Genomic DNA, 49866 nt, shown 5'->3' with positions numbered 1-49866 from the left:
GCCAATGGTACTCCGTCTTAAGACGCGGGAGAGTAGGTCGCTGCCAGGTCTATTAAAGGCAAGAAAATTCCAAAATCATCTTCTCAAAGCACGCAAGGCCATGGGCCAAAACAAAAGGCCGCCTAAAGCGGCCTTCTTCCTGTACAATAATACCGCGGGGTGGAGCAGCCCGGTAGCTCGTCAGGCTCATAACCTGAAGGCCGCAGGTTCAAATCCTGCCCCCGCAACCAAAATATTCCAAGACTATCAAGACTTTAATCGGCCTCCTTCGGGGGGCCGAAGTCGTTTTTACGCCTAGCACACAGTCAGCACAAACACGCCCCACCCGTTTGACGGGAGGCTTGATGGTGTGATTCCCTCTTCCCATATCGAGCAATAAGCGAAGTGGGAGGCCGTCATGCCAAGCCATGAAATCCTTGGAGGATTGGTGCAAATCTACCGGCGCGGGGGCCGCGTCTGGCATTGCTCGACGTCCCTAAAGGGCCGCCAGTATCGTGTGAGCACCAAGGAAACCGGCCTTGAGCAAGCCAAGGCCTTCGCGGAGGATTGGTTACTTGGCTTGCGCGGTAAGCTGGCGGCGGGGATTTTGAAGACCGAAACGACCTTTGCGGAAGCCGCAAAGAAGTTCGAGCAGGAATATGCGGCCATCACCGAGGGGGAGCGTAGCCCCAAATGGGTCGAGGGCCACAGCATCCGCCTTCGGCTCCATCTGGTGCCGTTCTTCGGCAAGATGGGCCTCTCGGAAATCAATGCGGGCACGGTTCAGGATTATCGCGTACACCGCATCGCCACCTCCACGACGGGTAAGGCTCCGGCACGGAGCACCTTGCATGACGAGGTGGGCACGCTGCGACAGGTCTTGAAAACCGCCATCCGCCATAAGTGGCTCCAGCACCTGCCCGACCTGTCGCCGCCCTACAAGACGCAGGGGAAGATTGTTCACCGCCCATGGTTCAGCCCTGCCGAATACAAGCAGCAGGTCATGACGCTTGCCCCCGACGAGTTCATTCGACGTTTCCTGCTCCACGTTCTCCCGCGCGGGTTCCACCGCGTCCAGCATTACGGCCAGCTCGCCAGCAGTTCCCGAAAGACTAGCATCACCCGCGCCGGCGAGCTCCTGAACGCTGCCCTGCCGCCTGTCGACAACACTGCCAACGAGCCAATCGAGATCCGCCCGCCATGCCCATGTTGCGGCGGACGCATGATCGTCATCAAGGTGTTCGAATGCTGGCATCAGCCACGCGGACCGCCAAACATGGCGACAACGAACCGGGAGAGCGCGTTATGACCCGGCATGGCAGATCCATTCATATGGTTTGCTCAAAGCAGAGCCGGCCAACGGGAGGACCTGCGCCAGTTCGAATGGCGACGGCTTTAAGCCGGACAAACGCGCTCCCAAGCACCAAGAAAATCTCGGCGATCACGCTTGCAAACACCAATTTCGGCCCGCCGGGACGAACAAACGCCGCTGCGATCGGCGGTCCGCCGGAAGATCCGATACACAAAACCCCATAGCTCAGAGAACGCCGACCGCGGGTTCCTGCATGAGAGGTTTTCGTACGCCTGACGGCACCCGAAACCCTTAACCTTAACAGTCATAAGGCAAGTCGTTGCCTCTGCCTGGAAGCAGACATCGTTTTGGAAAAGGAGCCCTGTCGCCTTCGCGACAAAGGAAATCATATATACGGCAGTCGCTCGCGAAAATGACAACATCTCGCGAGCCAGCGGCCATCGATTTCACCTACAACAGGCCACCAGCGATTTTGACAAGGTGGGCGACTGATGTTGCCTTCATCTTTCGCATCATGTGGCCTCTGTGTAGCTTCACCGTTGGCTCTGCAAGCTGCAGCTCTGCTGCAATCTGCTTGTTCAGTTTACCGGCGATCACCAATGTCATAATCTGTCGCTCGCGTTCAGTCAGCGTCATATACCTTGTTTGGGTGGCAGCTTTCGCTGCTTTTTCATCTCGGCGAGCGGTGTCATTGGCGATTGCGCGGTTGACTGCGTCTAGCAGATCCTGCTCACGGACCGGCTTACTAAGAACGTCTATGGCCCCCGCCTTCATCGCCCGCACTGCCATGGGCACATCGACATGGGCGCTGATCAAGACGACGGACCGAGGAAGATCGCTCTTTGCCAACGCCTCCTGAAACTCCAGTCCGCTTTGACCGGGAAGGCGGATGTCGAGGACGATGCATCCGGCCTTTTCGGGATCGTCTGCGGCTATGAAATCCTTAACCGAGCCGTGTGCCTCAGCGGCGAGCCCGACGGATTCGAAGAGGCCCTTCAGGGCTTCGCGCACGCTTTGATCGTCATCTATGACGATGACAGTGGGTTGCTTATTCTTCCTGTCATCGATCAACGGCTGCATCCTTGAATTGCGAGAGCGTGAAGGTGAATGAGTTTCCGCGAGGGTGGTTGGTTGTTGCCCAGATGCGCCCCCCGTGCGCTTCAACGATGGAGCGGCAGATAGAAAGGCCCATCCCGATCCCGTCGGTCTTCGTGGTATAGAATGGCTCAAACACCCGCTCGAGCTGTTCGGGCGGTATCCCCTGGCCAGTGTCGGAAACACTGACCTCGACTTCGCCTTTTGGAACTTGCCTGCACCTGACCGTCACGAGGGCTTCTGCACCACGAGGTGTTGCCTCAGCACTGTTCATGATCAGATTGAGAAGAACCTGCTGTAGCTGCGTGCGGTCACCCAGGATATCGACGGGTTCTGGCATAAGGTCCGTGACGACCTGCAAGCCTCGCGATTGCAGCTCTTCCCGCAGAAGAAAAAGCACATCATGTAGCGCCTGTTTGAAGTCGGTCCTTTCCATCCGCACCGGCGATCTCTGGGCCATCGCGCGTATGCTGGCGACGATCTCGCCAGCGCGATGCCCATCATGCACGACACGTTCAGCGGCCAGGCGAGCCTGCTCCAGATCCCTATGTCCATCCTTGAGCCAGCGAAGGCAGGTTCCGGCATTCGTCACGATCGCCATGAGCGGCTGATTGATCTCGTGCGCTATGGAGACCGCCAGTTCGCCGATGGTCGTCAGTCGTGTAACATGCGCAAGGTGACTCTGGCTCTGGCGAAGAGATTCTTCCGCCTGTTTGCGATCCTCGATATCGACAACGACGCCGTACCACCGCACGACATTCCCTTCCGGATCGAGAAGCGGACTCTGTTGCAGGTTGAACCACCTGTATTCGCCGTCGAATCGTCTGATACGTGCGTCCACTGGATTAGGCTGCTTCGTCGCAACGACCTGTTCCCAACTCTCACGCATCCGGTCAACGTCATCGGGATGAAACATGCGATAGAAGCCAAAGCCGACAATCTCCTCGAAAGGCAGTCCGACAAAGTTGGTGAGATGCTGGTTCCAGTATTCGAGCTGCCCGTCGGGCGTGCATGACCAAGCCATGGCGGGGATCGTGTTGATGATGAGCTTGAGCTTGTGTTCGCTCTCCCTCAGCGCCGCCTCACTTTCTCTCAGGGCGATCTCGGCCCGCTGCAGATTTTCGATATCGATATTGACACCGAACCAGCGCACGACGCCATTCGCATCCGTCAGCTTTCGGCCAGAGAAATAGAACCAGCGGTACTGCCCATCGGCACCCCGAATGCGCCCTTTCAACCGGGTATGATCTGAATATTCGAGGTCGCGCTTCCAGATTTCCACCATCTCGGGAATATCGTCGGGATGATAGAGATCCAGAAACCCCCATTCGAGGATCTGGTCGGCAGGCAACCCGGCATAGTCCAGCCAACTCTGGTTGACGAAATCGGCGCTTCCATCCGTGCGCGCTGACCAGACGAGCACCGGAAGCGAGTTGATGATGAGGCTGAGGTTCTCTTCGCTTGCCGCAAGCGCAGACTTTGTCTCCCTGAGTGCATCTTCGGCGCGTTTGCGATCTTCTATATCGAGAACGACCCCGTACCATTTGGCGACGTTCCCCTCAGGATCCAGCCGAGGTCTTTGCCGGAGGGAGCACCAGCGGTATTCGCCGTCCGCACGCCTGAGCCGACCCTCGACTTCCCTTCCCGTCTTGGCAGCCATGATGCTGCGCCATTCGAAGGCCAGACGGGTGGTGTCGGCCGGATGGAACAGCCGATAGATATTCTCCCCGGCGATCTCTGCGAGCGGCAGGCCGACATATTCGAGAAAGTGCTGACTGGCAAAGTCGAGCATGCCGTCAGATGTAGTCGACCATGCCATTGCCGGGATCAAATCAATGATCGCATCGGTTTCCTCGTGCTTGTCCAACGTCGTCCCCCACCAGTGTATGCGGCGCAGCCGCCCTGTTCCAGGTTACGCGGTTTCGCGCCACCGCGTTAGGCGAGATTGATAGACGAAGGTCTATTTTCGTACTGCCTTGGTCTAGTTTTATGTGACCTAGATCGCAATTGAGAGCAGACTTGAACCGACCTATTCATAAGGAAAGCAAGTGGTTGAACCCAAAGGGATCGTCTATCCCAGCCATGGTCAAAGCGCTTTTTCCGACTGCAGCAGCCATTCCTGCACATTGGCCACCGCCGCCAACATCGTCGATCGTTCTGGAGGAACAAGCATGCCTCAACTTTCACGTCGCGCCTTCGGCACCCTGCCCATCGGCCTCATCGGTGGGAGCCTCTTCGGCGGAGGTCTAATAAGTTCCTCCTCTGCCCATGGGGCGACGCAGGAGGCTGCAAGCGCACCTGCTGCGGTGACTCCGCTCGCACAGATCCGCCTCGGACGGTTCACCGTGACGGCTCTGACGGACGGGTACGCCGACATGCCCTATGACTATTTTCCGGGACGCTCGGCGCCCGAGGTCGAAGCGGCGGCAAGCGCACAGTTTACCGCCCGGCCGAGTGGGGTTCGGTTCCTCTTCAACCAATATCTCGTCGAGGATGGCGAGCGCCGCATCCTGATCGATGCTGGTGCGGCCGGCTCGATCGGACAGACCGGACAGTTACCTCAGGCACTCGCTGCGCTCGGTCTGAAGCCTGCTCAGATCGACGCTGTCATCGTGACGCACATGCACCAGGACCATATGGGCGGGCTGGTTCTGGGAGGCAAGAACCAATACCCCGAAGCCGAGCTTTATATCGACCGTCGCGACGTCACTCATTGGACCGATCCGGCCAAACGCAACGGAGCGCCTGACTTTCTGCAGACCAGCTTTAGAATGGCAGAGGAGGTCGTGCGGCTATATCCCAGACTCCAGGCGATCGACGGAGAGCGGGAGATCGCGCCGGGCGTTTCGACTGTCGATCTGACCGGCCATACACCCGGCCATATCGGCGTGCGGATTGAAGACGGCGGCAAGAGCCTGATCATGGTTTCAGACATGATTTTCCCGGTCGTGCATCCGGCCGCGACCGACGTGTTTTTCCTGTTCGAGCAGGACCGTACCGCTGCGAAGGCCATGCGCGATCGCTTCTTTCCGCGTGCCGCATCGGAGGGAGCGCTCATCGCCGCCACGCACATGCCGTTTCCTGGGCTCGGCCGTGTCGTCTCCGATCGCGGGCAGATGCGTTGGGAGGTCGCAGATTGGGCCTTGCAGGACTGACGTCCGCACTTGGCGGCTTTGAAGGTAGAGATTGACAAGCCCAGACTTCGGCTGGCCAAATAGTAGATTCAGGCTCTCGCGGGGGGATGCCCATGCAAGCCTGACTGAGCAAGGAGATTGGGCATGCCATATCATTTCCTTGAGGTTGCCGTGACGCCTAGCGTCAGAGCCGCTCAGGCGGAGATGGGCGTGGACCAGATTTGGCTGGGCCGTGACAGCCGCCCTTCAGACACCCTCACCGAAGACGAGATTGCCTTCATTGCCTCACGTGACAGCTTCTACATGGCATCGGTCTCCGAACGGGTTGGCCATACGTTCAGCATCGTGGAGGGAACGTCAGCTTCCTCAAGGTCATAGATTCGCGAACAATGGCTTTCGCCGACTACCGAGGTAACCGTCAGTACATCAGCGCCGGCAATCTTGCTGCTAACGAGCGGGTCTGCCTGTTTCTGATGGATTATGTGCGGCGGGCCTGGCTCAAAATCTATGCCTATGTGGAACGATTGGCGCTTGATGCTGACCAGGAACTCACGGAACTCGTGTCCGACCCGACGTACAAAGGAAGGGCGGAGCGGATCTTCAAGCTCCGGCTCGAGGCGTTCGATTGGAACTGCCCGCAGCACATCATCCCGCGCTACACCGAGCAACAGGTCGAACAGGCGGTCGCTCCTCTTCGTGAGCGGCTGCAGCGACTGGAAACCGAGAACGCCACCTTGCGCGCACGTCTGGAGAGCGATGACCCATGATCGAAGCTGAAAGATTACCTCTTCCCCCTTTTACACTCGAGAGCGCAACCGAGAAAGTCAGACTTGCCGAAGACGGCTGGAACAGCCGCGACCCTGGCAGGGTCGCTTTGGCTTACAGCGCAGACAGCCAGTGGCGAAACCGTGCTGAATTTGTGACCGGGCGGGAAGCAATTCTTGCGTTTCTTTCGGCAAAATGGCGGCGAGAGCTGGATTACCGGTTGATCAAGGAGCTGTGGGCTTTTGGCGGCAATCGGATCGCCGTCAGATTTGCCTACGAGTGGCATGACGACAGTGGCAACTGGTTCCGATCGTTCGGGAACGAGAACTGGGAGTTCGATGATCGTGGCCTGATGCGAAGGCGCTATGCCTGCATTAACGACCTGCCTATTCCGGCCGACGACCGCAGCTTCCGCTGGCCGCTTGGCCGCAGGCCAGATGATCATCCCAGTCTCAGCGAACTCGGTTTTTAGTCGAACCCAGCCAATCTCTCTTTGTATTTTGCCGCCAACGGCTGCGGCTCAGGAATCTGTCTTGAATCCTCGGTTTTCAGAACGCATTTTCCCGACGCACGAAGACGCCATTGAGGCCGCGGCCTTCGTCAGCCTGCACAGGCTTTCACCCGAACATCTCCGGGCTGAGGAGGATTTCGGATGCCTTGTCATCAACGGCGGATGCGCGATCTCGTTGCCAAGCGCACCAGCGATCGGCCTAAATCGTGTTCTGGGGCTGGGCTCTGTCGAAGATCTGGACAAAGCATATAAATGGATGCGAGCAAGGGCGGGGAACCGCTTCCTGCAATTGAATATGGACGCTGTCTCGGACGAGGTGAGAAACTGGATCCAGACCAAGGGTCTGCCTGAGCACGGTCCCGGATGGGCAAAGCTTACCCGCAGCGCGCCTTTTAGCAACCTCGATGCGCCGGTGAGTGTGCTTGCCCGAAGAGTTCAAGGCGACGAATCCCTGCTCTTCGGATCGATGATGTGCAAGGGATTCAACTTCCCGCCAAGCTTGGCCGCCCTCTGGTCAACCATTGTGGGCAAAGAGGGCTGGTCGTGTTTTTTCGCTCTTGATGATGAAACGCCTATCGGCACCGGGGCCATGTACGTCTCGGGTTCATATGCGTGGCTGGGTGGCGGTACCACAGTCCCCGAGTTTCGGAACCGGGGCGTTCAAAAGGCGCTCATCCAGGCTCGCACCGACTGCGGTATCGCACAAGGCGTTTTGACGTTCGCCGTCGAAACAGAAGTACCTTCAACTGACAAACCCAATATCTCCTATGACAACCTCAGGAAAATGGGCTTCCAGCACGCGTACGACCGGAAGAATTTCAAGCTGTAGCACATCTGGCGATCTTCCTTCCGGCCAGCAGGTGCGTTTCTGGATCGTCACATAGAAGCCTGTTCCTGTACGGTTCCGGGGCAACTGCATTGCGTCCAGATCATCGCAGATGCTCATTGCCGGGAGGTCTTCCCCGACGACACAGTGAACCGCCATCTCTCTTATGTTGCGCCTCAAGCCTCTATCCAGCACTCCCCTGGCCTCCCGCTTCGGGCCGGAGAGCGGAATTCATTACCGCTTCGCGCCTTCATTGCCGTCCGTCACACCACCTTTTGAACTTCCTGAAAGCTTGTCCGTCTGCTTCGCTAGTGTGGCCACGTCCGGAACGAGCCAAAAGCGAAGCTCTCATCGTTGGCCAAAGAAACCCTTTCTACCCTAGCGAGATTTGCTGATAGCCTGTTGAAGTGCTAACCAGACGGCGCGGAGGCGAGCCAAGCGATGGTACTTCTACCCGGTTTCATGATTGATGCCGCCCTTTGGGACGACATTGCGCCCACGCTGCGCGGACTTGGATCGTCCGTTCCTTGAGGGGCACGAGCCGATACCACCATGCAACACAGGTTGCAGACAGCCGAATCGGAATCGCGAGATCAGGTCGGACGAGGCAGCGGAAATTCTGGAGTCCGGCACTGCCGGCGATAGCGTCCAAAATCGCCGTGGTCGAACTGGCCAAATCTCCGCAGCCATCCACCAAAGCTCTCGAGCGACAATCTATCGCGTACCAACAATGACAGATGCGGTCGAACGAAGCCGCACCTGTCCGTCCTGAAGGGACCGTCGCGCCAAAACCAGGACCTCTTCGCGGATTCTCGCTTTCGTCGCCATGTCGGCTTTCGCAAGTCCCGCCACAACGGGGGCTGCAATGTCTGTCATAAAATCCCAGTATCTCTCCGGTGACTTGTGGGTCATGATGGATGAAACTTCCTGCTCGCTTATGTCTTTCAGACCTGCTTCTTCGAAGGCGCTGCGCATCAATCCAGACGGGGCGCGGCGAAAGAGCCCAGGCGATCCGGGAGGTGGCGCAGGCATCTCCACATGACGAGTGATCGTCGTTGCCCAAGGGTTTTTGTCCGGCCCACTCCAGACCGCCGCGCAGATGCATGCACCTGGCTTCGCCACCCGCGCGAATTCTTGAGAGGCGACTGCGATATCGGGAAAGAACATGAAACCGAAGCGGCACAGAATGCTGTCGAAACGTGCATCGGGAAATGGCAGCGCGCCCGCATCGCACACTTTGGTTTCGAAATTTGACAGGCCACGGCGAGCCGCATTCTCAGCGGCTACCGCCAGCATGCGCTTGGAGAGATCGGTTACCGTCACTCTTCCATGCGGCACCATCGCTGCCGCAGTGAGACCAGGTTCGCCAGTGCCGGCGGCAACGTCAAGGACATGCGAGTGCTCGCGCAAGTTCGCGAGCTGCAGCATTGCATCACCAACGGGGCAAGCCAGCCCAGAACCAGCTCGTCCCATTTCTTCCAGCCGGCGGAAAAACGATCCCATGTGTCGCGTTGCTGTTTGCGGATATCATCGAGGTGTCCAGGCATGCCCGTCGCTCCTTCCATGGTAGAACGGTTGAACTAGGTTCCAATCAAACATCCACGGCAACGGGGTGCATCTATGTCGGCACAACAGCGGGCAATGGCCGCTCGTGTTTGAGAGTTGTACAGAGGCCACGTGTCGTCTCGAAGCGGACCACCCCGGCCCGCCCTGACCGTTGCGCCGTCCTGGATGCGATGCAATCTCCGCCGACGCGCCTACCATGTGGAGTGTTCCCGTCCCGTGGATGACTGCTTGTTTTGCTGGTTGCGCGCGCTTTTCGGATGCGCGGTCCATTCTAGCCCTTACGATGCTGCCGACGATAATGCCGAATGTTCCCAATATAATTGCGGTGAGCAGCTCAACCAATCTTTGGGGGCCGAGCCAGCCTGACGATACCATCAATGCGAAAAGGTAGCCGATCGGAAACGAGAACAATCCGAAAATGACGGCCAATCTGAGCTCATGTTGATGCTCCACCTTGACCTTGCCGAAAATTGCCACTGCTTGATATCCCCTTGGGAAACGTCATTTTTTCAGATCTCGTAGCTTGATCATGTTTCGGTCGTGGTTCTCAGTCGCAAGGACTGCCAACTCTTTGGTCTCGGCGTAGCCTTGGCTAATCTCATACTGGCTCGTGTTCGAACCGATTGCGTTCGACCACGACCATGTGCCGACAAACTTCGAACGCCCGTCGCGGTGACGACCTCGTTGCGCGTTTCAGGATTGGCGGCGACTAATGCCTTCAAGACTGGAAATGATACACGCGACTTCTCGAGGAGTTTTTCGTTACCTTGGAGAGATCAGTTGAATGCTGCGTATGTCGTCAGCTCGCTGGACGGAAAATTGCATTTAACACGCAAGAATTCGCGAGCATCGCGCTCGGGAACGACTTCCATCAGCTTTGCAACTTCCCCAGCTAACGATATGATCCTACTGGTCATCTGCGATTGCAGTTCGAGCATCCGTTTCTTTGCAGCAGCCAGTGCTTCCGATTTGGTACGCATGCCACCCTCAATGTTTCATTGCGGGACCGGCATATCCGGAAAGATGTTGCGGCGCCGGTAACTGGTTCGCTCAAAATTCAAGCAGTTCCAGATTCGTTCTCACAGGCAATAGTGCGAAGCTGGCCTTCAACGTGCGTCGCGTACAATTGCTTTACTTGCCGAGCAGCCATCCTAGCAGGCCCTTGCGAGCGGGACGATGTTAAGCAATCGGAGTGCCTGAAACGGTCACCTGACTTGTCGGTGTTGGAGGTGCCTGCACTGGCGCACGTTGAGAGGCTAACGTAGGGGCTTTGACTGCCGACTGTGGCTTGAATGGCTTCACTTCAACACGCTCTCGTTCGTTGCACTCATTCGAGGGTCAGTCTGGAATCACCACATCAGCGTGCCCGCTAGCATCTAGCGACCGGCGTACGAAACCATCCGCCTTTTTCCTGTCAATGAAACTTGAAACGAAGTCAGAGGCTAGTCGGCGTTCAGAACTCAAGCCAACGGCTTGCTGTATTGCCATGAAGGGTTCTGGAATTATTTCAAAATCTGACATCTCGTTTGCCACCTTCTGCATTGCTTGTCGAACCCCGGCGAGTCCGTCCAATTCTCCCGCCGCCAAAGCCGACGTCGCCTCGGGAAAACTGTCGAAGCGAACAAGGTCTCCCGCGCCGCCGTTTCGCGATAGGAAGAGTTCATAAGCGCTTCCTTTGACGGCACCAATTCTCAACCGCATCAGATCAACGTCCGCTGCCATCTTCGCCTGCCGGGCTCGAGCGACGACAAACGCCCCTTCGATCTGGACATACGGTGAGCTGTAAGTGATGCGTTCTGCCCGTTTTGGATCGATTGCCAAAAAGCAGATGTCCCACGCACCTGTTCCTGCGCTCGCGGACACGTCGCCAGCCTTGTCGTAGTGCCTAAATCTGATCGGAAGCGATAGTGTCTGCGCCAACTCCCTTGCGAGATCTACGGACACGCCCGTTGGGTTCTCATCAGTTTCACCGCGTCGTACGAGGACCACGTTACCGTGGTTGAGAGCACACACCAGCGTTCCGGAGGGTGCAATTTCCTCTCTTATCGCGTTGACGTCGAAGTCCGACATCGTCTCACCTCCAATTTGTCGACCGTTGACTAGATCGACTTCATCCATTCGTCTTCAACAGGAAACTGTGTCACCATCAGCTCAACGCCGTCTTCGCCGGCCGTGAGCGTCGGAGCCTTCTCATCGAAGTGTACGAAAAGAAGCGAGAAGGGGTCGTATGTCTGTCCCTCGTAGGCCAAGCTTCCATTGAGGACAATGAGATACTGTCCGCCCCCCGTGCTTGGATCGGGCGTTTGAACCGTCATGTTTGGCCCCAACCGAAATACCGCGCAGTTCATCCCGTCGTCACCCGGTCGTTCCTCAATGACGGTGTCCACCGTTATCTCAGTCCGATTCCGCAGAACGGGCTCGGTCGACAAGGCTACTGCCTCTGACGTCCTGTGACGCCGTTTGGTCGGCTTGAGCTTCTCGCGAACGTTTGGAGTCGTGAGGTAAACGAGCCCGGCGTCAGTCTTGCTCCGTAGCGTCAGATAGGACAGACCCAGTTCGCTCGCAATGAGTGGGCCGTATCCCGTGTGGTGATCGGCATAGTGGACCGTCACGATCCGTACTTCATCTCGACCGATCGTGCCGCTGCCGGCAATGAATACCTGAAACTGATCGACGATATGAAAATGGGAATCGAGCTTTTGATTGGCGTTCAAGTCAAGACGAAATGCTTGGGGGTCCGGCGCCGCGATGTCGGAATTCTTCCCGAACATGTTAATTTTCCAAGACTGACCGCGGCGAAATCTTGCCGGTTCCTTCTCCGCATAAGATGCAGCTTGCATCGGAATGGTCCTCCTAAAGCCGTTGTTTCGGCGCTATTCAATGGTGGTGGGGCGGTGGGAACTCGACGTCAAGAACCGTGGCAATCTCTTCACGTTTCATGCCGATCATGTCATGCAGCTTCCCGAACTGCTGAGGTGCGTTGATTGTCTGAACCGCGACGAGGCAATCGCTGTTGAAGCCCAGCACCGAAAATGCCCCACTTGCCGGCGCGTTCAAAACTGCCTCCATGTCGGCCCCGTTTACATCGCCCGACATCTGTATCTGGATGGCAGCCTGGTGCGACCAGTAGCGAGGTAGGCGTCGAGGAGGCATCTCCAGGCCAACGATCTTCGATGCCACGATCTTCGCTTGGTCCTGTCCGGGATTCACGGCCTCGTTTCGAATGTAGCGGTCGAGATCCGGGTCGTACCAGGCGGAGCAATCACCAATGGCAAATATCGCAGGATTTGAAGTGAGGCCGCACTCCGATACGAGGATGCCGTTCTCAACATTTAGGCCAGCCTCGCGCGCAAGTGTTTCGTGCGGCGTGGCACCGATCGCTACAACGACGATATCCGCCACGATTTCTCCTCCATCGCCAAGAGTTACGATGTCGATGTTCCGGGAATCGTCGTGCATTACCGAGGTCACCATGGCCCCAAAGCGCACCTCAAGACCTTTGTTCAGATGACGGTCCAGCACATAGCCCGCGATCGACTTGCTTACCGTGCGCTCCATGAGCCTCTGGCCAGCCTCGATCACGGTGACCTGAAGACCCTGAGCCAAAGCCACTGCCGCGATTTCCATGCCGATCAAACCGCCGCCTATGATCGCTACGGATTTGGCCTTGGCCAGAGGAGCTTTCATAGTGGTGAGGTCGTCTTGCGTACGCAGGTAGTGAGCAACGCCGTCGGGATCGATCTGCGGTGGCAGGCGTCTAGGTTCCGCTCCGCAGGCCAGTATCAGTCGTTCGTATGGGAACCGTACCCCGTCCGCTGAAAGTGCATAGTTTTCCGCCGTGTTCACACTGACGATTTTCGATCCTTGGCGAAGATCGATCCTATTGTTGGTATAGAAGCTTTCAGGCCGCAGAAGCGTTGGAGAATAACCGTCTTTGGATAGCGCGTCCTTCGACAGCGGAGGGCGATGGTAGGGAAGGACTGTCTCTTCCGTCACCAACGTGATGTCGCCCTCGTATTTCGCGCTTCGCAAAGCGGCCGCGGCGGCGACTCCGGAGTGGGACGCTCCAATGATTAAGATACCGGGCATGACGGCTCTACCAATCCATTCATTGTCATCCGACGACAACCATGTCGAACTCGCTTTTGCGAGCGCCACACTCCGGGCAAACCCAGTCGTCGGGCACGTCCTCCCAGCGGGTTCCAGGTTCTACTCCGCCATCGGGGTCGCCCAACGCCTCGTCGTAGACGTAGGCACAGAGAACGCACTGCCATATTTTGAAGTCGCCTCGATCGGCGACTTGAGCGGCCGCAACCATTTAAGCCTCCTCCCATATCCTGTCATTTCTCAGGCTACTTGATGGTTCGCGCTATCGCCAGATGTTCTGCGATGCTATCAGTCATAGCAAATCGGCATATCTCAGGAGGAGTGGACTTGGACATCCGGCAATTATCCTACTTCGTCAGAGTCGCGGAACTCGGAAGTTTTAGCCGCGCTTCGGCGTTTCTCCATATCGCCCAACCGGCTCTCAGCCGACAGGTTCGCAACCTTGAGACTGAACTCAAGGAGCCGCTGCTTCTTCGTAATGGGCGCGGAGTGGAACTGACCGAGGCCGGGGAGCGACTTCTGGACAATGCACGCGGTATCCTTCGGCAAATAGAACGCACCTACGAAGACATCGAAAATGCTCGGACAGGCAAGGCGGGCAAGGTGGGTATAGGCTTGCCGGCCACGATATCTACCGCGATCGCGACGGCACTGATCCGCAAGCTTCGTGAGGAGCTCTCCGATGCGCAGGTCATGCTGGTTCACGGTCGTTCCAACCAACTTCAAGAGTGGATCCTGTCCGGTCGCCTCGATATGGCAATCATGTACGACGCGCCATCGTCTCCGATGTTGGAGATCGATGACCTGGTCAAAGAAAATCTCCACCTGATCGGTCGAACAGGCGCTTTCACGGATGACGAACCCATTCACCTCGAAACATTGGCCGACGTGCCGATGGTTATCGCCTGCCGGCCAAATAGCACACGCGTCCTCCTCGATTCGGAGCTGGCGCGCTTTGGTCAGAAGCTGAACATCGTCTTCGAACTTGACCCTCTTGATACGATGTTCGACCTCGTCAGGGATGGGTACGGTTACACGGTCGCCTCCATCCGAACACTCGAGTCCAAAGGATCCGATGCCAGCCAGGGCCTCGAACTCCGGAAAATCGTTGGACCGGAACTCATTCTTTCCGTTCAACTCGTTCGACCGGCACGAAGATTTCCAAACCGCCTGCACGAGGCGGCATTTCGAATCCTTCGCGATCTCAGCATCGAACTCTTGAAGCCGCAGACAAAATAAATCACGGAGTCAGCTCTCGTCGGGCCGGAACTCCATTCGCGATACCTTCGGCAGGAGAGCAAGCGTGACGATCAACATCGCTGCTGCGCTGCAGATAATCGGCACGCGCAGCCCAAGCACGTCCGAACTCAACCCAAGAACCACCGCGCCGAGCGAAGGACTTGCACGGAAGACGAGACCATGGACGCTGAGCGCTCTCCCTCTAATCGACGGAGGCGCTCCGAGCTGGACGTACGTTTGTGTTGCAATCATGCTCACCGACGTCAGGTAGCCCATCAGCATCGCAAAGATCGCAAGCGTCAAGATTGTGTCAGCCAGAATGAAGCAGCCGGCAGCGCATGCTGACATAGCCCAGGCGACGGTGATCTGGAACGGTAGCCGCACTGTCGATACGTACGCATTCATCGTGAGCCCCGCGATAACCGACCCGAACGCCATGGATGACGTCAGCACAGCAAGGCCGGTGGCCGGCACACTCGAAAGGTTTGCGGCGAACGCTGGCAGCATCTCGGCTATTGCGCGGATCAACACGCCTCCGGCGAGGAGGAGCGCCAACATCAGCCGCATGCCGGGATTGGAAATAACGTAGCCGAATCCTTCCATGATCTCCGCCGTGACGCTCTTGCTTGCTCGTGTCTTGGATGTGCGCTGTTGCGGAGCGATGCGTTGGAGAACGACGACGAAGAGGCAAGTCACGACCGTGTTAAAAAGGAAGACCAGCGAGACGTCGACCATCACGATCATCAGCCCGGCAAGGGCGGGTCCAACGAGCCGCGCCAGATTAACGTTCATCGAGTTGATGGCGACCGCCATTGGCACGTCGTCGCGTGGTACCAGTTCCTGGACAATGGTCATCCGTGCTGGCTGTCCAAGGGCGATAACGCAGCCTTGTATCGCGATGATCGAAATCAGAAGGCCAAGATTGAGAAGGTCCAAGTAGATCAACGCCGTCATCAATGCCGCGATCGCCGCGAGACCGAACTGGCAGAGGCGGTTGATCTTCAGCGCATCCCATCGGTCCACAGCTAGGCCGCCAATTGGCCCAATCAGGACAGTTGGTAGGAGGTCGGCCGCGGCAAGAATACCCAGCCACAACGGTGAGTGCGTCATGTCCCACACCAGGAGGCTGCATGCTATTCGCTGCATCCAAGTGCCAAGGAGCGAAAGGCAGTTCCCTGCCGTATAGGCAGCGAACTGGCCTCCGGCCAACAGTCTTACCAGCCGTGATTTCAGTGGTGATCGGAACAGCGACACATCAGGTCCCGACGGCCATATCCATGTTTACGATGCGGTGAGGCCGTCCGTTGAGAAATGCTTCGATGAGGCCGACAGCATCCCCGTAGTAGGTGCCCAGCATGTCGCGGGTAAAGTACCCGATATGCGGCGTTATAACGACGTTGGACAGGCTCCGAAAAGGATGGTCGGTTGGAAGAGGCTCGTGCTCAAAGACGTCGAGCCCTGCACCCGCTATAGCGTGCGAGCGAAGAGCATCGATTAAAGCTATTTCGTCGACGATGGCGCCGCGCGCAGTATTGATCAGGTAGGCGCTTTTCTTCATGGTTCGCAATTCCGTAGAACCCACGATTCCACGTGTGCGTTCGCTGAGGGCAAGGTGGACCGTTACGACGTCGCTCGTTGCAAAAAGCTCCTCTTTTGAGACAAGCTTAGCCCCGGCGCTTTCCGCTTGGTCGGGCGTCATGTTCTGGCTCCATGCCTGAACCTTCATCCCAAAGACGTGACCGATTTCTGCGACACGCTTGCCCAGTCCGCCGAGACCAAGGATGCCAAGAACCTTGCCCCCCACGGTGGTGCCGGCACGCGTTTGCCAGCCGCCATTGCGCATCACATGGTCTTCCGCTGCGATGTTTCTCGAAACGGACAGGATCAGACCCCAGACAAGCTCAGCCACACCACCGGCGCCCTTGCCGGTAACGGGTGTGTTCGAGACCAGGATGCCACGGGCGGCGGCCGCAGCGACATCGACAGTATCATATCGCTTCCCTGTCACGACGATGTATTTCAGCCGGGGCAGGCGCGAGATCAGATCCGACGATATCGGCATCCTTTCTCTGAGAGTGCAGACGATGTCGAACTCGGCAAGTTCCCGTACCGCCTCGTCGAGTAAAGACAGTGGTCTCTTGAAGACCACGATGTTTGCGCGGGACTTCACATTTTCCCAGTTGGCGACCTCCTGGGAGATGCCCAGGTAATCGTCAAGAATGGCAACGTTCATTTTCATACTTGATCCCGCGCATAGAATTTCAGATCGACTGTCCTGGGCCGGCTTCACTTACTGCCGCTGCCATTCCTCCGACCAAATCTGGAGCGGGTCCAGGGTTCCTTGGCGGAAATTGGTCAGATCTGTCACGGTCACGTAGGCTCGTGGATAGAAGTAGAGGGGTAGCATCGGCAAATCTTCTGCGAAGATCCTCTGAACGTCAGCCCATTTCTGCTTCGCCGTTTCCGGATCAAGCGCTGTCTCCAGCTCGGATATGGCCTTGTCCATCTCCGGATTGGAGTAAGCGGAGAAATTGTTGCCGACACCATTGTTTTTGGCACTTGGAATGGAATCCGACCCCAAGGCAATCTTAGGGGAGACCGAGGGGGAGAAGTCGATGGAGGACATCATGAGCGCTTTGAATTTCCGCTTGCGCGCCATCACGCCGTTGAACTCCTGCAACGGCACGAAGTTGTTGGTAATCTCCACGCAGACGTCCTTTAACTGGCTCTGAATGACCTGGGCGATCTGTTCTCGCGTCTGGTTGCCAGCAGTAGAAACAAGCTCCAGCGACAACCGTTCGCCCTTGTCGTTGATGCAGATTCCGTCGTCGCCAGGTGTCCATCCGGCGCTGGACAAGAGCTCCTTCGCCTTTTCGGCGTCGTAACTGTAGAGTGTCATGTCCTTGGAGTAGTAGACGTTCTCCGTGCTGAGAATCCCGTTGGCGACCGGCTGCAGGCCTCCGAACAGTTCGTCGCTGATGGCCTGGCGGTCGATCGCGTATAGAAGCGCCTGACGCACCGACTTGTTCTTCAAGATCGGGTTGTCGAAGTTGACAGCTATGCGCTCGACGTTCGTACCGTAGGCAAGGTGATAGGTGAACTTGTCAGGTTGCTGGTTTTTGAGGTCGAGCATCTGCGAAAAACTGATCCCGCCAGGACTGACAGGCACGGCATCAACCGAACCGGCGAGCAGGTTCTGGAGAAGAGAAGACGAATTGTCGCGGTAGCTCAGGATAATCCGCTGCAAATGAGGCTTCTCGCCAGGCCACTTCGGATTGGGAGTGAAGACGATCCGTGTTCCGATCTGATAGTCGCTGAGGAGATAGGAGCCGTTCCACAGACCTGGATTAGTCGGTTGCGTGTTGTAGAGCGACTGTTTGACATATGCGTCGAGCGTCGGGTTGGCGGCGTAGACTGGTCCTTCCAGATGCTCGGGAATGACCTGGTCCCATGAGTTGTAGCTCGAAATGATCTGTGGAATCGTCAGCTCGACGGTGCGTTCGTCGATAACCTTCAGCTCGGAAGCGCGTGTCCATGGATTGTAGTTCGAGAAGCCGATGTTGGGATCATTCGCCATCCTCCAGGTAAACTCGATGTCCTTCGAGGTCACTGGCACCCCGTCACCCCAGGCAAGCCCAGCCCTGAGCTGCAAGACGACCTTCATTCCCTTCTTGCCGTCCGGGAGGTCGACAATCTTGGCGAGTCCATTCTCGATCGTCGGAAGCGTTTCGCATAGAATGCAGTGATTGACGACATTTTCGTCGAACGCTGTCATCGGACGGAGCGAGTAGTTGACGACCAGCCGCTTCGTGTTGTTGACCTGCACAAGCGGATGAAAGTTCGTTAGGAACTGCAACTGGCCCACCACCAACTGGTCCTTCGACTGAGCAGCGGCACTGCCCCCCGACAAGGAAGCCACGGCGGCGCACGCAAGCGCCATGCTGACGAACGATCTAATTCTCTTTCCTACAGACGTCATTTTATCCTCCATCAGACTTCTGGTTATTTTCGAAACTCTTAGTGTGATCCGGAGCGCGTTTCTGACCGCGGATCGAATGCCGAGCGAACGCCGTCGCCCACAAAATTTACAGCCATCACGGTGGTGAAGATTAGGAGGCCCGGATAGACGGCAAGCATTGGTGCGGAGATGATGAGCTGCTGGGCGTTGGTCAGCATGTTGCCCCATGTTGGCGTTGGCGGAATAATACCGAATCCAAGGAAGCTCAGGGTTGATTCAAACAGGATGATCCGACCGACCGACAATGTCATTGCGACGATCAGCGGCGTCGCGATATTCGGCAGAATGTGGACAAATACGTTGTAGCTGCCCCTTGCCCCGCTGACCGTTGACGCCCGGACGTAGTCCACGTCTCTTAGTCCGATCGTCCCCGCCCGTGCGATTCTGGCGATCGTTGTCCAATCGACGAGCGCGATAATTATGACAATACGCAAGAAGACTGCCATTGGCGACGTCGCTGCGGTCTGACTGAGACCGAGCTTGGTGAGATCGACAGCGCCGAGCACGATCAGTACGGGGATCAGCGGGAGTGCGATGATGCAGTCCGTCATGCGCATGAGAATGTTGTCGAACTTTCCTCCGATGTAGCCGGCGGTGACGCCGACCGAGATGCCGATAATTGCGGTGATGAACGTGGCGAGCAAGCCGACGGCGATCGAGACTTGCCCACCGCCAAGAAGACGAAGGAGCACGTCGCGTCCAAGGTCGTCTGTTCCGAGCCAGTGCTGCGCGGTCGGCGGCTTGAAGCGGCGAAGCAGATTGGTTGCGTTGGGGTCGATCCCCGTTAGATGGGCGATCGGTCCCGCCATGGCGCAAGCAAGCGTCAGGATGATCAGGAAAACCAGTGAGATCATCGCGAGCTTGTTGTGGCGGAATCGCTCCCAGCGCTTGCTCCAGACAGAGTTATTAGTCGCGCGCTCGGGTGCTGTGTCGGCTGTGATGATGGTCATTTAAGTGTGATCCTCGGGTCGAGCCATGCATAGGCCAGGTCTGCGAGAAGGCTCGAAAACAACGTGACGATGGTCGCGAGAAGCAGTCCGACCAGCGCGAGGTTGAAGTCGATGTTGCTGATTGAATCGTAGATGACCTTTCCCATGCCCAGCATGCCGAAGATCGTCTCCACAACGAGTGCGCCGGAGAAAAGAGAACCAAATCCCAGCGCGAGAACCGTCACCATCGGGATAAGCGCATTGCGCAGCGCATGGCGCATGACGACAGTCGTTTCCGAGAGACCCTTTGCCCGAGCAGTTCGAACGAAGTCGGAATTCAACGTCTCGATCATCGAGGCCCGGACGTAGCGCACCAAAGGTCCAACGTGGAAGAACGTCAAAACGACGATGGGAAGGATCATGTGGACGATTTGGTCGCCGATCGGTGCGTCAGCCAACAGTGGCGTACCGCTTGCGGGAAGCCAGCCCAGCTTCACAGAGAAAACGATGATCAGGATGAGTGAAGTCCAAAAGCCAGGCAACGATATGCTTGCAAAGGCAAGAAGGCTGATGAGGTTGTCAACCCAACCGCCGGGTTTGCGGGCTGCGAGGGCGCCGAGGACCATCGCAATTGGTATACTGATCAGTTCGGTCGCGATGAGGAGCTTGGCTGTCTGGATGACGGCGGGGCCGAGGATTTCCAGGACGGGTTTGAAGTAAACGCTGGAGTAACCGAGGTCGCCGTGCAGCGCCGCATACAGCCAATGCCCGTAGCGGGCGAAAAGCGACTGATCGACGCCATAAAGCGCTCGCATTTGCGCCATCGTCTCGGGGGTGAGCGATGGGTTGCCCTCAAGCATGTTCTCAACAGGATCACCGGGCATCAGGCCGATCAGCATAAACAGCAGAAGCGACATCACAAAGGTGACGAGGACTGCCTGGAGGAGACGTGAAGTCGTGTATCTCAACATGGCTCAATCCTTGAAATGACAGGCGGAAAGCTGGGTCGGTCGACCGGGTGCTGGCAGTAGGGCAGGTCGTTCCGCCTTGCAGAGGTCCTGAGCCTTCGGACAGCGCGTATGGAAAACACAGCCCGATGGAGGCGCAAGCGGCGAGGGGATCTCGCCTCGAAGTAGCTCCTCTTTCTTCCGTCGCCCGCGGCCAATGCGAGGCACGGCTGCCAATAGCGCCTGCGTGTAGGGATGGCTCGGAGTCTGGAAGACGTCCTCTGAAGCCGCGACCTCCATGAGACGACCCAGATAGAGAACGGCAACGCGGTCAGCGAGATGCCGCACAACGCCGAGATCGTGGCTGATGAACAGGTAGCTGATCCCGTGCTGCTTCTTTATGTCGTCGAGCAGATTGAGAACTTGGCTTTGGATCGAAACGTCGAGTGCCGAAAGCGGTTCGTCGGCAACGATCATCTCGGGTTCCGCGATCAATGCCCGCGCGATCGCGATCCTCTGGCGCTGGCCCCCAGAAAATTGGTGAGGATAGCGACGTGCGGCTTCAGGCGGCAACCCAACCTGCCCCAGCACCTCCACCGCACGCGCTTGGCGTTTTTCGCTTGGAACGCCTTTGAGCCGCAAAGGCTCCGCGACAATCTCGCCGACGACCATGCGCGGATCCAGCGCGGAGAAGGGATCCTGAAAGATGACTTGTACGGGCGTATGGTCACTCTCGCCACCTCGCCCGCTTTTGAATGTCACTGTTCCGGAAGTTTGCTTTCGCAGGCCGGCAACGACATATCCGAGCGTCGATTTGCCACTGCCGCTTTCGCCGACCAGAGCCAGTGTCTCACCCGTAGATACCGTCAACGAGACGTCGTTGACCGCTTGTAGCAAAGTCGCCGGCTTCATAAAACCGCCGCCAATCGGAATATCGACGTTGATGCGATCGAGGGTCAGGAGTTCCGTCATGGATTTACCTTGTGGCAGGCGACCTGATGGCCGGGAGAAACTTCGAGAAGCTCCGGTTCGACGGCCCGACAGACGTCGTCTGCAAACGGACAGCGTCGGGCGAACCGGCAGCCGGCCGCGATGTCGGTCGTGACACGGCCCGGGATGACGTACAGGCGCTCGACGCGCTTGTCTGGATCCGGCAGCGTTTGAATAAGGCCTTGGGTATATGGATGAAGGGGATTGTCGAACAATTCGTCAGCGGGGGCATACTCGACGGCCTTGCCCGCATACATGACCATGATCGCGTGAGCGACTTCGGAAACGACCGCCAGATTGTGGCTGATGAACTGGATCGACATCTGGGCGTCCTCCTGAAGCGTCAGCATCAGATCAAGGATTTGCGCCTGAATTGTCACGTCGAGGGCGGTCGTGGGCTCGTCGGCGATCAGCAGTTTTGGACGACAGGCGAGGGCCATGGCGATCATAGCGCGTTGGCGCATGCCCCCGGACAATTGATGAGGATAGTCTTCAGCGCGTCTGGCCGGCGATGGAATCCCCACCTGAGCCAGCAGATCGATCGCGCGGCCATGCGCCGCTGCCTTGCCGATCTTCTCATGCTTCACCAGGACTTCGGCGATTTGTCGTCCAACCGACATGACAGGATTCATTGCGGTCATCGGTTCCTGAAAAATCATAGCGATCTCTCGACCTCTGACCGTCTGCCATTGACGCTGATCGAATTTGGCAAGGTCGCGATTTCCGAAGTCGATGGTCCCCTCTACCTTTCCGCCACCGGCGACAAGCCCGAGGAGAGCAAGCGAGGTCATCGTCTTGCCACAACCGCTTTCGCCCACGATTCCGAGCGTCTCCCCGCGCGGGATCTGATAGCTCAACCGCCGCACGATGTTCACTGGCCCTTGTGGTCCAGGGAAGGAGACCTTCAGGTCTTTCACGGCGAGCAGAGACTTGGAATTCCCGGCGATCGACGCAGCTTCGCCACCAGCGACAGTGCCGTTGACATATAGCATTCGTCTCCTCCCTTTCGAATGTCTGGCCTGATGTGACAGGAACACAGTCTTGTGCAGTCGGTGCCTGACGCGGTCCTCTCCGCGGCAGGCGGGGGCAGGCTATAGCTCTATAACGCCTACACCGTTTTTGATTTCGATCCGGGTTCCGAATGGCTCGGACAAGCGACGATAGCGATCAATGATGCGAACCGCATCCTCGCCCTTCGCCATCATAGGCCGACCCTCGGTGTTATGGTGTTCGCCCTTCCCAGTACGCCGCGTCTGCTTCACATCGGGCGAGGTGTCGCGGCCCATCTCCACGGGATGCAGAAGAACGCGCCGCACCTTGTCGCCGTCCATTTCAAGTTTGATGACAGCCGAACTCCACCAGGTGTCGGTTGGAGTGTCGAGACCCGGATGAAGCGGATGGGCGGCTGGTGTCAACATTGAGAGACGGTCGACGTCATGACCCCATGCATCATAGCTGTCAAACGGCACGCGTTGAATGAACTCCGACTGGGCGAAGAAGTTTCCGATGCCGTAAAAGATCGGCTTTCCGTTGTAGATTTCGACGCCGAGCGTCCTGTGCCAGCCATGGCCTACATAGATGTCGGCGCCGCCATCGATCATTGCATGTGCGAATTCCTTGACGAAGCCAGGAGGCGTGTCGCCGCGAGGGCCGTCGGAGACGCTGAAATGGTGCGCGACGATGACGAGATCGGCCATGGCGTGCGCTTCGTGTACCGAGCGAAGGTTGCGATCGAGGTCGCGCTTGTGGCAGCGGCTGATGATCTCGCACTTGTCGCCGACGAAAAAGGACTCCGGGTCACCCCATTGCTGCGCGCCGGGGATCTGAATGCCGAACGATCCCTCACGACCATGCTTCGGCTTTTTCATGAAGTTGAACTTCTCGCCGAATTCCTTGAGGTTCGTAGCCGTTTGCTCATCGACCATGAATTCGAAGGTAAGACGCTGTGGATTCACTCCCGGACGCCCTTTCAGGGCTCCTTTCGGCATGCCCGCCCACATGAAGTGCTGGTTGCCGGAGCTCACGGAGACGAGGGCGACCCGTCCATTCTTCTTGTCGACATAGCCTGGTTCGCCAGCCAATTCGAGATCAGCGCCTGTGCCGGCCGTTACGATGCCGACGGCCTTCATGTGCTTCTTCGTCGCGAACAAACCTTCTGCGCCGAAGTCGAAGCTGTGGTTGTGCGCGGTCGACATGATGTCGAACCCTGCCCACTTCAAATCCTTGGCGATTTCCGGATCCGCCATCATGAAGCTGCCGATACCCTGGCCGCGGGCGGGCCATTTCAGTTCGTCGTAATCGGCGAAATTCATTTCCAAGTGACCGTACGTCACGTCAGCGTCCCTGAGGACATCCCAAACCTCGTTGAATTGAGGTTCATCATGCATCGCAAATGGGCGACACACCATGCATTCACCCGCCAGCGCCACTTTCCAGTTTCGTGTCGACACCATAAAACCTCCTGAGCCGGCGCAAACGAGCGAACATGTTCGCCCCTGCCGGACTGCCGATCTGTCATAATTGTGAGCGTAACTCCCACGCGACTACTCACTCCCGCCGCATCGAGACCATAACACCCCTGCCAGCTATCACCAGATTTATGAGTTGCCTTTCAGAAATGCCATTTCGGCATATCTCTTTCTCGACACAGGTTCACGAGCGTTTGAACTGCGGCGTCGAGTTGCGACGGCGTTCCGGTCACAACATGCCGTTCCTATCGCACGGTTGTCTGGATCGACCGTGTCCATAACAAAACGGCAAGGCTGATATTCCGCCGAGATAACTAGCAACCAGCCACCATTCATCTACCTTGGCGGAGCGGTCCAGCAGCGGAGGAACATGGCTGGTCCAGTGCGACGCTCCTTCAATCTACAGTGACATCCGTCTCGCGATCGAGCCGCGATGGCGCGTTCTGTTGTCCACAAGGTCCTGCGGCGTCGCAAATATGTGGCTGCTATCACGCGGAGGATGTGATGAAACTAGGGCGTCGTACTTTCATGGCTGCGGTTGGAATTGCCGTGGCTTCCGGACTGAACCCGACGAGACGTGCAATGGCGGAGGCGAACGAGCTGCTGCACACGGTTGCTGCAGAAGTACCGTGGTTTTGCAACCAGATCGCACTGACGACCAGCGGTGACATGTTTTTCGGGCTGCCGCGGTATCCCGATTACGATCAGACGCCTTCCCTGGCAAAACGCGGCTCTGACGGGAAGCCGGTGGCGTTTCCAGGCAACGGCTGGAACGAATGGAAGCCCGGCGACGACGGGCGGGAGAGTTTCGTTTACGTCAACTCGATACACATCTTCAAAGACAATACCGTCTGGGTAGTCGATCAAGGAGCGTTGCGCGCGGATTCCTATCCGCCAGAGTTGTCGGAACCACGCCCGGGCGCGCAGAAGCTCGTGCAACTTGATCCTGATACTGGCGCGGTGCTGCAAGTCTTGCGCTTCGACGAAAGCATTCTCCCCAGGGGTGCCAAGATGAATGACCTTCGGGTCTATGGTGAGCACATATATGTCACGGATTCCGGTCTCGGCGCCCTGATTTACCACAACCTCAAGAGCGGGCAGACACTTCGGCGTATGTCGGGTTTTCCACAAATGCAGGCCAAGGAAGATCCCAAGCTTCAGCAAGGCAATCATAAGACGCCGAAGATTGACATGATCGAGGTCAGCCAGGATGGCGAATGGGTTTTCGCCGCCGCTCCGACGGGGCCCTTCATCAAGGTCAAGGCTTCCGCGGTCCGTGACCCGTCGATCGACGACGAAGCGCTTGCAAGTCAGGTCGTGGAACACGCCGCGATCGCGCGAAGCGGAGGATGCGCGCTTGACACGAACGGCAACCTCTACCTCTCCGAATTGGACAACAAGCGGGTGACGGTTCTGACGCCCGACGGACTTACAGCCGTCGTGACGTCGGACGAAGAGTTCATCAGTCCGGACGGGTCGTTCATCTCCGCCGATCGTAAGCTCTACATCCCGGTCACCCAATCCCGACGTACAAGGCTTTTCGGGAACAAGCAGGACATGGTGAAGCGTCCGTGGAAAATCTACGTCGTTGATCTGCCAAAGGAAATTGCGGGCATCAAACTTGGGAATTCGTTGAACGGCCTCAAGGCCGGATGAGCGTTTATCCTGTCGGCCGGCGTGGCGCGGGCTGACCATTGAATGGAAGGAGACATATCCGTGTCAGAGAAAAAGACTGCACTTGTGATCAGCGCCCATGCGGCCGATTTCGTTTGGCGATGCGGGGGCGCGATAGCTCTGCATGCCGACAAGGGCTACGAGGTCACCGTGGTATGCCTATCGTTCGGCGAGCGCGGTGAATCGGCGAAACTCTGGAAAGATCCGGCAATGACGTTGGAAAAGGTGAAGGCCGCCCGTCGCGCCGAATCCGAAAGAGCAGCGCAGGCACTCGGCGTCCACGAACTGGTTAGTTTCGACCTCGGAGACTACCCGCTCCGTCTGACCGATGACGACAAATATCGTCTCGTTGACGTGATCCGCAAAGTCCAGCCGGCCTTCATGCTGAGCCACTCGCAATATGATCCTTATAATACGGATCACATGTATGCCACGCAGGTTGCGCTCGAGGCGCGCATGATTGCCCAGGCCTGGGGCCACAATCCCGGTGAGAAGGTGCTTGGCGCGCCGCAACTCTATCTCTTCGAGCCGCATCAGACCGAGCAGATGGGATGGAAGCCAGATGTGTTCCTCGACATCACGTCGGTATGGGACAAGAAGCGTGCTGCGATCGAATGCATGGAAGGGCAGGAGCATCTCTGGGAGTTTTACACCAGAGTGGCTCAGAATCGCGCCAACCACTTCCAACGCAATTCGGGCGGTCAGTCAGGGGGGCGTGCTTCGAAATATGCCGAAGGATACCAGTCGATCTTTCCACGAACAGTCGATGAGCTATGAATTCGGCTCTGGGAGAATAAAATGGAGCCCTGCTTCGACATCGCACACCTGGCGCACGTTGAGATGTACTCGAATAAATTCGAGGAGAGTCTTGACTTCTTCCTTCGAGTCTATGGACTGACGCTGTCCGGACAAGACGAAAATTCAGCCTATCTGAGAGCATGGGACGACTACGAGTTCCACACTCTCAAGCTTACTCGCCATCACACGACCGGTGTGGGGCACATCGCTTACAGGGCGTCCTCGCCGGAGGCGCTCGATCGGCGCGTCAACGCCATCATGGCAAGCGGCTACAAAACACTTGGCTGGGTTGACGGAGATTTGGGTCATGGACGGGCTTTCCGTTTTCAAGACCCGTTTGGACATACTTTTGAGATCTACTACGACACAGTGCGCTTCACGGCGACCGGTGATCAAAAGCCGGCGCTGAAAAACATCGCTTCGCGGTTTCACGGGCACGGCTGTCATCCACGTCGAATCGATCATGTGAATCTGCTTGCCTCCGATGTCGCCGAGTTCAGGCGATTCATGGAGACATGTCTCGGATCGCGCGTGACAGAGATGATCGCACTCGACAACGGGCGTGTCGGCGGCTGCTGGTTCACTATCAACAACAAGGGATACGATCTCGCCTGCACCGAAGAGCATGGCCGTGGCGCTGCACGGCTGCATCATCTGACATACGCGACCGACACCCGCGAAGACATCTTAAGGGCGGCAGATATTTTTCTCGAGAACGGCGTCCATATCGAGACAGGGCCGCACAAACACGCCATCCAGGGCACTTTCTTTCTCTACGTCTGGGAACCAGCCGGGAACCGCGTGGAGCTCGCAAATGCTGGCGCACGCCTCATACTGGCTCCGGACTGGGAGCCGGTCATTTGGACTGAAGGAGAGCGCAGGAAGGGGCAGGCCTGGGGGCTGAGAACGATCGAGACCTTCCACACGCATGGCACGCCGCCTGTGCAGTTCAAAGGAGATTAATGTGGCTGTTGTCGTACAGAATATCGAACGCGCCGATCAATCGATCATCAAGAGACTTGCTGCCGCGGGCGTGGCGACCGTTCACGAAGCGCAGGGCCGCAAGGGGATGCTCGCAAGTACGATGCGTCCGATCTATCACGGCGCGCAGATTGCCGGATCGGCGGTTACGATTTCGGCGCCTCCTGGCGACAATTGGATGATCCACGTTGCCATAGAGTAGATCCAAGAGGGCGACATACTGGTGCTTGCCCCGACGTCTCCTTGCGACAACGGCTACTTCGGCGACCTTTTGGCGACTTCGGCACGGGCTAGAGGGTGCCAAGGCCTCGTAATCGACGCGGGAGTCCGTGACATCCGCGATCTGACCCAAATGGAGTTCCCCGTTTGGTCGAAGGCGGTCTCCGCGCAGGGCACGGTCAAGGAGACGCTTGGATCAGTCAACGTTCCGATCGTCTGCGCGGGGGCGCTCATCGAGGCCGGCGACATCATCGTTGCCGACGATGACGGGGTCTGTGTCGTTAAACGAATTGAAGCAGAGGAGGTCGCGATTGCAGCGGAGGATGCCAAGCGCAAGCGCCTAGGTATGAGCTTTCAGCAGGTTGTCCATTCGGAGCGATCCTGGAAGCTGAGGTGTGGTAACTCCAGTCTCCTAAATCCGCTCCGAATGGACAACCTGCTGAAAGCTCACAGCTAGTGTCACGGCGGACGACACGTTGACGATCACGCCCGTCCCTTGCGCGCGGAAGCCGGGCAGTACGGCTTGTGACATTGCCATTGTGCCGAAAGTGTTCAGTTCGAATAGTTGGCGTGCTGCGTCGGTCGACACGCCTTCCAGCGTCCCCATCAGACCCGCACCGGCATTGTTGACCAGGGCGTCGATCGGTCATGCTTCCTCCAGAGCACGAGCAATGTTTGCAGCGTCGGTCACACCGAGTGCAACGACGCGCAGCCGGTCGGATACGGGCAAGAGATCCCCACGAGGCATGCGCATCGTGGCAATGACAGTCCAGTCGCGATCAAGGAAATAGCGGGCAGTTTCAAGCCCGAAACCGGATGAGCATCCGGTGATGAGGATGGTGTTCATGTGAATCTCCTGTCTGTGGTGGTGATTTTGCGCAACGTTGGAAGGCGCGGACGGAAAAGGTGTCCGGGGACCTACTTCGTCTCGACGCTGCCTTCCGGCGCAGCGTCGGCCGCCTGGGCCGCGACCGTAACTGAGAAGGCGGGATCGCCGGAATAGAGCGCGCTGCGGAGGAAGGCGGTTGAAAGGCGCTGGATGGCGGCGACCCGCTGCGGCCGTTCGTCTGTCGTCTCTCGTGCCTCGTAACCGGGGATGCCGCCAAGAGCATGCTCGCCGCCAAAGGCCGTGAACAATGTCTTGGGTGAGGGGCTCAAATCGTAGGCATCGCGCCACCATCCGGCGCCACGTATTGAAAGCCTGCCCACATCATGGTCGCCGACGATGATCAGGGTCGACGCCGTCATGGCCGAAAAATCTGGATACATGAATGGGTAGGTATGGGCTGCGTATTCGGTCAAGTCATTGCCTCGACCCGGCGCCGCCAGCAACACGCCCGCCTTCACGCGGTTGTCCTTCCTGTTGACCATCGATCCGTCGTCCGGATCGGGATGGGTGGCGCCAAGCAAGGTACTGGCGGTCTGCGCGCCCCACGAATGGCCGGCAACCGCGATACGCGAGTGATCGAGCCGACCCCGGATCATCATTGCCTCGTTCTCGATGCGCTCGAGCCCGTCGAGAACGGCGGCAAGGTCTTGCTCACGGTAGCGCCAGAATTGGGGGCGACGAGGATCGTCCGGAGCAAGGCCGAGCATCCGCGAATCCAGGTGTGTTGGCTGGATCACGGCGAAGCCATGTGCTGCCCAATAATCAGCAAGGGGGCCATAGGCGTGAAATGACTGGCCATTGCCATGCGAGAAGATGATGACGGGCAGCGTGTCACCTGCGATCGGTAAGGAGACCCGAACTTGCACGTCAACGCCTCGTCCCGGCGACGGTAAGGTAATGGGAGAGATCGAGACAATAGTGGGTAAGCCCGCGGTGAGCGCGCGGTTTTCTGTGAACGAGCTGGACATGGGACTGCGAACCTCCGAACTGGCAAACGGATCACTGATCCGTTATGCTGTAAATACGGATCAATGATCCGCTTAGCAAGAAGGATCACGTAAAATGTTGCCGACCAAATTCCGGAATGCGGTCGAGGCCGCGTCACCGGCTCCTGGCGATGCCGAAGCACCGGCATCGCGAATGCGTGCAGATGCCCGCAGGAATGAGGAAGCAGTTTTGGAAGCCGCCAAGATCGTGTTCGCCCGTTCGGGGGTCGATGCGCCCATACGGGAGATTGCGACACAAGCGGGCGTAGGGCTGGGTACGCTCTACCGCCGGTTCCCGACGCGTGCCGACTTGGTTGCCGCGGTGTTCCGCCGGGAGGTTGATGCCTGCGCCGATGCGGCAGTGCTGCTTGCCGCTGAGCACCGGCCAGTCGACGCGCTGGTAGCTTGGCTGAAGCACTACACGCGCTTCCTCGCCACCAAACAGGGGTTGGCCGCGGCGCTCCATTCCGGCGATCCGGCATTCGCCACCTTGCCGGACTATTTCCGAAGCCGATTTGAACCGGCTCTGTCGATACTACTGAAAGCCGCTGCGGATGCAGGGGAAGTCCGTGCCGATGTCGCTCCCTACGATCTGCTGCGCGCGATCGGGAACCTCGCTGTAGCTTCGGGGGAGGACGGGCCTTCGCACACCAAACGAATGCTCATGCTGCTACTGGATGGCCTGCGTTATGGTGCGGCGAAGCCGAAGTAGCCTTATTTGCTAGCTTTGTCGGGATCGCCAAGTCGCGAAACCTGTCGGTGGTGGGGTCCAAGCCCGCTCTGCCCCGGTCTCGGGCGAGCAACTGCTATCCTTCCAGTCGGTACGGAGGCCGTAGCCGTCCGGTGCTTGAGACGGCAGAGCTGCCACAACCTCAAGCATTATATAGTGTCAAGTGACGCGTCGTCATAGCGGCGCTGGCAGTCCTGAATCACTTCGATGTTCTCGACGGTCCAGTCGAATAGGATCGCGAAAGGACCTTGCAGCGACCTGCCGAGGGGCGTTAAGGCATATTCAACCCCGAGCACACGCCCATCCAAGATCCTGCGCGTCAGCATGCCATTGCGCTCAAGCTTTCGAAGCGTTTGTGTGAGCACTCGTTGGGTTACGCCATCCAGGCGACGCTTGATTGCGTTGAAGCGACGGGGCTCGCTCAATACGGCTAGCACCATCATCGACCACTTGTCCGCGATCTGGTCGAGGATCACCCGGCTCGGGCAGTCGGCACGGTAAACCGGGTCATTTTCACTTGTTGGTTCATCCATCGGTATCCTCCGGCATCCCTGGGATGCTTTGGGTGCGTAATTGACGCTAGGTGTCCGATGAATACTTTAGGGTCAATGGCGCCAAACCAGCGCCAGAATTTCCCGAAGAACAGAGATCTTACAGATGACAGACACAGATTTCCGCAAGATTCTAGTTTCCCTGGCGGACGGCGTCGCGACGATCACGATCGACAATCCTCCAGTCAACGTTCTCGATGTTCCTTTGATGAGCGAGATGCGCCGCTTTCTCCTTTCCGTTCGCGATGACCCGGACACGCGCGTCCTCGTTTTCCAGAGCGCAGACCCGGAATTCTTCATTGCTCATGTCGACATGACATTGATCGATGAACCGCACGCCTTCGACGAAATTGCTCGTGAGGCTCCGGAGGGCCTCAATCCTTTCCAGGCGCTCGGGGAACTTTTGCGAGAACAGCCGCAGGTCACGATCGTCAAGCTGGCCGGCTTGGCGCGCGGCGGCGGTGCGGAATTCGTCGCGGCGGCCGACATGGCGTTTGCCGCCGAAGAGCGGGCGGGACTCGCCCAATGCGAAGCGCTGATGGGCATCACGCCCGGCGGCGGCGCCACGCAATATCTGTCCAGCCGGATGACGCGCGGCCGCGCCCTCGAAGTGATCCTTGGCGCCGATCTCATTGATGCGGCGACGGCGGAACGCTATGGCTGGATCAACCGGGCGCTGCCTGCCTCGGAGCTTGATGGCTTCGTCGACCGGTTGGCGCACAATATCGCCGCCTTGCCCGAAGGCGTCATCGCCGCGGCCAAGAGGGCGTTGCTTCTTGAAGATCTGCGGGATGGCTTTAAGCGCGAGCATGAGGCCTGGGCAGGATTGTTCGAGCGCCCCGCCGCCGAAAAGCTCATCCGCGGCGGATTGAAAGCAGGAGCACAGACTAAGGAAGGTGAGAGAAATTTGGAAAGCTTGCTGCGTGCATTGAATATGTGAAGTGTGAATGATCAGACTATAGCGGAATCGCTCCAACGAGCTGTCGTGGAGCGGTTTCAGCCGTTGATGGGCACGCCTGCGCTATTGCAAGCGCTGGCGCCAAAAATCATCACTTCATTCGCACCGCCGTCTGCCGCGGGAAGAGGATTTCTCCAGATGATGTCTTCACTCCGGTAATGGATATTCGAAAATCATACTGCGCCGGGCAGGGTATTCCGAGCATCGTGTGCAGCCTGGAAGCGGATTCAGGCAAGAACGGGAGCAAACAGCGAGCGACGGTGGCGAGACCATACACCTGTTCTGCCAGTGTAGCCCCGAGGCGATCGGAAATTATTCGTCGTTCCACTCTGTCGAGTTTTCCTGCCAAGACTTTGGCATCAGACCAGGGAGCTTTTCGCGTGAACTCTCTGTTCGCGGACCCCAGGTAGGAAAAGATTTCTGTTAAGCCGATATGGAGCTCGTATCTGTCAAACGAATGGAAGACTTTTTCGGGAAGGATGGTTGCTTCGCGGACAAGAGCGCTGTCCGGAACCGATGGTGTCATTGCTGAAAAGGAGGATGCCAGCAACGTGAGAACCCGATTGACAAGGTTTCCCAACTGCCCGCCGAGTTCTCCAGACCATGCGGCCTCAAGCCGTTCTTTAGAGAAATCCCCATCATCCGCGGAACGGATGTGGAGTAGCAGGTAATAGCGCAATGCGTCAGGGGTCTTGTAGTGCTGCACGAAGACCTCGGGATCGACGCCATTGCCGGCCGACTTTCCGATTTTTCCTCCGTCCAGGGTTAGGTAGCCATGAACGAAGATCGAGGACGGGAGCGGCACTCCGGCAGACAGGAGTATCCCTGGCCAGTAAATCGCGTGAAACTTGGAAATTCCCTTGCCGACAAAATGGATGCGTTCGCCTTGTTGCGACCAATAACGCTGGAACAGGCTTTCGTCGGAACCGTAGCCGAGGCCTGTGAGATAGTTCGCGAGAGCATCGAACCAGACATAGACGACTTCGTCGCTCCGCGGCACGGGCACGCCCCAGCCGCGTGCTCTTTCAGCACTGCGCGACACATTGATGTCCTCGAGTCCTCGCCGAAGCAGGGCGAGTATTTCGTTTCGCCGGTGAACCGGGACGACCTCGATCTCGTTTGTCTCGATCAGATGTCGAATGCGCTCGCCATATCGAGACAGGCGAAAGAATCAGTTTTCCTCCCTCACGGTCTCAAGCGGGATACCGTGCTCCGGGCATCTTCCGTCGTCCAGATCCGTGAGTTCGTAGAACTGCTCACAGCCAACGCAATAAAAGCCCTCATAGTTTTTTCGATAGAGGTCGCCATTCCTGGCGCACGCGTTCCACAGCGAATGAACGCAGGTAATATGTCTCGTATCCGTGGATGTGCGAACGAATGCATCGTTCGAAATTTGGAGGTGCCTGCCGAGCTGTTCGAAGCGGTCTGCGTTCTCTCCCACGAAGTCGGCCACCGGACGTCCTGCTGCTTCCGCGGCGCGAACGTTTTTGAGACTTTTGTCATCCGTACCGCACTGAAATCTAATGTCTTTGCCCAGAAGTCGAGAATGGCGGGCATAAGCATCAGCCTGCACGAGTTCGAGCGCAAAACCAACATGCGGCGCGGCATTGACGTATGGAATCGAGGTGGTGATGTAAGTCTTCGTGCTGTTCATCGGGATATCCTTGTGAAGGTTGCATTTCCCTCAAGGCGGATCGACCAATGAAAAAACCGCCTCAAGGGCGGTCTAAGGTGCATTACAAGCGCACAAAATCCGCCACGCTAGGAGCGCGGCATCATCATCGTGGCGTTGGTTGCATTTTTGTTCATATTGTCAGTGCTATCATCCGGTTGCGACCGAAACAAGCCCGCATTGAGGGGCGCCTCCACATCATGTCGCTGTTGGTTCGGTCGCAACAGATCGCCGTTTCGATCCATCGAAGTAAGCTTTGGATCGTCAGGGAACGAATGCCTGGAGACATTCGGTGACGAAACGGGCCACTTCCTCCGCGAGCTCCTTATCTTCCGGAGACCCTGAAAAGCCTCCATGCGGCATCGCCTCGAACACATGCAGTTCAACCGGTGCTCCCACGCGTCGCAGCTTGCGATGCAATCTCACCGCATTGGAGAGGAACAGGTCACGCGTTCCGCTCTGCACGAATATCGGCGGAAACGCGGCTGACATCTCTCCGAACAGCGGGGATAAATACGGATGCGACAGGACCGCTCCATCCGCATAGAGCAGATTGTTTGACATCAGGGGATTGGGAAGCACGACATCGATGGTGCGGTTGGTTTGAAAGCTGTCACCCGACTCCGTCAGATCCAGCTCCGGGGACAGCAATACGACGCCTGCCGGAAACGGCAGGCCTTCATCGCGTGCCCGCAGGATGGTGGCGAGGGCAAGATTGCCACCGGCCGAGCGACCGCCAAGTACGACGCGATCGGCCCCATAGTGATCGATCACGTGCCGATACACTGCCAGGCAGTCGTCGAGTGCTGCCGGATAGGGGTGGTCCGGGGGCATCCGGTAGTCGATACCGTAGCAGGTCATCCCGAGTCGGTTTGCCTGCAGCCGTGTGCTCTCGCGACAGGTATCGCCACTACCGAATACGAGCGCGCCGCCATGCAGGTCGATGAAAACGCAGTCTTTGAGGCGCGGGCTTTCCGGTAACGTGATATGGACAGTCGCTGTGCCCAGGCGCCGCGTTTCGATCTCGGTGCTTGTTTCATTCGTTACTGCATTGAGAGCCGCGGCGTAATGGGCTTCGGCTGCGGCCTGCAACTGACGCCAAGCTGCCCGATCGTTTGGTGCTGGTATTGGATAAAGCGCATTGTGTGGTGTGCCGTCATATTGTACGGCTGCGCGCAGCATGGCCTGCGCTTCCTGACTGATCGACGTTGGAACAGGAATGATACGTTCGCTGACGTATACACCTTCCACGGGGGAGAGATTCTGTTCGTTCTTCAAGCGGGCACTCCTGTTCACACGTGGTTTGGCGTGCAACTACCCGAACCAACGCAAATGACCCACGCCGAAAGACGCAACGGTAGGTCGGCAGAGTCAATCGTCCACATCACGTTGAGCTCGATGATGTGGGTTCTGGCTGCTGCCAATGAGGAAATGTCACATAGGCGGTCATGGCGCCAGTCTCATGAGAACGGATGGTGACCTTGTCGCCTGTCTGCATTGCAATGATTTCGCCTGGCCCCGCTGTCTGCGATCCGTGCGCATCTGAGACCGTTATGCGTCCTTCCAGCACAATCATCGTGTCGTGTACGGGTATGGTCTCTTGGAGAACCTGGTTCGGGCCGTAGCGCCCGAACCCGATGGTCACTGGCCCGCCGTGGCGCTGGTCGAGCAGGTTGCCGGTGTAGATCTCACCTTCCTGCCCCGGCGACCGTTCAAACACCGCGTCGGCAATGGCGAATTTGTGAACAGTCATGGACTATCTCCTGAAGATTGGAACCGAGCGATTGATGGGTCGATAGCGTGACCGCCGCGCGACTGTTCGTGACGCGGCGGCCCGAATTGATGGAGCCTGCTATTTGGCGATGAAAGCCAGGATATCCTCGTTCAGAACATCGGCGTTGACCGTGAGCATTCCGTGTGAATACCCGGGATAGGTCTTCAATGTGCCATTCCTAAGCAGTTTGACCGCCTTTGAAGCTGATGCCGCAATCGGAACGACCTGGTCGTCCTCGCCGTGCAGCACCAGCGTCGGAACGGTGATGGCTTTCAGGTCCTCCGTCTGGTCGGTTTCCGAAAAGGCCTTGATGCCATCATAGTGCGCCTTGGCGCTGCCCATCATTCCTTGCCGCCACCAGTTCTGGATGACGCCTTCATGGACCGTCGCGCCCTCGCGGTTGAAGCCGTAGAACGGGCCTGACGGAACGTCGCGGAAGAACTGTGCACGGTTGCTGGCCAGTGCCGACCGAAAGCCGTCGAAGACCTCCATCGGTGTGCCTTCGGGGTTGTCCTCGGTCTTCAGCATCAGCGGCGGAATGGCGGCGACCAGAATGGCCTTCGCCACACGACCGGCCAGTTCGCCGTACCGCGCCACATATCGCGCCACTTCGCCGCCGCCTGTGGAATGGCCAACGTGAACCGCGTTCCGCAGGTCCAGGGCCTTGACGACGGCAAAAGCGTCGGCTGCGTAATGGTCGATGTCGTGCCCTTCGGCAACCTGCTCCGAACGGCCGTGCCCGCGCCGATCATGCGCGACCACGCGAAATCCCTTCGATAGGAAGAAAAGCATCTGTGCGTCCCAATCGTCGGACGATAGAGGCCAGCCATGATGAAATAAGATTGGCTGGGCATCTCTCGGGCCCCAATCCTTGTAAAAAATCTGTACGCCGTCGTCTGTGGTCACGAAGCCCATGTTGCGCTCTCCTTCTGATGGTTTGAATGTGGCAGGTTCGTCGCCTCGCACATGGCGTGGCCAAAATGTTGAACTGGCAGCAACGGCTGCTGCGGAAGTCAGGACCTCGCGGCGACTGAGCGGCAGGTCCAGACTAAAATGGCGATGCATAGGCTTGTCCCTCGGTCTGATAAAATGCAGTTGGCGTTGCAGAACAATTTCCGCTTTGTGGCCGTTGCGGCGTTGGCAAGAGCACTCGGACCCACACCTTGACAATCAGGAGTTTGGTTCTTTCAAAAACTTGCGTTTGCAGGTTCGTTGGAGCACCCGTTCCGAGCCGTCTTGAGACTTGATGGCATCTCAAGACGCGAACCGATAGGCCGCTTTCGTGCAAAGGTGTGTCGCAAGAAGCGGAACGCAAACGCGTTTCGCTTCTTGCGAGCGTTCTGTTTCAATCAATCGGATCATTTCAGCCGGACAGGGGCATAGCCGCTCAGGTGTTGAGTGACATGGGCTTCGAGCCGCCCGAGGGAAGACTGAAGAGGCTGCGTACGAAATTGAGGAATGCACCATAGGGTCGCCCGAGCAACAGCATCATCTCCGCGGCTCCAATGACCCCTCGGACAAGGCCGCTGCCGGTGGCACCGCTGAAGGAGATGATCGCGGTGTAGAGTGGCGCCTGAAAGGTTAGAAGTGCGAGACTGTCCCAAGTCAGGCGTGAAACACCGGTCTCGCTTGCGTGGCTCATCATCCAGTCCCGCCATAGGCCATAGGGGCGCCCGATCGGAACCATGAGTAAGGCACCTATTAAGCGCGCCTGTATAACCTGTTCCCACGTCATCCCCGCAATGAAACGTTCATTGATGACACCCGTTGTGGTGAAGAACACAATCAGGGCGAACGTGTCGGCGATATATGCCCGACGTCGCGTCGGTTGGCTCTCGGATTTGGTCAACCTGTTCTTCTCCGTAAGCCTTTTCCAAACGCGGTGTCGTAAACGGCGGAAACGGAAAGACAATCAATGCCTCCGAGAGCGCGAGCCAAGATGGTTGAAGAGGCGCCTGCAAAGCTGTTGGCTGCAGCTCGGCGGGCTTTCGCTAAATACGGCTATGCTGCCGCCTCGATGGACGACATGACTGCAGACGCAGGGCTGACCCGCGGTGCGCTTTACCACAATTTTGGCGACAAGCGCGGACTGTTCGCCGCAATTGTGGACGAGATCGATAGCGCGATGGCAGAAAGCGCGGTGGAAGCCGGGAAGGCTGCTGGAGGAGGAGGGGCGGGGCTGGTTGCCGAAGGGGCAGCCTATATCGAGATGGCGCTTCAACCTGACGTGCGGCGCATTGTCCTGCTAGACGGCCCTTCCGTTCTCGGGGATCCATCCCCGTGGCCAAGCCAAGGACGGTGCCTGTAGGCCACGATATCGACGCCGCAGGATTTGGCGGATGACGGCCATGTCAAGGCGGTCGATATCGAGGCCCTCGCACGTCTGCTCAACGGTGCTGCTCTCACGGGGGCCATCTGGGTAGCAGCAAGCTCGGAGCCACACATCACGCTTCCAAAGGCTGTCACGGCATTCGAATGCCTTGCTTCCGGCTGCCTAGCCACCAGCGATAAGCAATCACCGTAACAGGTCAAGCCTTCCCAACTGCCTCGCCCACTTTGCTTGGCATTGAAATACGCGAGGTATGTCATCATTTAGCATACGCTGCGTATGTTATTGCGGCCAAGCAACTTCTAATCGAGAGGAATGAGCCATGCCTAAGGCTGAGGTTTTCGTTACACCCGGGTACGGACCTAAACTGCGTGATCTTCTCCACTATTCACAAGCGCTGAAGATTGGTGATCGTGTTGAAATATCCGGGCAAGGCGGCTGGAACGACGATCTGGAGATCCCGGAGACGATCGAGGTCGAGATCGAACAGGCTTTTCAGAACGTGGAGCGCACCTTGGCGACAGCCGGCGCTAGCTGGAAGGATGTCGTGCACGTGAACTCCTATCACGTGGGCGGGTTTCCGCCGGTCGTGAATGAGACCATCAGCCGTCTCTACCGTGAGTATATGCCGGATCGGGCCCCAATCTGGACACAAACCGGTGTCGAGGCGCTGGGACTTCCAACGATGCGTATCGAAATTCGCGTGACGGCAATCCTTGGTTAATGTCTGATCGCAGATGCGGTAAGCGCATCTGGCCAGCATATGGCGACGGAGGGTGGGAAAGCCTGCCATCCATCGCGTAGCTCAAGACGTGCTATAGCTCGAACATCTCAGCGGAGATGTTGAGTGCTGTTCCCCACCCTGTGTGGCCGGCCAAGATCCTTCCGATCAATTCTTCATCTGCAGCGGGAAACGAGTGAGTTTACCGCTGCAGATCAGCCGTCGGCGCGCTGCCGAACATGCTCTTGTATTCGCGGCTGAATTGTGAAGGGCTTTTATAACCCACCTCGTATGCCACGCGCGACACATTGGTGCTCCCGCCGGCAAGAAGCTTGCGTGCCTCAAGCAGGCGGATATGACGTTGAAAGGCGAGTGGGCTGAAACCCGTAACTTCCTTGAAATGTCTGTGAAAGCTTGTGGCGCTCATATGAGATGACGCTGCCAGTTCAGGAATGTTGACAACCTCGCTGTGATTGACGGCGAGCCAATCGGCTGCTGCCTTGAGTTGCTGGAACCGGTCGTTCCGTTTGCCAACCTGTCGGAGGGTATCGCCCATCGAACTTTGAAGAAGGCGATAATAAAGCTCGAACTCGTAGTGTGGTGCCAGCGCGCCGATATCCTCTGGCTCGTTCAGCAACCCAACTAGGCGAGTGAATGCATCGCCGACCGATCCGTCGAGATTGCCTGCGGCGACTGCGCACGTCCAGCGATCCTCGCGTTTGGGCATATCGAGCATGACGCGCGTCAGGATGTCGGTATCAAGATGAAGGCTGATGCCGACATAAGGCAGACCGGGTCTGGCCCCGGTCAATTGGTGGCTGTAGGGCAGGCCGAAGGACGAGACTGCACAGGCACCCGCTGTTAGCTCGAAACGATTTGCACCCATGATCAAGACCTTTGTTCCCTGCAAGACCGCATAGAACATGGGTTCGAACACGGCCGGAGTGGGCGACGTGACCCTTGTGCTCGTCCAGAGTGTCAGGCGCGGAACGGGCGTTGGAAGGCCGACTGTTCCTCCCTGCTCCGGGATAAATGGAGCGACATCGTTCAGCAGGCGTGTGGTCGGCATCACCAAGTCTAGCATCGTGTCAGCATGTAGTGATTTGGTAGGATCAGGCAAGTGTCTGGGAAAATCGGGAATGTTGTCTGCATCGTGATTGCCTATCTTGAGGCTGAACGAAAAGCCTGCCGGAGCGACCAGTGCCAAGGAATGGACCTCGACATCGGTAATATGGCGACAGAGAAAGCAAAGGGTATCATTATGTATGATCTGGCTGGAAAGAATGCGCTCGTGACCGGCGGGTCGCGCGGCATCGGCGAGGCGATTGCGATTGCGCTGTCCGAGAAGGGTGCAAACGTCGCGATAACGTACGAGCGATCGGTAGACAGCGCGGAGCGACTTGTCCGGACTATCGAAGGGAATGGCGGCAAGGCCATCGCGATACAGGCCGACAGTGCGGATCCTGCAGCCATCCAGCGGTCAGTGGATGAAACCGTCCGTGCGCTGGGCGGTCTCGATATTCTCGTCAACAATGCGGCGGTCGCGCGATATAACACGATTGCAGATTTCACAGTTGAGGATATCGACGCACTGCTTGCCGTTAACGTACGCGGGCCGGTTCTCGCTGCAAAGGCTGCAATTCCCCACCTCAAGGACGGCGGGCGCATCATTACCATCGGATCGGCGGGCGCGGATCGTATCGCAGGAGTACCTGGCACGGTCTACTACATGACCAAAGGCGCGCTCCAGGCATTTAACCGCGGTCTTGCGCGCGAATTAGGCCCTCGGGACATAACGGTCAATCTCGTGCAACCGGGATCGACGAACACGGACTCGAATCCGGAGACGGGCGAATTCGCCGACTACCAGCGCAGTCTCAGCGCACTCGGTCGCTTCAACCAGCCGCAGGATGTCGCGGCTGCAGTTGCTTTCCTGGCAACGCCGGCCGCCCGACAGATTACCGGCACCATCCTTACGGTGGACGGTGGGGCTCTTGCGTAGTCTTTGGTGATGGCTGATGGTTGTTCGACTGAAATCAGGCAACCTTCGTTTCGCCAATAGCGAATCAGCCATACAACTCACGTTCCTCTTTTGGCGACAGAGTTTTGCCGATGCTGCGACTATTCGTGCCAGTGCTGCAACGATACCAAACTCAGTGAGAGGCGGATCGGCCAAGCAAGGCCTGTTGCCGGCCGCTCTAAAACAAGAGACCGGGGATGTGAGTGCATGGCTGAAGCGAGCTTGGGGCAGACGATTGGGCCGGCGATTGTCCTGATGGGGGCGGCCGTGGTCGCGGTGCCCCTGTTTAGGCGGTTAGGCCTCGGTTCGGTTCTCGGATATTTCGCAGCCGGCGTGCTTGTCGGGCCGTCGGTTGTCGGGCTGTTTACCGATGCTGCGTCGATATTGCATTTCTCCGAACTGGGCGTTGTGATGTTCCTGTTCGTCATCGGACTGGAACTGCGGCCTTATAAGCTTTGGGCCATGCGCGGCCAGATTTTCGGGCTTGGCCTCGTGCAGGTTGCGGCGGCGACTGCTGCCCTGTCCTTGGCAGGCACGCTGGTCTTCGGTCTGCCTGCCACGGTCGCTTTCGTTGCAGGCGCGGGTTTCGTGCTCTCCTCGACGGCCGTCATCATGTCGGTGCTGCAGGATCGCGGCGAGATTTCCAGCACGGAGGGGCAGAAATCCGTGTCCATCCTTCTCTTCGAAGACCTGATGATCGTGCCGCTTCTGGCGGTCGTCGCCTTCCTGTCGCCACTGTCGCAGGGTCAGTCGGGATGGATGGATGTTCTCCTGGCGCTCGGCGCGCTGCTCGTTCTTCTCGCCGTATCGAAATGGGGGCTAAACCCGTTCTTCGCCCTCCTGGCGCGGGCAAGGACCCGCGAGGTGATGACGGCCGGCGCGCTCCTGGTGGTGCTGGGAGCAGCTTTGCTGATGGCGGGTGCCGGGCTTTCCATGGCGATGGGCGCCTTCCTTGCAGGCGTGATGCTGTCGACTTCGAGCTACAGGCACCAGATCGAAAGCGATATCGAGCCGTTTCGCGGCCTGCTGATGGGCCTGTTCTTCATGGCCGTCGGCATGTCGCTGGACCTTGCCGTGGTGGCAGTCGAATGGGGGCTTCTGCTCGCCATGCTGGTCGCCTTCACCATAGCCAAGGGCGCTATTGTGTATGCGGTTGCCCGCCTGTTCGGCGGCTCCAGCCACCAGGCCCTGCATCGTACCTCGATGTTCCTGCAGGGCGGCGAGTTCGCCTTCGTGCTCTATGCCGCCGCAACCGCCGGCGGCGTGATCGATCCGCGCGAAAATGCGCTGTTCACCACCGTCATCATCTTCTCCATGGCGCTGACGCCGCTGCTGATGATCGCGGCAGACCGTCTACTGCGCAGCGAAGCGTCGATGGAGGGTGTCGAGGCGGCGCGTGATCTCAGCGGAAGAGTGCTCATCATCGGCTTCGGCCGTTTCGGCCAGATTGCCTCGCAACTGCTTCTGTCGAAGGGCGTGAACCTTTCCGTCATCGATATGAACCCCGACCGTATCCGTGAAGCGGGACGCTTCGGTTTCAAGGTGTTTTTCGGCGACGGCACGCGTCTCGACACGCTGCACCATTCCGGCGCCGGTTCGGCCGAGGCCTTGCTGATCTGCATCAACGACTCGAAGGCCGCCCTGCAGATCGTGGAACTGGCGCAACATGAATTCCCACAGGCCAAGATTCTGGTGCGCAGCTATGATCGCGGCCATGCCGTGGACCTGATCCGCGCTGGCGTCGATTACCAGATCCGCGAAACGGTCGAATCCGCCTATAGGATGGGCGCGGAAGGCCTGCGCGCCCTGGGCTATGCCGAGCTTGACGTGGAGGAGGCGGCAGAGGACGTTCGTCGGCGGGATAATGAGCGGCTGTCCGAACAGGTACAGGGAGACGCCATGTCCGGCATGGATCACCTGCATCTCGGACCCGTTCCCGAGCCGCTGAGCGGTGTGGCAGCGAAGTAGCGGAAGAGCCGATACGATGAAGACATCGAGGATTGCGATAGCAGGTTTCGGCGGCGTGGGGCGGGCAACAACAAGCCTGCTTCTGTCCCGGCGGGAGCGTTATCGCGAAGTTTACGGCACGGATATGCGGCTCGTGGCCGTCTGCGGATCCCGGTCCGGTGTAAAAAGCGCTGATGGACTGGAAGAAGAGCAACTCTCCACGCTCGAAGACGGGCTCTCGGGCCCGGCCTTCATCGAAGAAAGCGGCGCTGATATCCTGATCGAGGCAGGCCCGAGCGACTTCCGCACCGGTGGCCCGGGGCTTGGCTATCTTCACTCGTCGCTTTCGGCCGGGCGTGACACGATCGTGATATCGAAGGGCGCGCTGGTTCATAGCGGGCGGGAACTGCGGGCGCTTGCCAAAGGCTCCGGCGCGATGCTCAAGCTCAGCGGTGCCGCCGCGGCCGCGCTGCCGACGTTCGATCTGGTTGAGCATAGTCTCAAAGGCTGCGAGGTGCTCGAGGTCGACGGCATCTTGAACGCCACGACCAATTATCTGCTCGATGCCATGACGACACGCGGAATCGGCTTCGAGGAGGCATTGCGGGAGGCACAGCTTGGCGGTTTCGCCGAGGCCGATCCGCGCAATGATACCGACGGTTGGGATACCGCCTGCAAGCTGCTGATCCTCGCCAATTTCGGACTGGGTGCTGACCTTACGATGAGCGATCTGACCGTAGCGGGTATCCAGTCGGTCACCGCGGAACGGATCGAGGCCTGGCGCGGGCAGGGGCTGGTTCCGAAACTCGTTGGCCGCCTTTGGCGCGAAAACGGTGCGATCCGCGCCGAGGTCGGCATCCGGACCTATCCGCTTGCCGATCCTCTCGCGAATATCCGCGGCAAGGACAAGGCGATCCGCATCGTCACCGATGCGATGGGCGAGACGCTCGCAATTGGGTCTGGAAAAGAGCCGCTTGCGACGGCCGCCGCAGCGTTGAAGGATCTGGAACATATCCTGGCGGTAAGGACGGTCTGAAAATCGGGCGATATAGCCACCGCTACCACTCAAGGCAAGAGGCCCCCAGCGGGAAAGGAACAGCGCATGAAAGCTGCAGTCTATGACAACCCCGGTCCGCCGACAGTCTTGAGGTATACCGATGTGCCCGATCCCGTCTGTGGGCCGCAGGACGTCCTGATTGCCGTCGAGGCGATTTCGATTGAGGGTGGCGACTTGATCAACCGGCGCTCGACACCACAGCGATCCTCTTGGATCGTTGGTTATGCGGCTGCAGGGATCATTGTTGCAGTTGGCGAAAATGTGAGGGACCGACGCGTTGGTCAAAGGGTGACGGCCTTCGACATGCAGGGATCGCATGCCGAACTCTGGTCCGTGCCCGTCTCTCGCACATGGTTGATCCCGAATGACGTCGGCATGGCGCAAGCCGCGGCGCTACCGATCTCCTTCGGGACGGCCCGCCACTGTGTCATCACCAAGGGCCGGCTAAATGAAGGCGAGACGGTTCTGATCCAGGCGGCCGCTGGCGGCGTTGGTCTGGCGGCCATTCAGCTGGCGCGTCAAGCGGGGGCGACGGTCGTTGCGGTCGTCGGTGGTCGCGAACGACAAGCGCGTTTGACCGCACTTGGAGCCGCGCATGTCATTGATCGATTTGAGCAGGATGTCGTTGGGGAAGCCCGTCGGCTGACCGATGGCAGGGGAGTTGATCTCGTGATTGACCCCGTTGGATCGACCTTGCAAGCCTCTCTTTCCGCGCTTGCCGTCGAGGGACGTCTCGTCTTCGTCGGAAACGCTGGCGGTGACGGTCTCGACGTCGATCTCTGGTCGCCCATGCAGAACAATCAGACGCTTCACGGCGTTTTCATGGGGCCGCTGTTCGAACGGCCTGCTGTGCATCGGACGGTTGACGAACTTCTGAATGCCACTGCGGAAAGGCGGCTGGACGTGGTCATTGATCAGGTCTTTCCGCTTCGAGAGGCAGCAAGAGCTCATGAATATGCCGAAACGGCAAAGCCGTTGGGCCGCGTCGTGATGACACCCTGACGCAGAGGCGTCGAAAAACTGATCTGGCGGCAGGAAAGCCGCCGGCATGGAGCGGACCTCGTTGAGGAACAGTTGCTGCGAATGTCCATCTGCCGACGGGTTTTGATGAGACCCGTTCATATCCGGCACTTGTTTTGTCGATCCCAAGCAGCAGTGCGAACGAGCAAAACCTTCTTGGCTTCGCCGCTTTCAATCTTGTTCCTGAGCTTCTGATACAGTCTCTTCAGGTTATCAGCGGAGGTCGCCACGGTGCCACCGGTCGATACGAGGCTGGCCACCGTCTGTTCGATCTCTCTCCGTTCAGCGAAAAGGACTTTTGTCGCCGAAGGCGCCGGCCATTCTGCATGTATTGCAAGCCGGCTAGCGATGCCGTTAGTCGGTTCGTTGCCCGTCGCTGCCGAAACACTCGATCAGCATTTCGGTCAGAACGCGGACCTTTCTTGAGGGGTGCTGTCCCGGCGGGCGAACGACATAGATTCCGGCCGGCGGCGGCGGATGATTTTTCATGACTGTCACCAGCGCCCCGGAATCCCGATATTCCTGGGTGAGGCCATCGGGGAGCGCGGCGATACCCAAACCGGCCGCGGCAGCGACGACAAGAGCCGCCCCGTTATCAGCCTTGAAACGGCCCTGCGGGCGAATGGTCAGAATCTTATCGCCGTCCATCACCTGCCACGTTTCCATCCCCTGCATCAGCGCCTGATGCGTCACGAGCTCCTCCGGTGTTTCCGGGGACCCGTAGGCCCTGATGTAGGTGGGACTGGCGACGTATTTTCCGTAAAGGGGGCCAACGCGTCTCGCGATGAGATTGGAATCCTGAAGTGTGCCGACCCTGATCGCGCAATCAAACCCTTCCGCAATCAGATCTACGAAACGGTCGCTATAGCTTGTCTGGATCTGCAGTTGCGGATGGCGCAATGCCATGTCCGCAAGGACAGATGCAAAGTGGGTGGGCCCGAACGACAGGGGCGCGGCAACTCTCAGGCGACCGCTCAGTTCGCCGGCGGGCAGGATTGTATCTTTGGCGATATCGATCTCGGCGCTGACCCTGGCCGCATAGTCCCGGAAAGTGGTACCCGCTTCTGTCAAGGACGCCCCGCGAGTGGATCTTGCGAGCAGTTGCACGCCGAGCTCTGCCTCAAGCCGTGCAAGCCGCCGGCTCACCATCGACTTGGAAACGCCCAGCCTCAGCGCGGCGGGCGTTACGCCGCCCGCATCCGCTACCTCCACAAACGTCCGCAAATCCTCGATGTCCATGCTGCGTTCCCCATTCCGCGACACTGTTCGGCACAAACGATGACTACCGCATCGAAATCGGGAATGACAAGGTTATTTCGCAGACAGCGCTTCGGAGAGCGCTTGCCCCTCCAGCAGTGTCTCAATCAACCGCCAACATAGGATACAAGTATGACCTTTCGTAACGGCCTTGGCTCACTCCTTCGCCCCGAAGACTCCGTGCTCGTCATGATCGACCATCAGCCTTATCAGCTCGCAAACGTGAACAGCCACGATCCACAGGCGGTCGTCAACAACACGACGGCGCTTGCGAAAGCGGCAAAGGTTTTCAACGTCCCGACGATCCTGACAAGCGTGATTGCCGGTCGCGGCGGATTGCTGTTCAAGCACCTCACCGATGTGTTTCCGGGACAGGAGGTAATCGACCGCACGTTCATCAACACCTGGCAGGACTCGAAAGTGGTGGATGTGGTGAAAGCCACCGGCCGCAAGCAGCTCATCATTGCCGGTCTTTGGACCGAAGTCTGCGTTGCCATGCCGGCAATCCAGGCTGCCGGCGAGGGCTGGGACGTTACGGTGATTACCGATGCATCAGGCGGAACCTCGGTCGAAGCGCATCAGGTCGCCATCCAGCGGATGATCGGGGCCGGCATCAACATGATGACCTGGCTTGCGATCGCTGCCGAATGGCAGCGCGATTGGGCGCGTGAGGAGACCGCGGCAGCACTGACGGACGTTATCGTCGATCATGCCGGCGGCAGCGGCATCGCTTACCTATGGGAGCAGCAGCTTCTCAACACTCCCGTACAGGCGGCCAGCAAGGCGGGCCTGTAAAAGCGACCGGGATGGCGAATCTCGAATTGATGCCGCCGCTAAGGCCCTCAAGTCGAGCCTCGCCGTCCCCACTCAAGCATGTTCACACAGACGTTAAAAGTGCCTGCGCCCATCGTGACGGCGGTTATCCGACGGCGGAGATGAAACTGGCCTCGTAAGTGCGGCGACAACCCGGCGAAATTTGGAAGGACCACGCGTGGAAATAGGTATCGACAGTTTTGCAGCCATCCTTCCTGATCCCAAAACGGGCAGGCTCCCGTCACCGTCGGATCGCATGGCCGAGCTTATCGAGGAGGTCGTTGTCGCTGATCGCGTCGGGCTCGATGTCTTCGGTATCGGCGAGCATCATCGGGGTGAATTTCTCGATTCCGCACCCACCGTCATTCTGGCCGCAGCCGCGTCCCGTACTTCCCGCATCCGGTTGACGAGCGCGGTAACGGTCCTGAGTGCCGCCGATCCGGTGCGTGTCTTCCAGGAATTCGCAACCCTCGACCTGATTTCCAAAGGCCGTGCCGAACTCGTGGTTGGTCGGGGCTCCTTCGTCGAGGCTTATCCGCTGTTCGGCTTGGATACGCGGCATTATGACGAACTCTTTGCCGAAAAGCTTGACCTTTTTCTCAAGCTCGGTGAGGCGACCGACATCACCTGGGAAGGTCGCTTCCGGCCGCCACTCAAAGGGCAGGGCGTCTTTCCGCGCCCCCATCAATTGCGGCTTCCGGTCTGGATCGGCGCCGGCGGCTCGCCGGAATCCTTCGCTCGCGCCGGTGCACTTGGGCTTCCTTTGATGGTGGCGATCATCGGCGGCAACTTCGAACGATTCCGGCCACTTGTCGATCTCTACCGCGAAGCCGGCCAACGCGCCGGGCATGACCCTCAAAATCTCAAGGTGGGCGTCCACGCGATGGGCTTTGTCGGCGAGACCGATTTGGCTGCAAAGGATGCCTTTTTTCCTGGATGGGCGCATCTGACGACGAAGATCGGTCGTGAGCGCGGCTGGTCGCCGCCGACGCGCCAGCAGTTCGAGATCATGACGGGTCCTGACGGCGCATTCCTTGTCGGCGATCCGAAAGCCGTTGCCGCCAAGATGTTGCGGGCAAGTGAAACGCTTGGTGGCCTTTCGCGCATCACCTTCCAGATGAGTACGGCTTCGCTTGAAACGGCCGCGATGAAGCAGTCGATCGAGCTTCTGGGCACGGAGGTCGCTTCGATCATCAGGGCGGCGCGATAGGACGGATATCCACGGCGTCGCAACGGAGGCATGCCAAATGGACATCGAAGATCTGCGGGTATTCGTCGAGGTTGCCGATTCGGGAGGTATCACTTCGGCTGCGCGTAGACTCGGGGTCTCCAAGTCCATGGTCAGCCGCGCTCTCACCAGGGTCGAGGGTGCGCTCGGCGCTCAGCTTCTTGCACGAACGACACGGGGAGCCGGTCTGACGGAAGCCGGGGTCTTGTTTCGAGACCACGCAGCACGGGTCTGCGCCGAGATCGACACTGCGCGCGAGGCGATACTGCCGCAAGGTGACCTTCGTGGACGCCTACGGATTGCGGTTCCGCTGACATCGGGTCCGGTCCATTTCGCACCGGTTCTGGCCAAAATGGCGCGCCACCACCCGCAGCTTCAGATCCATGCCGACTATAGCGACCGGTTCGCCGACCTGATCGCCGACGGGTTCGATTGTGCAATCCGTGTCGGTGCCCTGCGTGACTCGAATCTCATGGCAAAACGAGTCGGCCAGATTTGCGGCAAGCTGGTGGCGAGCCCGGACTACATAAGATTGCACGGCTCGCCGGATGCGCCCGAAGAGATAGCGTCCCACCAGGCTTTGGTTGGTGCGGAGACCTGGCGATTCATGGACGGCGACAAGATCATCACCGTGCAGCCGCGGGGCCGCTTCAGGACCGACAACGGCATGGCGCTTGCGAGCGCAGCCGCCGAGGGGCTCGGCATCGCCTGGCTTCCCGATTGTGTCACCCATGATTATCTCGCGTCAGGGGCTCTCGTTCCGATCATGACCCGTTTTCCGCTGCCGGTCGGCGGTGTCTATGTCGTCCGGCCTCCCAGCCCGCATCCGTCCCGAAAAGTGCGCGTCCTCTCGGAGTTGTTGATCGAATCCTTTGAGACTGACGCGCATCTTTGGGGCGCCGGACGTTGATATCGTATACAGCGCGTTCCGCTTGCCGCAACACAGTGTAGCGTTCCCCGCAGCTAGTCGCGGCTGCTGTCGCTTTCTAGCTTCGGTGGCGGTGTTGGCCGATCGGGTAGCACATCGAAAGGGCAGGCGAGCGGCGCCTGTCCAGTGGAGAGCAAGCATGAGTTGGAATCCCACCATTGCACCAGCCTGTCCTGAAGAGATCGGCCTCGATGCGATCGACACCCTCATCATTCCACGTTCGCGCGACCTCGGTGGCTTCGAAGTTCGGCGCGCCTTGCCTGCGCCGAAGCGCCAGATGGTGGGACCGTTCATCTTCTTCGATCAAGTCGGGCCTGCGGAACTTCTGACCGGGCAGGGCATTGATGTGCGGCCGCATCCCCATATTGGCCTCGGCACCGTCACCTATCTTTATCGCGGCGAATTCCATCACCGCGACAGCACAGGTGCCGACCAGATCATTCGCCCCGGAGCCCTGAACTGGATGGTTGCGGGCCGGGGTGTCACGCATTCCGAGCGCACTACGCCAGAGGGCCGCAGCGCGCCGCAAAGCCTGCTGGGGATCCAGACCTGGGTAGCGCTTCCCGACAACTATGAAGATATGGCGCCGATGTTCGAACATCATGGAACACAGGCGCTGCCCGTGATCGAGGATCGCGGTGTCACGGTTCGGCTTGTCCTGGGAAACGCCTATGGCGAGGTCGCTCCTGCGACGATGTTTTCCGAAACCTTCTACGCCGATGTCACGCTGGAAGCAGGCGCTCGCCTGCCACTGCCGGACGATCACGAGGATCGTGGGATTTATATCGTCGAAGGCTCGATCTCGATCGCAGGCCAGGATTTCGAAGCGCCGCAGATGATGGTGTTTCGTCCAGGCGACAGGATCACGGTAACGGCCGGCGGCCGAGGTGCAAGGCTGATGGCCCTCGGCGGCGCGACATTCTCAGGGCCGCGCTACATCTGGTGGAACTTCGTCGAATCCTCGAAGGAGCGCATCGAAGAAGCCAAAGCCGAATGGCGTGCCGGAAACTGGGGAGAGGGGCGTTTCGATCTTCCAGCCGACGACAGGGATGAGCACATTCCCTTGCCCGATTGATTTCTGCTGATCGGCCCCAATTAGAAGACCATCTATGGATGGGTCGGATCGGCACGTTAAACACGGTATTGATGACGGAGGAAATGCGTTGAGCGAAGAGGTTGAACGGGAAGATGGTGCGTCAAAGGGACGCTACCGGATCGTTGTGGATGGGCATGAGGCCGAGATGACGTACAGCCGGGCGGGTCAAAAGCTGATCATTATCGACCACACGGATGTTCCTGCTGCGTTGCGTGGCCGAAAAATTGGCGGGCAATTGGTCCGGCAAGTGGTAGAGGACGCTCGGCGGGAAGGTATTACGATCATACCGCTTTGCCCCTTCGCGAAAGCGCAGATAGAGCGCCATCTGGAAT

The 49866-nt window shown here is 58.4% G+C and carries 43 protein-coding genes, 1 tRNA gene and 6 pseudogenes (1 of these 50 only partly in view); 24 read left to right on the top strand and 26 right to left on the bottom strand.

The features are described from left to right. Positions 1-153 precede the first annotated feature (153 nt). Together ADU59_RS05760 and ADU59_RS31440 are read left to right on the top strand one after the other, a co-directional pair. A tRNA-Met gene (locus ADU59_RS05760) sits at positions 154-230 on the top strand. Positions 231-970: 740 nt separating this feature from the next. Then, positions 971-1288, top strand: a pseudogene (locus ADU59_RS31440) (transposase); the annotation flags it as partial. Positions 1289-1741: 453 nt separating this feature from the next. Here ADU59_RS31440 and ADU59_RS05750 read toward each other — a convergent pair. Next, positions 1742-2362 (bottom strand): response regulator transcription factor, encoded by a 621-nt coding sequence (locus ADU59_RS05750; protein ID WP_083198138.1) that lies wholly within the window; start codon positions 2360-2362, stop codon positions 1742-1744. After that, positions 2352-4253 carry a PAS domain S-box protein gene (locus ADU59_RS05745; RefSeq protein WP_068952484.1) on the bottom strand — a complete coding sequence of 634 codons (1902 nt, stop codon included), beginning with the start codon at positions 4251-4253 and terminating at the stop codon, positions 2352-2354. Before ADU59_RS05745 ends, ADU59_RS05750 begins: the two co-directional genes overlap by 11 nt. Before the next feature lie 304 nt (positions 4254-4557). Here ADU59_RS05745 and ADU59_RS05740 point away from each other — a divergent pair, with 304 nt between their 5' ends. The 4 genes and pseudogenes from ADU59_RS05740 to ADU59_RS05725 all read left to right on the top strand — a co-directional run bounded on the left by ADU59_RS05740 (position 4558) and on the right by ADU59_RS05725 (position 7625). Then, positions 4558-5541, top strand: coding sequence for an MBL fold metallo-hydrolase (locus ADU59_RS05740; RefSeq protein WP_068952482.1), 984 nt, complete (start codon positions 4558-4560; stop codon positions 5539-5541). A 123-nt stretch (positions 5542-5664) separates the two neighbouring features. Beyond that, a pseudogene (locus ADU59_RS05735) lies at positions 5665-6287 on the top strand (pyridoxamine 5'-phosphate oxidase family protein). Further along, positions 6284-6757 (top strand): nuclear transport factor 2 family protein, encoded by a 474-nt coding sequence (locus tag ADU59_RS05730; protein ID WP_068952479.1) that lies wholly within the window; start codon positions 6284-6286, stop codon positions 6755-6757. The pseudogene ADU59_RS05735 and the gene ADU59_RS05730 overlap by 4 nt, the downstream one beginning before the upstream one ends. Beyond that, positions 6723-7625, top strand: coding sequence for a GNAT family N-acetyltransferase (locus tag ADU59_RS05725; RefSeq protein WP_338012924.1), 903 nt, complete (start codon positions 6723-6725; stop codon positions 7623-7625). Before ADU59_RS05730 ends, ADU59_RS05725 begins: the two co-directional genes overlap by 35 nt. Positions 7626-8336: 711 nt before the next feature. Here the strand turns inward: ADU59_RS05725 and ADU59_RS05720 are convergent. From ADU59_RS05720 to ADU59_RS05695, 6 genes are all read right to left on the bottom strand, one after another. After that, positions 8337-9125 (bottom strand): class I SAM-dependent methyltransferase, encoded by a 789-nt coding sequence (locus ADU59_RS05720; protein WP_244506344.1) that lies wholly within the window; start codon positions 9123-9125, stop codon positions 8337-8339. Between the two features lie 839 nt (positions 9126-9964). Next, on the bottom strand, positions 9965-10168 hold the full coding sequence (locus ADU59_RS05715; protein ID WP_068952475.1) for a hypothetical protein: 204 nt from the start codon (positions 10166-10168) through the stop codon (positions 9965-9967). A gap of 358 nt (positions 10169-10526) precedes the next feature. Further along, positions 10527-11258, bottom strand: coding sequence for a transporter substrate-binding domain-containing protein (locus ADU59_RS05710; RefSeq protein WP_068952644.1), 732 nt, complete (start codon positions 11256-11258; stop codon positions 10527-10529). A 29-nt stretch (positions 11259-11287) separates the two neighbouring features. After that, positions 11288-12028 (bottom strand): hypothetical protein, encoded by a 741-nt coding sequence (locus ADU59_RS05705; protein WP_068952473.1) that lies wholly within the window; start codon positions 12026-12028, stop codon positions 11288-11290. Positions 12029-12065: 37 nt separating this feature from the next. Continuing rightward, positions 12066-13277 carry an NAD(P)/FAD-dependent oxidoreductase gene (locus ADU59_RS05700; protein WP_068952471.1) on the bottom strand — a complete coding sequence of 404 codons (1212 nt, stop codon included), beginning with the start codon at positions 13275-13277 and terminating at the stop codon, positions 12066-12068. Between the two features lie 25 nt (positions 13278-13302). Continuing rightward, positions 13303-13506, bottom strand: a complete 204-nt coding sequence (locus ADU59_RS05695; RefSeq protein ID WP_068952469.1) for a rubredoxin — start codon at positions 13504-13506, stop codon at positions 13303-13305. Positions 13507-13622: 116 nt separating this feature from the next. Here ADU59_RS05695 and ADU59_RS05690 point away from each other — a divergent pair, with 116 nt between their 5' ends. Further along, complete coding sequence (locus tag ADU59_RS05690) at positions 13623-14534, top strand: LysR family transcriptional regulator (protein WP_068952467.1); 912 nt, start codon at positions 13623-13625, stop codon at positions 14532-14534. 9 nt (positions 14535-14543) lie between these two features. On the opposite strand, the gene ADU59_RS05685 is transcribed toward ADU59_RS05690, so the two are convergent. The 8 genes from ADU59_RS05685 to ADU59_RS05650 all read right to left on the bottom strand — a co-directional run bounded on the left by ADU59_RS05685 (position 14544) and on the right by ADU59_RS05650 (position 23871). Continuing rightward, positions 14544-15788 carry an MFS transporter gene (locus tag ADU59_RS05685; protein WP_274534642.1) on the bottom strand — a complete coding sequence of 415 codons (1245 nt, stop codon included), beginning with the start codon at positions 15786-15788 and terminating at the stop codon, positions 14544-14546. A gap of 1 nt (position 15789) precedes the next feature. Next, complete coding sequence (locus ADU59_RS05680; RefSeq protein ID WP_068952464.1) at positions 15790-16773, bottom strand: D-2-hydroxyacid dehydrogenase family protein; 984 nt, start codon at positions 16771-16773, stop codon at positions 15790-15792. Between the two features lie 51 nt (positions 16774-16824). After that, a complete protein-coding gene (locus ADU59_RS05675) occupies positions 16825-18513 on the bottom strand; it encodes a peptide ABC transporter substrate-binding protein (protein WP_068952642.1) in 1689 nt (562 codons plus the stop codon). Between the two features lie 38 nt (positions 18514-18551). After that, positions 18552-19502, bottom strand: coding sequence for an ABC transporter permease (locus tag ADU59_RS05670; protein ID WP_068952463.1), 951 nt, complete (start codon positions 19500-19502; stop codon positions 18552-18554). Then, positions 19499-20452 carry an ABC transporter permease gene (locus ADU59_RS05665; protein ID WP_068952461.1) on the bottom strand — a complete coding sequence of 318 codons (954 nt, stop codon included), beginning with the start codon at positions 20450-20452 and terminating at the stop codon, positions 19499-19501. Before ADU59_RS05665 ends, ADU59_RS05670 begins: the two co-directional genes overlap by 4 nt. A gap of 3 nt (positions 20453-20455) precedes the next feature. Continuing rightward, a complete protein-coding gene (locus tag ADU59_RS05660; protein ID WP_068952459.1) occupies positions 20456-21400 on the bottom strand; it encodes an ABC transporter ATP-binding protein in 945 nt (314 codons plus the stop codon). Continuing rightward, complete coding sequence (locus tag ADU59_RS05655) at positions 21397-22410, bottom strand: ABC transporter ATP-binding protein (RefSeq protein ID WP_068952457.1); 1014 nt, start codon at positions 22408-22410, stop codon at positions 21397-21399. The genes ADU59_RS05660 and ADU59_RS05655 overlap by 4 nt, the downstream gene beginning before the upstream one ends. A 99-nt stretch (positions 22411-22509) precedes the next feature. Next, positions 22510-23871: a CapA family protein gene (locus ADU59_RS05650; protein ID WP_068952455.1), complete on the bottom strand. Its 1362-nt coding sequence runs from the start codon at positions 23869-23871 to the stop codon at positions 22510-22512. A 519-nt stretch (positions 23872-24390) separates the two neighbouring features. On the opposite strand from ADU59_RS05650, the gene ADU59_RS05645 reads away from it, so the two are divergent. The 4 genes and pseudogenes from ADU59_RS05645 to ADU59_RS05630 all read left to right on the top strand — a co-directional run. Beyond that, entirely contained in the window at positions 24391-25542 is a 1152-nt protein-coding gene (locus ADU59_RS05645; protein ID WP_068952452.1) for an L-dopachrome tautomerase-related protein, read from the top strand. A 60-nt stretch (positions 25543-25602) separates the two neighbouring features. Continuing rightward, a complete protein-coding gene (locus ADU59_RS05640) occupies positions 25603-26337 on the top strand; it encodes a PIG-L deacetylase family protein (RefSeq protein WP_083198128.1) in 735 nt (244 codons plus the stop codon). A 21-nt stretch (positions 26338-26358) separates the two neighbouring features. Continuing rightward, positions 26359-27321, top strand: coding sequence for a VOC family protein (locus ADU59_RS05635; protein WP_068952448.1), 963 nt, complete (start codon positions 26359-26361; stop codon positions 27319-27321). Between the two features lies 1 nt (position 27322). Continuing rightward, positions 27323-27901, top strand: a pseudogene (locus ADU59_RS05630) (4-carboxy-4-hydroxy-2-oxoadipate aldolase/oxaloacetate decarboxylase); the annotation flags it as partial. 111 nt (positions 27902-28012) lie between these two features. Here the strand turns inward: ADU59_RS05630 and ADU59_RS29520 are convergent. Both ADU59_RS29520 and ADU59_RS05620 read right to left on the bottom strand, forming a co-directional pair. After that, positions 28013-28405, bottom strand: a pseudogene (locus ADU59_RS29520) (SDR family NAD(P)-dependent oxidoreductase); the annotation flags it as partial. A gap of 71 nt (positions 28406-28476) precedes the next feature. Next, complete coding sequence (locus tag ADU59_RS05620) at positions 28477-29415, bottom strand: alpha/beta hydrolase family protein (RefSeq protein ID WP_068952444.1); 939 nt, start codon at positions 29413-29415, stop codon at positions 28477-28479. A 172-nt stretch (positions 29416-29587) separates the two neighbouring features. Between ADU59_RS05620 and ADU59_RS05615 the strand changes: the two genes are divergently transcribed. Then, a complete protein-coding gene (locus ADU59_RS05615) occupies positions 29588-30145 on the top strand; it encodes a TetR/AcrR family transcriptional regulator (RefSeq protein ID WP_068952640.1) in 558 nt (185 codons plus the stop codon). Between the two features lie 167 nt (positions 30146-30312). On the opposite strand, the gene ADU59_RS05610 is transcribed toward ADU59_RS05615, so the two are convergent. Then, entirely contained in the window at positions 30313-30696 is a 384-nt protein-coding gene (locus ADU59_RS05610) for a winged helix-turn-helix transcriptional regulator (protein WP_068952442.1), read from the bottom strand. 124 nt (positions 30697-30820) lie between these two features. Here ADU59_RS05610 and ADU59_RS05605 point away from each other — a divergent pair, with 124 nt between their 5' ends. After that, complete coding sequence (locus tag ADU59_RS05605) at positions 30821-31654, top strand: enoyl-CoA hydratase/isomerase family protein (protein ID WP_068952440.1); 834 nt, start codon at positions 30821-30823, stop codon at positions 31652-31654. A 109-nt stretch (positions 31655-31763) separates the two neighbouring features. Here the strand turns inward: ADU59_RS05605 and ADU59_RS05600 are convergent. The 5 genes and pseudogenes from ADU59_RS05600 to alaE form a co-directional block, all read right to left on the bottom strand. Continuing rightward, positions 31764-33326 (bottom strand): annotated as a pseudogene (locus ADU59_RS05600) (methionine--tRNA ligase). 282 nt (positions 33327-33608) lie between these two features. Then, positions 33609-34622, bottom strand: coding sequence for an alpha/beta hydrolase (locus tag ADU59_RS05595; RefSeq protein WP_244506342.1), 1014 nt, complete (start codon positions 34620-34622; stop codon positions 33609-33611). Between the two features lie 106 nt (positions 34623-34728). Continuing rightward, positions 34729-35097 carry an ethanolamine utilization protein gene (locus tag ADU59_RS05590; protein ID WP_068952438.1) on the bottom strand — a complete coding sequence of 123 codons (369 nt, stop codon included), beginning with the start codon at positions 35095-35097 and terminating at the stop codon, positions 34729-34731. 99 nt (positions 35098-35196) lie between these two features. Then, a complete protein-coding gene (locus tag ADU59_RS05585; RefSeq protein ID WP_068952436.1) occupies positions 35197-36033 on the bottom strand; it encodes an alpha/beta fold hydrolase in 837 nt (278 codons plus the stop codon). 472 nt (positions 36034-36505) lie between these two features. Beyond that, complete coding sequence (gene alaE, locus ADU59_RS05580; protein WP_068952434.1) at positions 36506-36967, bottom strand: L-alanine exporter AlaE; 462 nt, start codon at positions 36965-36967, stop codon at positions 36506-36508. Positions 36968-37033: 66 nt separating this feature from the next. Between alaE and ADU59_RS05575 the strand changes: the two are divergent. Continuing rightward, a pseudogene (locus tag ADU59_RS05575) lies at positions 37034-37642 on the top strand (TetR/AcrR family transcriptional regulator). Between the two features lie 127 nt (positions 37643-37769). Beyond that, the gene (locus ADU59_RS05570) at positions 37770-38171 is read left to right on the top strand and encodes a RidA family protein (RefSeq protein WP_068952432.1); all 402 of its coding nucleotides are present in this window, start codon (positions 37770-37772) and stop codon (positions 38169-38171) included. Between the two features lie 199 nt (positions 38172-38370). Here ADU59_RS05570 and ADU59_RS05565 read toward each other — a convergent pair whose 3' ends face one another. Next, positions 38371-39375, bottom strand: coding sequence for an AraC family transcriptional regulator (locus ADU59_RS05565; protein ID WP_244506341.1), 1005 nt, complete (start codon positions 39373-39375; stop codon positions 38371-38373). A gap of 54 nt (positions 39376-39429) precedes the next feature. Between ADU59_RS05565 and ADU59_RS05560 the strand changes: the two genes are divergently transcribed. The 4 genes from ADU59_RS05560 to ADU59_RS05545 all read left to right on the top strand — a co-directional run bounded on the left by ADU59_RS05560 (position 39430) and on the right by ADU59_RS05545 (position 44194). Continuing rightward, entirely contained in the window at positions 39430-40170 is a 741-nt protein-coding gene (locus ADU59_RS05560; protein ID WP_068952634.1) for an SDR family NAD(P)-dependent oxidoreductase, read from the top strand. 225 nt (positions 40171-40395) lie between these two features. Further along, the gene (locus ADU59_RS05555; RefSeq protein ID WP_068952430.1) at positions 40396-42156 is read left to right on the top strand and encodes a monovalent cation:proton antiporter-2 (CPA2) family protein; all 1761 of its coding nucleotides are present in this window, start codon (positions 40396-40398) and stop codon (positions 42154-42156) included. Between the two features lie 16 nt (positions 42157-42172). After that, positions 42173-43171 (top strand): homoserine dehydrogenase, encoded by a 999-nt coding sequence (locus tag ADU59_RS05550; RefSeq protein ID WP_068952428.1) that lies wholly within the window; start codon positions 42173-42175, stop codon positions 43169-43171. A gap of 66 nt (positions 43172-43237) precedes the next feature. Further along, positions 43238-44194: a quinone oxidoreductase family protein gene (locus ADU59_RS05545; protein ID WP_068952425.1), complete on the top strand. Its 957-nt coding sequence runs from the start codon at positions 43238-43240 to the stop codon at positions 44192-44194. 372 nt (positions 44195-44566) lie between these two features. On the opposite strand, the gene ADU59_RS05540 is transcribed toward ADU59_RS05545, so the two are convergent. Continuing rightward, the gene (locus ADU59_RS05540) at positions 44567-45451 is read right to left on the bottom strand and encodes a LysR family transcriptional regulator (RefSeq protein ID WP_068952423.1); all 885 of its coding nucleotides are present in this window, start codon (positions 45449-45451) and stop codon (positions 44567-44569) included. A gap of 150 nt (positions 45452-45601) precedes the next feature. Here ADU59_RS05540 and ADU59_RS05535 point away from each other — a divergent pair, with 150 nt between their 5' ends. From ADU59_RS05535 to ADU59_RS05515, 5 genes are all read left to right on the top strand, one after another. Continuing rightward, positions 45602-46264 carry a hydrolase gene (locus ADU59_RS05535; protein ID WP_068952420.1) on the top strand — a complete coding sequence of 221 codons (663 nt, stop codon included), beginning with the start codon at positions 45602-45604 and terminating at the stop codon, positions 46262-46264. A gap of 196 nt (positions 46265-46460) precedes the next feature. Beyond that, complete coding sequence (locus ADU59_RS05530; protein ID WP_068952418.1) at positions 46461-47492, top strand: LLM class flavin-dependent oxidoreductase; 1032 nt, start codon at positions 46461-46463, stop codon at positions 47490-47492. 37 nt (positions 47493-47529) lie between these two features. After that, on the top strand, positions 47530-48420 hold the full coding sequence (locus ADU59_RS05525) for a LysR family transcriptional regulator (protein WP_068952416.1): 891 nt from the start codon (positions 47530-47532) through the stop codon (positions 48418-48420). A 157-nt stretch (positions 48421-48577) separates the two neighbouring features. Further along, complete coding sequence (locus ADU59_RS05520; protein ID WP_068952414.1) at positions 48578-49513, top strand: pirin family protein; 936 nt, start codon at positions 48578-48580, stop codon at positions 49511-49513. An 88-nt stretch (positions 49514-49601) separates the two neighbouring features. Beyond that, a protein-coding gene (locus tag ADU59_RS05515) for a GNAT family N-acetyltransferase (protein ID WP_068952632.1) crosses the window boundary here: on the top strand, positions 49602-49866 show its 5' portion. The gene runs 23 nt beyond the window's last position; only the first 265 of its 288 coding nucleotides appear in the window; it begins with the start codon at positions 49602-49604; its stop codon lies off the right edge, out of view.

The organism is Pararhizobium polonicum, assembly GCF_001687365.1.
GTDB lineage: Bacteria > Pseudomonadota > Alphaproteobacteria > Rhizobiales > Rhizobiaceae > Pararhizobium > Pararhizobium polonicum.
This window is presented reverse-complemented; position numbering and strand designations above follow the sequence as displayed.

What these genes read in the sequence shown, in the direction of transcription:
- ADU59_RS05520 (WP_068952414.1), top strand. Translation starts at nt 48,578, where the DNA reads ATGAGTTGGAATCCCACCATTGCACCAGCCTGTCCTGAAGAGATCGGC.
- ADU59_RS05535 (WP_068952420.1), top strand. Translation starts at nt 45,602, where the DNA reads ATGACCTTTCGTAACGGCCTTGGCTCACTCCTTCGCCCCGAAGACTCC.
- ADU59_RS05645 (WP_068952452.1), top strand. Translation starts at nt 24,391, where the DNA reads ATGAAACTAGGGCGTCGTACTTTCATGGCTGCGGTTGGAATTGCCGTG.
- ADU59_RS05725 (WP_338012924.1), top strand. Translation starts at nt 6,723, where the DNA reads ATGATCATCCCAGTCTCAGCGAACTCGGTTTTTAGTCGAACCCAGCCA.
- ADU59_RS05700 (WP_068952471.1), bottom strand. Translation starts at nt 13,277, where the DNA reads ATGCCCGGTATCTTAATCATTGGAGCGTCCCACTCCGGAGTCGCCGCC.
- ADU59_RS05635 (WP_068952448.1), top strand. Translation starts at nt 26,359, where the DNA reads ATGGAGCCCTGCTTCGACATCGCACACCTGGCGCACGTTGAGATGTAC.
- ADU59_RS05610 (WP_068952442.1), bottom strand. Translation starts at nt 30,696, where the DNA reads ATGGATGAACCAACAAGTGAAAATGACCCGGTTTACCGTGCCGACTGC.
- ADU59_RS05560 (WP_068952634.1), top strand. Translation starts at nt 39,430, where the DNA reads ATGTATGATCTGGCTGGAAAGAATGCGCTCGTGACCGGCGGGTCGCGC.
- ADU59_RS05525 (WP_068952416.1), top strand. Translation starts at nt 47,530, where the DNA reads ATGGACATCGAAGATCTGCGGGTATTCGTCGAGGTTGCCGATTCGGGA.
- ADU59_RS05585 (WP_068952436.1), bottom strand. Translation starts at nt 36,033, where the DNA reads ATGGGCTTCGTGACCACAGACGACGGCGTACAGATTTTTTACAAGGAT.
- ADU59_RS05695 (WP_068952469.1), bottom strand. Translation starts at nt 13,506, where the DNA reads ATGGTTGCGGCCGCTCAAGTCGCCGATCGAGGCGACTTCAAAATATGG.
- ADU59_RS05670 (WP_068952463.1), bottom strand. Translation starts at nt 19,502, where the DNA reads ATGACCATCATCACAGCCGACACAGCACCCGAGCGCGCGACTAATAAC.
- ADU59_RS05705 (WP_068952473.1), bottom strand. Translation starts at nt 12,028, where the DNA reads ATGCAAGCTGCATCTTATGCGGAGAAGGAACCGGCAAGATTTCGCCGC.
- ADU59_RS05710 (WP_068952644.1), bottom strand. Translation starts at nt 11,258, where the DNA reads ATGTCGGACTTCGACGTCAACGCGATAAGAGAGGAAATTGCACCCTCC.
- ADU59_RS05660 (WP_068952459.1), bottom strand. Translation starts at nt 21,400, where the DNA reads ATGACGGAACTCCTGACCCTCGATCGCATCAACGTCGATATTCCGATT.
- ADU59_RS05730 (WP_068952479.1), top strand. Translation starts at nt 6,284, where the DNA reads ATGATCGAAGCTGAAAGATTACCTCTTCCCCCTTTTACACTCGAGAGC.
- ADU59_RS05680 (WP_068952464.1), bottom strand. Translation starts at nt 16,773, where the DNA reads ATGAAAATGAACGTTGCCATTCTTGACGATTACCTGGGCATCTCCCAG.
- ADU59_RS05605 (WP_068952440.1), top strand. Translation starts at nt 30,821, where the DNA reads ATGACAGACACAGATTTCCGCAAGATTCTAGTTTCCCTGGCGGACGGC.
- ADU59_RS05740 (WP_068952482.1), top strand. Translation starts at nt 4,558, where the DNA reads ATGCCTCAACTTTCACGTCGCGCCTTCGGCACCCTGCCCATCGGCCTC.
- ADU59_RS05715 (WP_068952475.1), bottom strand. Translation starts at nt 10,168, where the DNA reads ATGCGTACCAAATCGGAAGCACTGGCTGCTGCAAAGAAACGGATGCTC.
- ADU59_RS05540 (WP_068952423.1), bottom strand. Translation starts at nt 45,451, where the DNA reads ATGGACATCGAGGATTTGCGGACGTTTGTGGAGGTAGCGGATGCGGGC.
- ADU59_RS05665 (WP_068952461.1), bottom strand. Translation starts at nt 20,452, where the DNA reads ATGTTGAGATACACGACTTCACGTCTCCTCCAGGCAGTCCTCGTCACC.
- ADU59_RS05655 (WP_068952457.1), bottom strand. Translation starts at nt 22,410, where the DNA reads ATGCTATATGTCAACGGCACTGTCGCTGGTGGCGAAGCTGCGTCGATC.
- ADU59_RS05720 (WP_244506344.1), bottom strand. Translation starts at nt 9,125, where the DNA reads ATGGGATCGTTTTTCCGCCGGCTGGAAGAAATGGGACGAGCTGGTTCT.
- ADU59_RS05675 (WP_068952642.1), bottom strand. Translation starts at nt 18,513, where the DNA reads ATGACGTCTGTAGGAAAGAGAATTAGATCGTTCGTCAGCATGGCGCTT.
- ADU59_RS05620 (WP_068952444.1), bottom strand. Translation starts at nt 29,415, where the DNA reads ATGTCCAGCTCGTTCACAGAAAACCGCGCGCTCACCGCGGGCTTACCC.
- ADU59_RS05555 (WP_068952430.1), top strand. Translation starts at nt 40,396, where the DNA reads ATGGCTGAAGCGAGCTTGGGGCAGACGATTGGGCCGGCGATTGTCCTG.
- ADU59_RS05570 (WP_068952432.1), top strand. Translation starts at nt 37,770, where the DNA reads ATGCCTAAGGCTGAGGTTTTCGTTACACCCGGGTACGGACCTAAACTG.
- ADU59_RS05615 (WP_068952640.1), top strand. Translation starts at nt 29,588, where the DNA reads ATGCGTGCAGATGCCCGCAGGAATGAGGAAGCAGTTTTGGAAGCCGCC.
- ADU59_RS05545 (WP_068952425.1), top strand. Translation starts at nt 43,238, where the DNA reads ATGAAAGCTGCAGTCTATGACAACCCCGGTCCGCCGACAGTCTTGAGG.
- ADU59_RS05590 (WP_068952438.1), bottom strand. Translation starts at nt 35,097, where the DNA reads ATGACTGTTCACAAATTCGCCATTGCCGACGCGGTGTTTGAACGGTCG.
- ADU59_RS05650 (WP_068952455.1), bottom strand. Translation starts at nt 23,871, where the DNA reads ATGGTGTCGACACGAAACTGGAAAGTGGCGCTGGCGGGTGAATGCATG.
- ADU59_RS05550 (WP_068952428.1), top strand. Translation starts at nt 42,173, where the DNA reads ATGAAGACATCGAGGATTGCGATAGCAGGTTTCGGCGGCGTGGGGCGG.